The 42,276-nt window shown below is 69.0% G+C and carries 37 protein-coding genes (1 of these 37 cut by a window edge); 23 read left to right on the plus strand and 14 right to left on the minus strand.

The annotated features are described in order from the left end of the window. From NLI01S_RS10020 to NLI01S_RS10030, 3 genes are all read right to left on the minus strand, one after another. Positions 1-1,243, minus strand: partial view of a threonine/serine exporter family protein gene (locus NLI01S_RS10020; RefSeq protein ID WP_223809186.1) — the 5' portion only. Its footprint begins 185 nt before the window's first position; the window shows 1,243 of its 1,428 coding nt (coding positions 1-1,243); it begins with the start codon at positions 1,241-1,243; its stop codon lies beyond the left edge, outside the window. A gap of 183 nt (positions 1,244-1,426) precedes the next feature. After that, positions 1,427-2,122 carry a response regulator gene (locus tag NLI01S_RS10025; protein ID WP_067602766.1) on the minus strand — a complete coding sequence of 232 codons (696 nt, stop codon included), beginning with the start codon at positions 2,120-2,122 and terminating at the stop codon, positions 1,427-1,429. 41 nt (positions 2,123-2,163) lie between these two features. After that, the gene (locus NLI01S_RS10030) at positions 2,164-2,970 is read right to left on the minus strand and encodes a RecB family exonuclease (RefSeq protein WP_067602769.1); all 807 of its coding nucleotides are present in this window, start codon (positions 2,968-2,970) and stop codon (positions 2,164-2,166) included. A gap of 81 nt (positions 2,971-3,051) precedes the next feature. Here NLI01S_RS10030 and NLI01S_RS10035 point away from each other — a divergent pair, with 81 nt between their 5' ends. Further along, a complete protein-coding gene (locus NLI01S_RS10035) occupies positions 3,052-4,212 on the plus strand; it encodes a site-2 protease family protein (RefSeq protein WP_084392454.1) in 1,161 nt (386 codons plus the stop codon). A gap of 74 nt (positions 4,213-4,286) precedes the next feature. On the opposite strand, the gene NLI01S_RS10040 is transcribed toward NLI01S_RS10035, so the two are convergent. Together NLI01S_RS10040 and NLI01S_RS10045 are read right to left on the minus strand one after the other, a co-directional pair. Beyond that, a complete protein-coding gene (locus NLI01S_RS10040; protein WP_067602775.1) occupies positions 4,287-4,760 on the minus strand; it encodes a hypothetical protein in 474 nt (157 codons plus the stop codon). 34 nt (positions 4,761-4,794) lie between these two features. Continuing rightward, the gene (locus tag NLI01S_RS10045; RefSeq protein ID WP_067602778.1) at positions 4,795-6,102 is read right to left on the minus strand and encodes a helix-turn-helix domain-containing protein; all 1,308 of its coding nucleotides are present in this window, start codon (positions 6,100-6,102) and stop codon (positions 4,795-4,797) included. A 165-nt stretch (positions 6,103-6,267) separates the two neighbouring features. On the opposite strand from NLI01S_RS10045, the gene NLI01S_RS10050 reads away from it, so the two are divergent. Beyond that, positions 6,268-6,603 (plus strand): hypothetical protein, encoded by a 336-nt coding sequence (locus tag NLI01S_RS10050; RefSeq protein ID WP_307601056.1) that lies wholly within the window; start codon positions 6,268-6,270, stop codon positions 6,601-6,603. Positions 6,604-6,847: 244 nt separating this feature from the next. On the opposite strand, the gene NLI01S_RS10055 is transcribed toward NLI01S_RS10050, so the two are convergent. Together NLI01S_RS10055 and ppgK are read right to left on the minus strand one after the other, a co-directional pair. Continuing rightward, positions 6,848-7,201, minus strand: coding sequence for a hypothetical protein (locus NLI01S_RS10055; RefSeq protein WP_067602783.1), 354 nt, complete (start codon positions 7,199-7,201; stop codon positions 6,848-6,850). Then, the gene (gene ppgK / locus NLI01S_RS10060; RefSeq protein ID WP_067602786.1) at positions 7,198-7,965 is read right to left on the minus strand and encodes a polyphosphate--glucose phosphotransferase; all 768 of its coding nucleotides are present in this window, start codon (positions 7,963-7,965) and stop codon (positions 7,198-7,200) included. The genes NLI01S_RS10055 and ppgK overlap by 4 nt, the downstream gene beginning before the upstream one ends. Positions 7,966-8,161: 196 nt before the next feature. Here ppgK and NLI01S_RS10065 point away from each other — a divergent pair, with 196 nt between their 5' ends. From NLI01S_RS10065 to dop, 3 genes are all read left to right on the plus strand, one after another. Then, a complete protein-coding gene (locus NLI01S_RS10065) occupies positions 8,162-9,115 on the plus strand; it encodes a tRNA (adenine-N1)-methyltransferase (RefSeq protein WP_067602789.1) in 954 nt (317 codons plus the stop codon). Between the two features lie 289 nt (positions 9,116-9,404). Next, complete coding sequence (gene arc / locus NLI01S_RS10070) at positions 9,405-11,174, plus strand: proteasome ATPase (protein ID WP_084392455.1); 1,770 nt, start codon at positions 9,405-9,407, stop codon at positions 11,172-11,174. A gap of 279 nt (positions 11,175-11,453) precedes the next feature. After that, positions 11,454-12,980 carry a depupylase/deamidase Dop gene (gene dop, locus NLI01S_RS10075; protein WP_067602792.1) on the plus strand — a complete coding sequence of 509 codons (1,527 nt, stop codon included), beginning with the start codon at positions 11,454-11,456 and terminating at the stop codon, positions 12,978-12,980. A gap of 70 nt (positions 12,981-13,050) precedes the next feature. Here dop and NLI01S_RS10080 read toward each other — a convergent pair whose 3' ends face one another. Further along, positions 13,051-14,196: a S1 family peptidase gene (locus NLI01S_RS10080; protein WP_067602795.1), complete on the minus strand. Its 1,146-nt coding sequence runs from the start codon at positions 14,194-14,196 to the stop codon at positions 13,051-13,053. 510 nt (positions 14,197-14,706) lie between these two features. Next, the gene (locus NLI01S_RS10085; protein ID WP_067602797.1) at positions 14,707-15,861 is read right to left on the minus strand and encodes a S1 family peptidase; all 1,155 of its coding nucleotides are present in this window, start codon (positions 15,859-15,861) and stop codon (positions 14,707-14,709) included. A gap of 689 nt (positions 15,862-16,550) precedes the next feature. On the opposite strand from NLI01S_RS10085, the gene NLI01S_RS10090 reads away from it, so the two are divergent. The 6 genes from NLI01S_RS10090 to NLI01S_RS10115 all read left to right on the plus strand — a co-directional run bounded on the left by NLI01S_RS10090 (position 16,551) and on the right by NLI01S_RS10115 (position 22,575). After that, positions 16,551-16,754, plus strand: coding sequence for a ubiquitin-like protein Pup (locus NLI01S_RS10090; RefSeq protein ID WP_067602799.1), 204 nt, complete (start codon positions 16,551-16,553; stop codon positions 16,752-16,754). A gap of 182 nt (positions 16,755-16,936) precedes the next feature. Next, positions 16,937-17,782, plus strand: a complete 846-nt coding sequence (prcB, locus tag NLI01S_RS10095) for a proteasome subunit beta (protein WP_067602800.1) — start codon at positions 16,937-16,939, stop codon at positions 17,780-17,782. A gap of 88 nt (positions 17,783-17,870) precedes the next feature. Continuing rightward, positions 17,871-18,635: a proteasome subunit alpha gene (gene prcA, locus NLI01S_RS10100; protein ID WP_067602803.1), complete on the plus strand. Its 765-nt coding sequence runs from the start codon at positions 17,871-17,873 to the stop codon at positions 18,633-18,635. A 107-nt stretch (positions 18,636-18,742) separates the two neighbouring features. Next, the gene (gene pafA, locus NLI01S_RS10105; RefSeq protein WP_067602806.1) at positions 18,743-20,101 is read left to right on the plus strand and encodes a Pup--protein ligase; all 1,359 of its coding nucleotides are present in this window, start codon (positions 18,743-18,745) and stop codon (positions 20,099-20,101) included. A gap of 172 nt (positions 20,102-20,273) precedes the next feature. Next, positions 20,274-21,371: an FKBP-type peptidyl-prolyl cis-trans isomerase gene (locus tag NLI01S_RS10110; RefSeq protein WP_067602808.1), complete on the plus strand. Its 1,098-nt coding sequence runs from the start codon at positions 20,274-20,276 to the stop codon at positions 21,369-21,371. A gap of 166 nt (positions 21,372-21,537) precedes the next feature. Continuing rightward, positions 21,538-22,575, plus strand: a complete 1,038-nt coding sequence (locus NLI01S_RS10115; RefSeq protein WP_067602811.1) for a methionyl-tRNA formyltransferase — start codon at positions 21,538-21,540, stop codon at positions 22,573-22,575. Positions 22,576-22,594: 19 nt separating this feature from the next. On the opposite strand, the gene NLI01S_RS10120 is transcribed toward NLI01S_RS10115, so the two are convergent. After that, complete coding sequence (locus NLI01S_RS10120; protein ID WP_067602814.1) at positions 22,595-23,686, minus strand: DUF3866 family protein; 1,092 nt, start codon at positions 23,684-23,686, stop codon at positions 22,595-22,597. Positions 23,687-23,782: 96 nt separating this feature from the next. On the opposite strand from NLI01S_RS10120, the gene NLI01S_RS10125 reads away from it, so the two are divergent. The 10 genes from NLI01S_RS10125 to NLI01S_RS26310 all read left to right on the plus strand — a co-directional run bounded on the left by NLI01S_RS10125 (position 23,783) and on the right by NLI01S_RS26310 (position 34,793). Next, positions 23,783-25,828 (plus strand): helix-turn-helix transcriptional regulator, encoded by a 2,046-nt coding sequence (locus NLI01S_RS10125; RefSeq protein ID WP_067602817.1) that lies wholly within the window; start codon positions 23,783-23,785, stop codon positions 25,826-25,828. Between the two features lie 312 nt (positions 25,829-26,140). Next, entirely contained in the window at positions 26,141-26,476 is a 336-nt protein-coding gene (gene tatA, locus NLI01S_RS10135) for a Sec-independent protein translocase subunit TatA (RefSeq protein ID WP_067602823.1), read from the plus strand. A gap of 181 nt (positions 26,477-26,657) precedes the next feature. Further along, the gene (tatC, locus tag NLI01S_RS10140; protein WP_067602825.1) at positions 26,658-27,497 is read left to right on the plus strand and encodes a twin-arginine translocase subunit TatC; all 840 of its coding nucleotides are present in this window, start codon (positions 26,658-26,660) and stop codon (positions 27,495-27,497) included. Between the two features lie 115 nt (positions 27,498-27,612). Beyond that, complete coding sequence (locus NLI01S_RS10145; RefSeq protein ID WP_067602890.1) at positions 27,613-28,038, plus strand: DUF397 domain-containing protein; 426 nt, start codon at positions 27,613-27,615, stop codon at positions 28,036-28,038. A 91-nt stretch (positions 28,039-28,129) separates the two neighbouring features. Next, positions 28,130-29,026 carry a diacylglycerol/lipid kinase family protein gene (locus NLI01S_RS10150; protein WP_067602828.1) on the plus strand — a complete coding sequence of 299 codons (897 nt, stop codon included), beginning with the start codon at positions 28,130-28,132 and terminating at the stop codon, positions 29,024-29,026. A gap of 12 nt (positions 29,027-29,038) precedes the next feature. Next, a complete protein-coding gene (locus NLI01S_RS10155; protein WP_067602831.1) occupies positions 29,039-31,885 on the plus strand; it encodes a DEAD/DEAH box helicase in 2,847 nt (948 codons plus the stop codon). 217 nt (positions 31,886-32,102) lie between these two features. After that, positions 32,103-32,507 (plus strand): aspartate 1-decarboxylase, encoded by a 405-nt coding sequence (panD, locus tag NLI01S_RS10160; RefSeq protein WP_067602834.1) that lies wholly within the window; start codon positions 32,103-32,105, stop codon positions 32,505-32,507. A gap of 111 nt (positions 32,508-32,618) precedes the next feature. Beyond that, the gene (locus NLI01S_RS10165) at positions 32,619-32,870 is read left to right on the plus strand and encodes a hypothetical protein (RefSeq protein ID WP_157091001.1); all 252 of its coding nucleotides are present in this window, start codon (positions 32,619-32,621) and stop codon (positions 32,868-32,870) included. A 25-nt stretch (positions 32,871-32,895) separates the two neighbouring features. Next, positions 32,896-34,170, plus strand: coding sequence for an MFS transporter (locus NLI01S_RS10170; protein WP_067602840.1), 1,275 nt, complete (start codon positions 32,896-32,898; stop codon positions 34,168-34,170). A 131-nt stretch (positions 34,171-34,301) separates the two neighbouring features. Beyond that, entirely contained in the window at positions 34,302-34,793 is a 492-nt protein-coding gene (locus tag NLI01S_RS26310) for a hypothetical protein (RefSeq protein WP_223809188.1), read from the plus strand. Between the two features lie 65 nt (positions 34,794-34,858). Here NLI01S_RS26310 and NLI01S_RS10180 read toward each other — a convergent pair whose 3' ends face one another. Next, positions 34,859-35,719, minus strand: a complete 861-nt coding sequence (locus NLI01S_RS10180; RefSeq protein WP_067602848.1) for a (2Fe-2S)-binding protein — start codon at positions 35,717-35,719, stop codon at positions 34,859-34,861. Between the two features lie 223 nt (positions 35,720-35,942). After that, on the minus strand, positions 35,943-36,686 hold the full coding sequence (locus tag NLI01S_RS10185; protein ID WP_067602851.1) for a DUF2306 domain-containing protein: 744 nt from the start codon (positions 36,684-36,686) through the stop codon (positions 35,943-35,945). Positions 36,687-37,076: 390 nt separating this feature from the next. On the opposite strand from NLI01S_RS10185, the gene NLI01S_RS10190 reads away from it, so the two are divergent. Continuing rightward, positions 37,077-37,877, plus strand: a complete 801-nt coding sequence (locus tag NLI01S_RS10190) for a TetR/AcrR family transcriptional regulator (RefSeq protein WP_067602854.1) — start codon at positions 37,077-37,079, stop codon at positions 37,875-37,877. Between the two features lie 49 nt (positions 37,878-37,926). Here the strand turns inward: NLI01S_RS10190 and NLI01S_RS10195 are convergent, their stop codons facing one another. Together NLI01S_RS10195 and NLI01S_RS10200 are read right to left on the minus strand one after the other, a co-directional pair. After that, positions 37,927-39,129, minus strand: a complete 1,203-nt coding sequence (locus tag NLI01S_RS10195; RefSeq protein WP_067602863.1) for a JmjC domain-containing protein — start codon at positions 39,127-39,129, stop codon at positions 37,927-37,929. A gap of 284 nt (positions 39,130-39,413) precedes the next feature. Next, positions 39,414-41,537, minus strand: coding sequence for a prolyl oligopeptidase family serine peptidase (locus NLI01S_RS10200; protein ID WP_067602894.1), 2,124 nt, complete (start codon positions 41,535-41,537; stop codon positions 39,414-39,416). 201 nt (positions 41,538-41,738) lie between these two features. On the opposite strand from NLI01S_RS10200, the gene NLI01S_RS10205 reads away from it, so the two are divergent. Beyond that, the gene (locus NLI01S_RS10205) at positions 41,739-42,236 is read left to right on the plus strand and encodes a TspO/MBR family protein (protein WP_067602866.1); all 498 of its coding nucleotides are present in this window, start codon (positions 41,739-41,741) and stop codon (positions 42,234-42,236) included. The last annotated feature ends 40 nt before the right edge of the window (positions 42,237-42,276 follow it).

The following is a 42,276-nucleotide window of genomic DNA, read 5'->3' on the forward strand; positions in this document are numbered from 1 at the left end:
CGATCAGGCCCCGGTAGAGGATGCTGCCCGGCAGCAGTGGGGCGATGGAGGGGATCAGGTAGGGAAGGACCGGGCGTCGGGTGCGACGGGCCAACCAGTGCCCGACCACGCCCACGGCCACCGCGCCCACCACGGTGCCCACCACCGGGGGAACGTCCACCAGTGAACGCAGCCCCGCGTAGGTCACCCAGATCATGACGCCCATGAGGCCGATACTGGGCAACATCCGGGGTGGTACCGCCAGTGAGATGGCGAAGGCCATGGCGATGCCGGCGGAGCCCACCAGCACCGCGACGTCCAGGGCGGTGCCCGCCGACGGCAGGTTCTCCAGGTCCATGTTCACACCCAGACGCACCGCCGTGTAGGCCACCGCGCCCACACCCGAGACGATCGCGCCCAGCGTGAAGAAGGTCTCCAACAGGCGTGCCGCGGCGGAGACGTAACTGCCACTGATGCCGTCCTGGAGACTGGAGACCAGCGGACGACCGGGCAACAGCGCCATGATGTTACCGGTGATGATGGCGCCCGCCTGGAGACCGAGGTCGAGTGAGGTGCTCACCCACAACAGGCCCACGCCGATGGAGGCGGCCACGGTGGCGGCGGCGACCATCTGGTAGAACTCCGCCACACCCCGGTTGGCGAGGAACACCGAGGTGCGATCGCCCAGCACGGTGGCCATGAACGCCACGGTGGCCACTATCAGACCACCGCCCACCATGAGACTGGCGCTGGAGGCGATGAGCCCGAAGCCCACCGCGATCAACCAGTTCGGGTAGGGCATGGGGGCCCGCCGGATCTGCTCCAGCCGGGCCGCGGCGTCCTCCAGCTCCAGCAGGCCGAGGGCGGCCTGCTGGACCAGGGTGTGCAACTCGTTGACGCGGAAGTAGTCGAGGGTACGGCGACGCACCACGCGTTCGCCGGTCACCGGTGGACTGTCGCCGCCCGGGTGGGTGGACAGGGAGATGGTGGTGAAGGTGACCGACACCTCCGAACGGGGCAGGTCGAAGGCGATCGACAGGCTCAGCATGGCCTCGCTGACCGCTTCGGTGCTCTCCCCGCTGGCCAGCATCAGTTCGCCCACGCGCAGGACCAGGTTGATGGCCCGCGCGTCGGGAAGGTTGGTGTCCTCGTCGTCGAGGTTGTCCGGGGTCAACTCACGCTCGTGCTCGGCGCGCCAGTCGCGCATCCGGCTGAGCATGATCTCCTCGCTCGGCGGCCCCGACCGCCCCCGCTTGCTCGGCATGACTGTGCTCCGTCTCCCCCTCTTCGTCCGCGCCCCGTGATGGCGTTCCACTTTCGACGGCCACCAAGGGGACGCCGTACCCAACGGCGGGGTTCGCCCTTCCGGTCCGGATGGCGCCGGTGAGTTCGATCACCCAGGCCATCCTGTCAACGCCCGCGGTCGCGCTCTACGGTCGACGCGCCGTCACCCGGCGGCCGGCGGTGGGTCCCCGCCCGGGGTGACCAGGCCGTTCTCATAGGCGTACACGACGGCCTGGACCCGGTCGCGCAGCCCCAGTTTGGTGAGGATGCTGCCCACGTGAGACTTGATGGTGGTCTCGCCGAGGAAGAGCTGGCCGGCGATCTCGGAGTTGGACCGGCCACGGGCGACCAGCGCCAACACCTCGTGTTCGCGATTGGTGAGGGGGTCGGCTTCGGGTTCGGTCTCGGCCTCGGGGACGGGTATCAGGGGGACGAAACGGTCCAGGAGACGGCGCAGGACGGTGGGGGAGACCACGGAGGAACCATCGGCGACCAGGTCGATGGCGGCGATCAGTTCGGTGGGCGGCACGTCCTTGAGCAGGAAGCCGGATGCGCCGGCGCGCAGGGCCTCGACGGCGTACTCGTCCAGGTCGAAGGTGGTCAGGGCCAGGACGCGTACCCCGTGTCCGAGGCCCTTGGCCCATTCGACGATCTCGCGGGTGGCCTGGATCCCGTCGACGCCGGGCATGCGGATGTCCATGAGGACGATGTCGGGGAGCAGGCTTCGCACGGCTCGTGCGGCCTCGCGGCCGTCGGAGGCCTCGCCCACCACGGACAGGTGGGGTACGGATTCGAGGATCATGCGGAAGCCGGCACGGACGAGGGGTTGGTCGTCGACCAACAGGACTGAGACGGGCACGGGGCCGATTCTGCCGTATGGGGTGGAGTGCCGGGGCCGGCTCAGGCGGTGGGGAGCGGGGGCGGGGTGCCACCGAACTCGGGGCACAGGGCCTGGTGTTCGCACCATCCGCAGAGCTTGCTGCGTTTGGGTTCCCAGCGTCCCGCGCGTCCTGCGGCCTCGATGCGCGCCCAGATGTCGCCGATCTCGGCCTCGGCCGCGAGGAGTTCCTCCTGGGTGGGGTCGTACCAGCGCACGGAGCCGTCGCCCAGGTACATGAGTTGGAGGCGGGCGGGGACCACGCCGAGGTCACGCCAGATCATGACGGCGTAGAAGAAGATCTGGAACTTGGCCTTGTCCTCGAAGCGGGGGTGGGGCGACTTGCCGGTCTTGTAGTCGACGACACGGATCCGGCCACCGGGTGCGACGTCGAGGCGGTCGACGTAGCCGCGCAGGCGCAGGCCGGTGGGCAGGGACACCTCCAGGCGCATCTCGCGTTCGCGCGGTTCGAGGTTGGCGGGGTTCTCCAGGTCGAAGTAGCGCTGGACGAGGTCGCGGGACGACTGGAGCCAGTCGTCGAGGCCCTCTCCTTCGGGGAAGAGGTGGTCGGCGACGTCGGGCTTCTTCTCGCGGATCTTCTTCCACTGGGGGTCGACGAGGCCGAGCGCGGTGCGCGTGGTGCGGGTGTCGGCGGGAAGTTCGTACAGACGTTCCAGGCAGGCGTGGACCAGGGTGCCGCGCAGCGCGGCGGCGCTGGGGGCCTCGGGGAGGCGGTCGATGGCGCGGAAGCGGAACAGCAGCGGGCACTGGAGGAAGTCGGAGGCTCGCGAGGGCGACAGGGCGCTCGGCAGCGTCGGCACGGTGGTCATACCCGCCAGCCTATGAGAGCCGGGGCCCGGTGGGGCGGGTGTGGTGGGACCCGTCGCCGGTGGGGTCATAGTGTGGGGCCTGTGAGCAACGGCAGCGATCCCTCCGAGACCCGGTCCGCCTCTCGTTCCCGGAGGACGGGGTTACTGCTCGGGCGTCCGTTCGGCGTTCCGGTGTACGTGACGTCGTCGTGGTGGATCGTGGCGGTGCTGATCACCCTGGTCTATGGGGGCATCGTCCAGACCCGGTTGGCGCTGGGGCCCTCGGCGTACCTGTTGGCGTTCGTCTTCGCGATCCTGTTGTACGCCTCGGTGCTGGTGCACGAGTTGGCGCACTCGGTGGTGGCGCGCTCGTACGGGTTGCCGGTACGGCGGATCGTCCTTTACGTGCTGGGCGGGGTCTCGGAGATCGACCGGGAGGCCCCCACCCCCGGCAAGGAGTTCTGGATCGCCTTCTCGGGGCCGTTGCTGTCGCTGGTGTTGGCGGGGGGCGCGTTCGGGTTGGCGCTGTTGGCGAACCCGTTCAGCATCCCCGGTGAGCTGATGTTCCAGTTGTGGATCGCGAACCTGTTGGTGGGTGTGTTCAACCTGTTGCCCGGGCTGCCGTTGGACGGTGGTCGTCTGCTGCGCGCCGGGGTGTGGAAGCTGACCGGGCGCCCGCACACCGGGAGCGTGGTGGCGGCCTGGGGCGGTCGGGTGCTGGCGCTGGTGGTGGCGGCCTTGCCGTTCCTGTTCGCGTGGAGCGCGGGCGGCACTCCGGGACCGTGGGCCATCGTGTGGGGTGTGGTGCTGGCCGGGTTCATGTGGATGGGCGCTACCGAGGCCCTGCGCAACGCGCGGGTGCGGGCCCGTGTTCCGGGGTTGCGCGCCCGGGACCTGGCGCGCCGGGCCGTGGTGGTGCCCGCGGACCTGCCGTTGGCGCAGGTGGACGTGCGTGCTCGGGAGGCGGGCACGGAGGCGGTGGTGGTGACCGACTCCGGGGGCACGCCGATCGCGGTGGTACATCCCACCGCGGACGAGGCGATCTCGAAGGCGCGACGGGCCTGGGTGCCGGTCTCGGACGTGTCCCGGGCGTTGACCGGGAATTCGGTGGTGTCGGTGGGGTTGGAGGGCGAGGAGCTCCTGACCGAACTCACCCGCCACCGGTTGCCGGAGTACCTGGTGGTGGCCGAGGACGGTGGGGTGTTCGGGGTGATCCGGGCCTCGGACGTCAACGCGGCGATGGCCGGACGGGAGCGGGCCTGACGGGTGTCTGCTCTGGGCCTGCGCCGGCTCCCAGACGCCGGACCGGTGTACCCCCTGCGGTTCTCGGGAGGGGATCAGCGACGGGCGCCTTGGGGCCACAGGACGATGACGGGGCGGCTCAGGGCCCGGGCGTAGGCGACCACGTCGGCGGTGCCGCCGGGGCCGCGGGCCGGCAGTCCGTCCCAGACGGCGATGAGCCGGTCGCTCTGTTCGACGAGGAGACGGCCCGCGGCCATGTGGGAGTGGGGGTCGGAGACGGCGTGCGGTAATTCGTGGACCAGGACGGAGCGGGCCAGGAGCCGGTCGTAGACGGGGTGGTGCGGGGCGGGCAGCGCCGAGCGGTAGCCGGCGGCGGGGATGACGGCCTCCAGCGGGGCTCCGGCGTCCAGGACGGCCTCGGCGAAGAGGGAGTCGGCGCCGTCGGCGAGGCAGGAGAGGCCCACCATGGCGTGTCCATAGGGCTCTAGATGGTCCTTGACCAGTGCGGCGACGTGTTCGTTCACGTCAGGGGTCAGGTTGCGGTGCCCGGTGATGCCGATGCGGATCACGTGACCTCCCGGTTCGTTCGCTTTCGCCGCGTTTCTACCCACTGGGGATGCCGGTAACGAGGGCGGCGAGACGGGTGTCGAGTTCGTTGACACGGTCGGCGTGGGGGCCGCGGTAACGCCGGCGGAAGGAACGCACGCGGGCCACGACGCGTTCGGAGGCGAAGCGCACCCCGGTGTCGAGGGCCTCCTGGGCCAGGCGGAAGGCCTCGTCGATGTCTCCGGCCTCGGCGTGGGCGGAGGCCAGTTCGACCTTGAGCACCGCGGCCTGTTTGACGTTGCGGGAGGGCGGGGCGACGGCGTCGGCGAAGGCGGCGCGGGCCTCGTGCGGGGTGCGCAGGCGTACGCCCACCAGGGCGCGGTAGCCGGCGACCTTGGCCTCGTCGAAGACGAACACCCAGGGCCAGGGCGGCCGGGCGTTGTCGGGGCGGTCGACGTCGCGTTCGGCACGGCGGATGGCGCTCGCGGCGGAGGTGCGGTCGCCGATGCCGGCGTGGGCGAGGGCGCCGATGCAGGACAGCCAGGCGCGTGCGGTGGGGTGGGAGTCGGGGCCCAGGACGTGTTCGGCCTCTTGGACCAGTCCCAGTCCGAGTTCGGGGTCCTCGGCGGTCTCGATCTCGAAGGAGGCCAGGGAACCGAGCATGTAGACGTCGAGCAGGCGCATGCCGGCCTGGCGGGCGCGTACGACGGCGGTGCGGTAGTGCATGCGGGCCGATCCCATGTCGCCGAGGTCGGCGTTGAGCCAGGCGGCGAACCCGGAGGCTTCGCTCGCCGCGGCGCTGAGTTCGGTGTGGAAGGGCGTCACGCGCGCGTTCGTGAGCATCTGCTCGGCCAGGTGCACGTGCGCGATCGCGCCGGGCAGCAGGTGGCGCGCGGGCGAGGTCGCGTCCATGCGTCGTTGGCCGCCGGTGATGGCCCGAAGGGAGGGTGCGGTGTCCTCGTCGATGCCGTGGTGGACCTCCGGGCCGACGATGGGTCGTGCGGTGGAGGCCAGGAGTCCGCCGGCGGCGACGGCCTTTCCGAAATCGCGACGTCTGGTGGGAGGTATCGCCTTGGTGGTGGGACCCTCCTTCGTTGTTTCGCCGCCGAAGCGGATCAGGTGCAACGGGATGTCGAGCCGCCGTGCCAGGTCCTGGACCTGGCTGATGGTGAGCGACTGCTGGCCGTTGACCACTCGGGAGACCCAGCTCTGTGAGTAGGTGAGTTCCCGTGCGAGGTCGCCCTGGGACCAGCCGCGTGCGGTGCGCACGCTTTCGATGACCGTGGGCATGTCGCATTCGGCGAGGGCGTCGGCCACGCGAGGTCGGGTCCACAGGTCCTTGGGAAGGCCGTCTGCTTGAGGCATGAGCCCAGATTAGGGATCCCGGCTCGTCTTGGTGGCTATGTGTGAAAAAGAAGGTGTGATGCGTGATCCGCATACTGGTCATGTGGGCTCTGCGACATGGGGCAGAGTGAACTTGTCGTTGGCCCCGGTGACGGTGGTCGCCGGGGCGGTGAGGAGGGAGGGCACGTGACGGTGCGGACGTCGCCGACAGAGGGCCCGGGCGTGTCGGACCACGACGGTCCGGCGTCTCTGGCGCTGCGGGGCATGGCGGACGAGCTGCGTTCACGTGGGATCGACGCGTGGGAGGACGGGGTGTGCGGGATCGTGCACGCCGGGCCGATCGCGCAGGGGCGGCGGGCGGTGCTGCGTCCCCACCGGGGTGACCTGTGGTGGTGGATGCGCTGGTCGCTCCAGGAGGGAACCGCGGCGGTCCTGCCCGGGGTTCCGCTCTCTCCGGCCTCACGAACCTCCGACGCCGCCCGCAGGATCATGGGTGTCATGTCGGCCGCAGAGGGCGGCTGACGTAGAAGACTCACGTGGGACGGGTCCCACGTGGCTGGACGGGTCGTACAGCGGTGCGACCCCGGGTGTGGGGTGGTGTTCGGGTGGTGGCCCGAACTCATTTCTCCCTCCGTGCGGGCTCCGAACCCGCCCGACACCCGAATCACCCGCTCCGGAGCGTGACCGGGGCGGCCGCCTCCACCCCCGGGCGCCTGGCGGTGCCGTCCCCACGAATTCGCCAGGCGCCCCTTTCTCTTCCCTGGTTTCAGGGAGGAGTTCCGCTGTCCCAAGCCCGTAGTAGGACACCCAGGTCGTGGACGCGCATGGTCCGTGCGTGCTCCGGTCGCGGCAGCGCGGGTGCCCTGATCAAGGTGACCGGTACCGAATCCAACCCCAGGCGTAGGGCCACGGCGATCCGGTGGTTGCCGTCGAGCGTGCCGAAGGCGAGGTTGAAACCCAGTCGTAGTGGGGTGCGGATTCCGTGTCGGGCGATGTCGACCGTCAAAGCGTCCAGGTGACGCGGTGTGTCCAGCAGGGCCGAACCGACGACCTCGCGGTCCACGGCCCGGTATCGCGTCACCAGGGCCGTGGGGAGTGGAGTCGTGGGGGAGGGGGTCACGGGACCTCCAGGCCCTGGGCCGCGGCCAGGGCGGCCCCCACACTGCCCGCGGTGTTGCGCAGGATCGCGGGCACGATCGGGGTGCGCAGGTCGAGCAGGGGCAGGAACTTGTGGGCCTTGCGGCTCACCCCGCCGCCCACCACGATCAGGTCCGGCCACACCAGGTCCTCGATCACCCGGTAGTAACGCTGTAGGCGCTCGTTCACCCACTCGGAGTAGGAGAGGCCGTCGCGTTCCTTGGCCCCGGAGGAGGCCCGTGACTCGGCGTCGTGGCCGTCGACCTCCAGGTGCCCGAACTCGGTGTTGGGCACCAGTCGACCGTCCACGACCAGGGCGGTGCCGATACCGGTGCCCAGGGTGGTCATCAGCACGGTGCCGCGCACGCCCTTGGCCGCGCCGTAGCGGGACTCGGCCAGGGCGGCGGCGTCGGCGTCGTTGAGGACTCGGACCGGACGCCCCACGGCCTCGGTGAACAGGGCGCGGGCGTCGGTGCCCACCCAGGACTCGTCCAGGTTGGCGGAGGTGTGGATCGTGCCGTTCTGCACCACTCCGGGGAAGGTGATGCCCACGGGACCGCGCGCGGTCTCGGGGAAGTGGTCGGAGATCCGCGCGACGATGTCGGTGACGGCGGCGGGAGAGGATTCTTCGGGGGTGAGGATCTTGATCCGCTCCCGGAGGAACTCACCGGAGTCCAGGTCGACGGGGGCACCCTTGATGCCGCTGCCGCCGATGTCGATTCCCAGGCCCGTGGTCGGCTGTGACATGGGTGGTGTCTCCGTGATCCTCGTGTGCTGTCGGGGTGGGTGGCTGGGCCACACGCCTGATACTGCCCAACGGCGGCGCGTTTCGCACGCCGAACGGGTGGAGTGGGCGGTGCCGGGACGGTTCGGCGCGGTTCCGGGGACCGATACGCTGGGCGATTGCCCGACCCGAACGCGATGTGGGAAGACGAGATCGACGTTGACCGGTATCCATGGCCGCCGCGGCCCCTTCACCGATGGCGACACCGTGCAGTTGACCGACCCCAAGGGTCGCATGCACACGATCACCCTGCGTGAGGGTGGCGCCTTCCACTCGCACAAGGGCAAGGTCGACCACGACGGTCTCATCGGTGAACCCGAGGGCAGTGTGGTCGTCTCCAACACCGGCACGGCCTATGTGGCCCTGCGCCCCCTGCTCATCGACTACACGCTGTCCATGAAGCGTGGGGCGACCATCGTCTACCCCAAGGACGCGGCCCAGGTCCTGGTGGAGGCCGACATCTTCCCGGGCGCGCGTGTGGTGGAGGCCGGTGCGGGCTCGGGTGCGATGTCCAACTGGCTGCTGCGCGCGGTCGGGGAAAAGGGCATGGTGCACTCCTATGAGCGACGGGCCGACTTCGCCGAGATCGCTCGCAAGAACGTGGAGAACTTCCACGGTGGCCCGCATCCGGCGTGGCGGCTGACCGTGGGCGACCTGGTCGAGGAGCTCGACGAGACCGACGTGGACCGGGTGTTCCTGGACATGCTGGCGCCTTGGGAGTGCCTGGACGCGGTCGCCAAGGCCCTGATCCCCGGTGGGCTGGTGTGCTGCTACGTGGCCACCACGACCCAGCTGTCTCGCGTGGTGGAGGAGCTGCGTGAGGACGAGCGGTTCTACGAGCCGCGTTCGTGGGAGACCATGCTGCGGACCTGGCACGTGGAGGGGCTGGCGGTGCGTCCGGACCACCGGATGATCGGTCACACCGGTTTCCTGGTGGTGGCGCGTCGTCTGGCCGACGGTGTGGCCGCGCCCGAGCGGCGTCGTCGTCCGGCCAAGGGCGCCTACGGCAAGGACTACGAGGCCGCGCGCGCGGCCGGTGCCAAGGGCGCGGCCGGTTCCACCGATGGTGTGTCCGACATGCCCGAGAAAGAGACGGATCGACCCGCCGAGTAGTGTTCTCGGCGCTTGTGAAAGCCCGCTTCCGGACATGGTCCGGGGCGGGCTTCGTCGTTTTTCGAGAAGTGGTGTTATCGCCGACCGAGCCCGGGGAAACGTCTGGAATGCACTTGCCCGACCCCCGCCACGGAGGTTACTTTCTCATTACGTCGGGTCACTCGTCGCTGCGGTGACCTGCGTGGACGTCAGGTGTGAAAGTGAGGCCCAGGACACTCCTCGAAGCTGAGAGGTTAGGAAAGGGGCAGGGGTAGGTAGGTTCCCGAGTAGTCGTCCTTCTCATAGGGAGGTGGCGGACGTGGCCGAGCGCGAAGACGAGCGTCAAAACGACCAAGACCGTGAAGTCGCTGAACTCACGGCTCAGGTCTCCTACATGGAAAAGGAACTCAGCGTGGTTCGGCGTAAACTCGCCGACTCGCCCCGACATGTGCGTCTGTTGGAAGAGCGGTTGCGGGAGGCCCAGGCCGACCTGGCCGCCGCCAACGGGCAGAACGAACGGCTCGTCTCCACACTGAAGGAGGCGCGCGAGCAGATCGTGGCACTCAAGGAGGAGGTCGATCGGCTGGCGCAGCCACCGTCCGGCTTCGGTGTCTACCTTGGGTCGCGCGAGGACGAGACCGTCGAGATCTTCACCAATGGCCGCAAGATGCGGGTCAACGTCAGTCCATCCGTGGATCTGGACGCGTTGCGTCCGGGCCAGGAGGTCATGCTCAACGAGGCGTTCAACGTCGTCGAGGTGGAGTCGTTCGAGACCGTCGGCGAAGTCGTCATGCTCAAGGAGGTACTCGAGGACGGCGAACGCGCCCTGGTGATCTCGCATCACGACGATGAGCGGATCGTGCGGTTGGCGGAGCCGCTGCGCGACGAGCCGATCAGGGCCGGGGACTCACTCCTGTTGGAGTCTCGGTCGGGTTACGTGTACGAGCGCATCCCCAAATCCGAGGTCGAGGAGCTCATCCTCGAAGAGGTCCCCGACATCGCCTACAACGACGTCGGTGGTCTGTCGGGACAGATCGAGATGATCCGCGACGCGGTCGAGTTGCCCTACCTGTACAAGGAGTTGTTCTTCGAGCACAAGTTGCGCCCGCCCAAGGGCGTACTGCTGTACGGGCCGCCCGGGTGCGGTAAGACGCTCATCGCCAAGGCGGTCGCGAACTCGTTGGCCAAGCAGGTCGCCGAACGCACCGGCAAGGACGTCGGCAAGAGCTTCTTCCTCAACATCAAGGGTCCGGAGCTGCTGAACAAGTACGTGGGTGAGACCGAGCGGCACATTCGCCTGGTCTTCCAAAGGGCCCGGGAGAAGGCTTCCGAGGGAACCCCCGTCATCGTGTTCTTCGACGAGATGGACTCGATCTTCCGCACACGTGGCTCGGGTGTGTCCTCCGACGTGGAGAACACGATCGTCCCGCAGATGCTCAGTGAGATCGACGGTGTCGAGGGGTTGGAGAACGTCATCGTCATCGGTGCCTCCAACCGCGAGGACATGATCGACCCGGCGATCCTGCGGCCCGGCCGTTTGGACGTCAAGATCAAGATCGAGCGGCCCGACGCCGAGGCGGCCCGCGACATCTTCGCCAAGTACATCACCGACGAGCTGCCGCTGCACGAGGAGGACCTGGCCGAGCACGGTGGTTCCAGCAAGGCCACGGTGGACGCCATGATCCAGCGGGTCGTGGAACGGATGTACACCGAGGGCGAGGAGAACCGCTTCCTGGAGGTCACCTACGCCAACGGGGACAAGGAGGTCCTGTACTTCAAGGACTTCAACTCCGGCGCGATGATCGAGAACATCGTCTCGCGGGCCAAGAAGATGGCGATCAAGGACTTCATCGACAACCGGTCCAGGGGCATCAGGGTCTCGCACCTGTTGCAGGCCTGCGTCGACGAGTTCAGTGAGAACGAGGACCTGCCCAACACCACCAACCCGGACGACTGGGCGCGCATCTCCGGCAAGAAGGGCGAGCGGATCGTGTACATCCGTACGCTCATCACCGGCAAGACGGGCTCCGACTCGGGCCGGTCCATCGACACGGTCGCCAACACGGGCCAGTACCTGTAAGAACGCTCGCCGCGGTCACGTACCGCTTCGGGGCCCGCCGGAGGTCTTTCTCCGGCGGGCCCCTACGCGCGCGATCGCGGGACTTTCGCCTCTTACCGGGGCGCGGCCCGGTGTTTTGCGCGCGCCCCGTCGTCACTTTATGGCGAATCCGCCGAAAGACGCTGTGACCTGTGTGGACATGCCGGGCCGAGATCCTTCGAAACGCCCGGGAAGACGGCGCTTAGGCCACAATTGGCGCGGAAGCGTTCAAGACGCTGCTCGGGCGGATAACCTCTCAGCATGAGTGTGCGGCGGATTATGGGTATCGAGACCGAATACGGGATCTCCGTGCCGGGAAACCCCGGGGCCAACGCGATGGTCACCTCCACCCAGGTGGTCAACGCCTACCTTGCCGCCTCGGCGGCGCGGGCCCGGCGAGCACGTTGGGACTTCGAGGAGGAGAATCCGCTACGGGACGCGCGCGGCTTCGACCTGGCGCGAGAGGTGGCCGACCCCACCCAGTTGACCGACGAGGACCTGGGGTTGGCCAACGTCATCCTCACCAACGGCGCGCGCCTGTACGTGGACCACGCCCACCCGGAGTATTCGGCCCCCGAGGTCACCAACCCGCGTGACGCGGTGTTGTGGGACAAGGCCGGGGAGCGGGTCATGGCCGATGCCGCGGCGCGGGCCGGTTCCACGCCCGGCATCGAACCGATCCAGCTGTACAAGAACAACACCGACAACAAGGGCGCCTCCTACGGGTGTCACGAGAACTATCTGATGAACCGGTCGACGCCCTTCGGCGACATCGTCCGCAACCTCATCCCCTTCTTCGTGTCCAGGCAGGTGATGTGCGGGGCCGGTAAGGTCGGCATCGGTTCCGATGGACAGGGCAGCGGGTTCCAGCTCTCCCAGCGCGCCGACTTCTTCGAGGTCGAGGTGGGTCTGGAGACGACCCTGAAGCGTCCCATCATCAACACACGGGACGAACCGCACGCGGACCCGGACCGGTACCGGCGTCTGCACGTGATCATCGGTGACGCCAACATGAGCGAGCTCTCCACCTACCTGAAGATGGGGGCCACCGCACTGGTGCTGGCGATGATCGAGGACGGGTTCTTGCAGGAGGACCTGTCGTTGGAGACGTCGGTGGCGGACCTACGGGAGATCTCCCACGACCCGGGGCTGACGCACCGGGTGCGGTTGCGCGACGGGCGGCGGATGACCGCCCTGGAGTTGCAGGGCGAGTACCTGGACCAGGCGCGCAAGTACGTGGAGGACCGATACGGCACGGACGTGGACCCCGACACCGCCGATGTGCTGGACCAGTGGGAGACGGTGCTGACCGGGCTCGGGCGGGATCCGATGGACCTGGCCGATCGGTTGGACTGGGTGGCCAAGCTCAAGCTGCTGGAGAGTTACCGCTCGCGTGATGCCCTGGAGTGGTCGAGCCCGCGGTTGCAGATGGTCGATCTGCAGTACTCGGACGTGCGCCAGGACCGGGGCCTGTACAACCGGCTGGCAGCCCGTGGGCGGGTCCATCGGTTGCTGGAGGAGCCGGAGGTGACCCGGGCGATCACCGAACCTCCGGAGGACACCCGAGCCTACTTCCGTGGTCGTTGTCTGGCCAAGTACGCCGACTCGGTGGCGGCGGCCTCCTGGGACTCGGTCATCTTCGACCTGCCCGGCCACGACTCGTTGCAGCGGGTGCCGACCCTGGACCCGAGGCGGGGCACCAAGGAGCACGTGGGCGCCCTTCTGGATGCCGCGGACACCGCCGAGGACCTGGTCGCGGTCCTGGGCGGGGGCGCACGCGGGGACTGAACCCGAAGAAAGCGGACGTCCCCGCCCGCGGGAAGCGGACGGGGACGTCTGGTGCGGTGGGGGAGGTGGATCAGGTCCGCAGGGTCACGCCCCAGCTGTTGAGCATGGGGTTGACCTCCTGGTAGTAGGTGGTGCCACCGAAGGAGCAGTTGCCCGAACCACCGGAGGTGACGCCCTGCGCCTGGCTTCCGGAGATGAAGGAACCACCGGAGTCACCGGGTTCGGCGCACACGTTGGTGCGGGTCAGGGCCTGAACGGTGCCCTGCGGGTAGTTCACCGTCTGGTTGCGGGCCTGGATGGTGCCGCAGTGCCAGCCGGTGGTGGAGCCGGAGCGGCAGACCTGGGAGCCGATCGCCGCCGCGCTGGAGCCGCTCACGGTCGCGTGTCCACCACTGTTGTAGCGGCTGACCAGGTTGGTCAGGGTGAAGTTGGACGTGCCGCGGACGAAGGCGGCGTCGTTGCCGGGGAAGATGGAGCGCTCGAAGACCCCCCGACCGTTGCCGATGCTGACGGCGGTGCCGACGCTTCCGCAGTGGCCGGCGGTGACGAAGCCGGGCTGGCCGGAGGAGTTGGTGGCGGGGAAACCGACCGAGCAACGTCCGCCCATGGTGTAGGCCAGACCACCGACGATGTCGGCGTACAGCTCGGGCTGTTCGGTGGTGGTCTCCACCGTGACGTCGGCGGAGTCGACACCGGAGTCGGCCAGGAGGGCGTCCACGTCGGCCTCGGAACCTTCCAAGACCTCCAGGACGACCGTGTCGCCGGCGATGTCGGGGTACCAACCCACGACGCCCGAGTCGGCCTGGGAGGCGTTGAGTTCGTCGACGATCTCCTCCAGACCCTCGATGCCGTGGGTGACGACCTCGGCCCGGGCACCGGCGGCCTCGACCGCGTCCACGGCGGAGGCGTCGGTGACCAGGACGGTCAGTTCGAGGGCTTCGGTGTCGAAGATGGAGCCGCCGTAGGCCTCGGCGGCGGCCTCGGTGGCGGCGGCGTCGATCTCGAACGATTCGGCCTGGGCGTCGAGCAGTTCGTCGGCCTGGGACGGGGACAGGCCAAGGTCGCGCTGGAGGGCTTCGGCCATGGTGGTGGCCTCGGCGTCGGGGGCCTGGGGGACGGGTGCGGTGGGAGCCGCGGCGGCGGGGGTGGTGCCCAGGGCCAGGCCGAAGGCCAGGGCTCCGGTTCCTATGGCGGAGACAACGGGGGAGGGTCGCATGGTCCCTACTCTCCTTGGGGGATTTACGGGGGGATCGGCGACCGAGTCGCTTCGGTCGCCATTGTTCACCAAGACACCCGGTAAACAATGCCCAACCATAAGTGCACGTTTTGGCGAGCGAAAGAGCGTCAGGCGGAAAAAGCATTCAAGGCGAAATCCGATGATGGGGTGATGGGTCGCTTCCGGTCGCTGTCAGTCGCGGTCCACGAGGCCACGTCAGGATCACCGCAGGCGGCAGGTCACAGACCGAAATGGTCGTGATTCCACAAGGGGGGCACAATGGCCACATGCGGACGCCGGTATCGGGTACCGGTCGTGGCCGATCGGACACATGCCCGTAACCCCTCTGGTCACGGGAACGACCAAGCCGGGTGGGGAGCGGATGATCGTGCTCTCGATGAGAGCCGGCCGAGTGTCCGTGGTGGCCGGATACGGACACCTGGAAACGAAAGACGCCCCCGCCCGCTCGAAAGCGGACGGGGGCGTCGGTGCGATGCCGGACGGATGGGGCTATCCGGTCACCAGCGAGAGGTTCCACGAGCTGAGCACCGGGCCGACCTCCTGGTAGTACGTCGTACCACCACTGGTGCAGTTGCCCGAGCCGCCCGAGGTCATGCCCTGAGCCTGGTCGTCACTGATGAACGAGCCACCGGAGTCACCCGGCTCGGCGCAGACATCGGTGCGGGTCAGGTCGTTGACGGTGCCCTCGGGGTAGCTCACCGTCTGGCCGCGGGCCTCGATGGTCCCGCAGTGCCAACCGGTGGTCGAACCCGAACGGCACACGGCCGAGCCGACCGGGGCCTGAGTGGACCCGGCCACCGTCTGGGTGTCACCCGCGCTGTACATGTTGACCAGGTCGGTGACGGTCCAGTTGGAGCTCGCCGACACGTACGCTCCGTCGTTGCCGGGGAAGACCGACTCGGCGAAGGTGCCCGAGCCGGAACCGTCCTCGCTCTCGGCGGAGGTGCCGACGGTGCCGCAGTGACCGGCGGTCACGAAGCCGTCGCCGCCGGAGGCGTCGGTGGCGGCGAACCCGATGGAGCAGCGGCCGCCGCCCATGTAGTACGCGTCGCCACCGACGATGTCGGCGAACAGTCGCGGCTGTTCGGAGGTGCTGCGCACCTCCACGGCGGAGGCGTCCACGCCCGCGGCCTCGATGAGGCTCTGTGCGTCGTCGCCTTCGAGGGCCTCGATCACGACCGTGTCGGAAGTGACGTCGGGGTACCAGCCGACGACGCCGGGCTGGGTGCCGGCTGCGTCGAGCTCGTCCATGATCTCGGCCAGGCCCTCGGTGCCGTACGAGACCACTTCGGCCTCGGCTCCGGTGGCCTCCACGTCCGACACGGCGGAGGTGTCCGTCACCAGGACGGTCAGCTCCAGGGTGTCGGTGTCGAACACCGAGCCCGCGTAGGCGTCACCCGCGGCGTCGGCCGCGGCCTCGTCCAGACCGAAGGCGGCCGCCTGGGCGTCGAGCAGTTCCTCGGCCTCGAACGGGGTGAGGCCGAAGTCGCGCTCGAGCGCTTCTTCCATGGTGGACACCGAGTCGTCCTGTGTGACGGGCTCGGTCGGCACGGTCGCGGCTCCGGCACCCGGGGCCACGGAGAGCGACAGCCCGAAGGCCAGCGCTCCCGTGCCGATCGCGGAGATAACGGGGGAGGGTCGCATTGATCCCTACTCTCCTATGGGGGAATGGGGCGGGGTCTCGGAAGACGCCTCGTCCGCTCGGGGGTGGACGGTGCGCTCCGAGGCGGGACCCCCGATGAGGGCGGGGTCCCTTCCGTTCACCGAGACACTCGGTAAACGGTTCCCCACCATAAGTGCACATCTTGGACAACTGGAACCCCGAAAAGCCGATATTTCAGCGAGGGGACAAAGGGATCATCCGATGACCGGATATTTTGCGGTCCTGGTCGCCGGAGGTCGACCCTCCTGACCTTGACTTTTCCGAAGGAGTCGTATGTGAATCAGAAACTCGCCGGTAGGTCAAGGGATGCATGATGGCCGGATCCGGACACTGAAACCGCGCACCAGTAGCGATGGGTCGGACACGTAGACGTAACCCGCGTGGTCAGGCCGCCGTCCTGGGCGAAGATCATGTTCGCTAAGCGAATACATGTGCGCATGTCGCGAAAACGATCTTCATGGGCGTGCGGGGGCCGACCCCGGGGACACGCCCGACCCCGTGACGGCGTCGAATTCGTGGGCACCCGACCGCACCCGTTCCCCTCACGCGCGCACGCGCGGTGATGACGCCGAGCTCAGAGGTAACTAGCGGGTATCGGGCCCCGGGAACGGGGTTGAGCCGGGGGTCGTTGGGCCAAGATAAGGGCGAGAGCTCCGAACGGGAGGTTGCAATGGCGACGAAGGACACCGGCGGCCAGAAGCACGGCACCCGCCGCGACGAAGAGGTCGAGGAGACCGAGGGCGCCGCGGAGACCAAGGAACGCGACGAACAACTGGATGAGGACGTCGACGACATCCTCGACGAGATCGACGACGTTCTGGAGAACAACGCCGAGGACTTCGTGCGGCAGTTCGTGCAGAAGGGCGGTCAGTGACCGTCATCGGACGGTTCGCTGACAGCGCACACGGGAGCCCGTGGCCCCCGGACACACAAGGTTAGGGTCGACACGTCGGCCGGGGTGGGAAAGCCCGGCCGACGTGCAGACCGACAACAAACGGATGAGCAGGCGCCCCATCCGCCCCCGAGACGGGGTGGGGCGCCAGTGGAGGGAGTCGCGTGTTCGAAGGGTTCGAGGGCGGACGGATGCCGGCCGCTTTCATGAGTGCGGGTACTTCGTCCTTCACCGAGTTCCTCCGGGCGGTCAACCCCGAGTTGCTGCCCGGAAGGCATCTGGACGCCGCCGGAGGGGGCACCGAACACCTCACCCCGGACGCGACGACCATCGTCGCCATGACCTTTCCCGGGGGTGTCCTGCTGGCCGGTGACCGCAGGGCGACACAGGGCAACGTCATCGCCAACCGGGACATGGACAAGCTCTACCGGACCGACGAGTTCTCCGCGGTGGCCATCGCGGGCTCGGCCGGGATCGGTATCGAACTGGCCCGCCTGTACCAGGTGGAGCTGGAACACTACGAGAAGCTGGAGGGCCGATCCCTCTCCCTCGAGGGTAAGGCCAACAAGCTCGCCCAGATGGTCCGGGGCAATCTGGGCATGGCCATGCAGGGGTTCGTCGTGATCCCTCTGCTGGTGGGATTCGACGAGGTCACCGAGGAAGGCCGGGTCTTCAGCTACGACGCGGTCGGTGGACGCTACGAGGAGCAGCGCTACCACTCCATCGGCTCCGGTTCGGTCTTCGCCAAGGGCTCCATCAAGAAGCTCTATCGCGACGACCTGGACGAGACGACCGCGATCAAGGTCGCCCTGGAATCGCTCTACGACGCCGCGGACGAGGACTCCGCCACCGGCGGGCCCGATCTGCATCGGGGGATCTTCCCCCTGGTCGACGTCATCACCGAGGACGGCCACCGCCGTATCTCCGTCGAAGAGGTCGCCCGCTTGGCCACGGAAGTGGTCCAGGGGCGTTCCGTCCACCCCGACGGACCCACGGCCCGGCTCGACTGACCGGCGGGCCATGACCGGCCCGGCCGATCCGGGCCGGGCGCCCCCTCACCACCAGACCTCTCCCGACCAGGTAAGGAAACGATCCGCGGTGTCGATGCCCTTCTACGTCGCCCCCGAACAGCAGATGAAGGACAAGGCGGACTACGCGCGCAAAGGGATCGCGCGCGGCCGCAGTGCCGTCGTCCTGCAGTACGAAGGCGGCATCCTCTTGGTGGCGGACAACATGTCCCGCACCCTGCACAAGATCAGTGAGCTCTACGACCGCATCGGCTTCGCCGCGGTCGGGCGCTACCCCGAGTTCGAGAACCTACGCCTGATGGGCGTCCGTTTCGCCGACGTTCGCGGGTACCAGTTCGATCGTCGTGACGTCAGCGGACGCCAGCTCGCCAACATCTACGCCCAGACCCTGGGTACCGTCTTCAGTGAGAGCCTCAAGCCGTGGGAGGTCGAGATCGTCGTCGCGGAGGTCGGCGACACCGCGGACGACGACGAGATCTACCGCATCACCTTCGACGGGTCGATCGTCGACGAACAGGGCTTCGTCGCGGTGGGCGGCTCCTCCGAGCACGTGTCCAACCAGATCAAGGACCGCTTCGACGCGAGGGCTCCGCTCAGCGCGGCGCTCAACGCCGCCACCCACGCACTGGCGCACGAGAACGGGGAGGAGCGTGAGCTGGAGGCCACCAACCTGGAGGTCGCCGTGCTGGACCGCTCCCGACAGCACCGCAAGTTCCGTCGCATCCACGGTGATCGTCTGACCGCCCTCATCGAGGAGGGCAAGCGAGGCGCCACCACGACCACGGACGCCTCCGACGACACGAACACCGGTGGGAACGAGGCCGACCAGGACTGAGACTAGTGACGACGGTGCGGCGCCACCGGGGCGCCGCACCGGCCGGGCGGGTGTGGACGACGCGGCCCCGTCGTCGGCACCCCGGTGACGGAAGTTGGTGAGGCCGCGTGGAACGACGGATCTTCGGGCTGGAGAACGAGTACGGGGTCACGTGCACCTTCCGGGGGCAGCGCCGCCTGTCACCGGACGAGGTCGCCCGCTACCTCTTCCGACGGGTGGTCTCCTGGGGGCGCAGCAGCAACGTGTTCCTGCGCAACGGGGCCCGTCTGTACCTGGACGTGGGGAGCCACCCCGAATACGCCACCCCCGAGTGCGACAGCCTCCTGGACCTGGTGGCCCACGACAAGGCCGGCGAACGGATCCTGGAGGGGCTGCAGATCGACGCCGAGCAGCGCCTGCACGAAGAGGGCATCGCCGGCGACATCTACCTGTTCAAGAACAACACCGACTCGGCGGGCAACTCCTACGGCTGTCACGAGAACTACCTCGTGGGTCGGCACGGGGAGTTCGGGCGCCTGGCCGACGTGCTCATCCCCTTCCTGGTCACGCGGCAGATCATCTGCGGCGCCGGCAAGGTCCTACAGACGCCTCGGGGCGCCCTTTACTGCGTGAGCCAGCGCGCCGAGCACATCTGGGAGGGTGTCTCCTCGGCCACCACCCGCTCGCGGCCCATCATCAACACCCGCGATGAGCCCCACGCCGACGCCGAACGTTTCCGGCGCCTGCACGTCATCGTGGGCGACTCCAACATGAGCGAGACCACCACCCTGCTCAAGCTGGGCGCCACCCACCTGGTGCTGCAGATGATCGAGGCCGGTGTGGTCATGCGCGACTACACCCTGGAGAACCCCATCCGGGCGATCCGCGAGGTCAGCCACGACATGACGGGGCGGCGCAAGGTGCGTTTGGCCAACGGGCGTGAGGCCAGTGCCCTGGAGATCCAGCGCGAGTACCTGGAGAAGGTACAGAGCTACGTGGACCGGCACGGCACCGACGCCGTGGGCAAGCGGGCCCTGGACCTGTGGCAGCGCACCCTGGAGGCGGTGGAGACACAGAACCTGGAAACGGTCTCGCGGGAGATCGACTGGGTCGCCAAGTACCTGCTGTTGGAGCGTTATCGGGACAAGCACGACCTGTCGCTGTCCTCGCCCCGCGTGGCGCAACTGGACCTCACCTACCACGACATCCACCGCGACCGCGGCCTGTTCTACCTGATGCAGAACCGCGGCCAGATGGATCGGGTGGTGAACGACCTGAAGATCTTCGAGGCCAAGTCGGTGCCGCCACAGACCACCCGGGCCAGGTTGAGGGGCGAGTTCATCCGCAGAGCCCAGGAACAACGCCGTGACTTCACCGTGGACTGGGTGCACCTCAAACTCAACGATCAGGCGCAGCGGACCGTGCTGTGCAAGGACCCGTTCAAGTCGGTGGACGAGCGGGTGGAGAAGTTGATCGCCGGCATGTGAGCGGACGGACTTCGAACGGTCGATCCGGGCCCCCTCGGGCGGTGCGCAGTATGGCTGTGAGCCGAGCCACCCGGCGGGGCCCGTGACCTTCGGTGCCTTCCCAGGGGTGGCCGGACTTGTGCTTTTCGGTAGTGTGAGCCTGTCCTGAGCCGGAAATCAGAGGTTGTGACCCATGCACCGACGTGCCGCCGCCCTCGCGGTGCCACTGACCGCCATCGCCTTGGTGGTCTCAAGCTGCGGATCGATCCCAGAGGATTGGAAGACTCCTGCCTTCCTGCGCATGAACGCGGAGGAACTGGACCCGCGGCTGCCCGACGTCACCGGCGAAGTCGGTGAGGAACCGCAGATCACCTTCCCCGACGAGGAGCCTCCGGAGGAGGAGATCTCCGGGATCGTCAGCAAGGGTTCGGGGGAGGACGTCCTGGTGGGCGCGGACGACCTGGTGGTCGCCAACGTGGCCCAGTACCAGTGGACGGCTCCGGGTGAGGGCGAGCCGATGGAGGGCCAGTCCAGCTACGAGTCCGGTGCCCCCGACCTCGTACGCATGAACGAGATGCCCGAGTACATCACCGAGACCCTGGTGAGCCAGCCGCTCGGCAGTCGTGCGGTGTACGTGTTCCCGCCGTTGACCCCGGAGGAGATCGAGCAGGCCCAGGGCATGGGCCAAGAGGTTCCCGAGGGTGCCAGCGTGCTCGTCATCGACGTGATGGACCGCTACGCCCAAGGTGCCGTGGTGCCGGGTGAGCCGGCCACCGATGGTGGCGACGGTCTGCCCACGGTCACCCAGGACGGCCACAGCCGCCCCGAGGTCGAGATCCCCGAGGGTGACGCCCCCGAGGACCTGGAGGTCGTCCCGCTCATCGAGGGTGAGGGCCCCGAGGTCGAGGAGGGGCAGCAGGTCATCGCCCAGTACACGGGCGTGCGCTGGGAGCCCGAGGAGGATGGCACCCACCAGGTCTTCGACTCCACCTGGGACCGTGGTGGCGCGCCCTTCGACACCACCATCGGCGACGGCGCGGTGATCGAGGGCTGGGACGAGGGCATCGTGGGAGCCGACGTCGGTGACCGCCTGATGCTGGTCGTCCCCGGTTCGATGGCCTACGGCGAGACCGAGGAAGAGGCGATGGGAGGCCCCGTCGGCACCCTGGTCTTCGTGATCGACGTCCTGGGTGCCTACGACAACCCACCGCAGCCCGAGCCGGAGGAGGGCGCCGAGGGTGAGGCGGCCGACCCCGAGGCCGAGGACGAGGAGGCCTCCGAGGAGGAGTAACCGCTCCGACGTACCCGCGGTTCGTTTCCGCCGCGACGCCCCCGTCGTCCGACGGGGGCGTCGTCGTGTCCGGGATCCTGACACGCGGGGCGGGCACATCTGCGGGGGAGCGGCGCGATCGCTGCGTAGAGTCGTCACTCTGAGTGTTTTCTGGCGAGGGGGAGCCATGCCGGAGGGACGGCGGTTCTGCTATGTGTCCGGTCTGCGCCTGGGAGTGCCGGCCTTGGAGGAACTCTGCGCCCAGGGACGCCCACCGGATCTGGTGGTGTCCTACCCCGCCGAGTTGGCGCACCGCTGCGGTTACGTCGACTACGAGTCCGTGACCCGGCGTCTGGACCTGCCACACCTGCGCGTGGCCGACATCAACGGTGAGGAGGCGCGCGACGCCCTGGCCCTGCACCGCATCGACCTGATGGTGGTGGCCGGGTGGTCACAGCTGATCCAAGAGGAGGTCCTGACCTCGCTTCCGCTGGGCGCCGTGGGCATGCACCCCTCCCCGTTGCCGGTGGGGCGCGGACGTGCGCCCATTCCCTGGACGATCCTGCGCGACATGCGGGCCAGCGCGGTGACCCTGTTCCACCTGGCCCGTGAGGTCGAGGCCGGTGACATCGTGGATCGGATCCGTTTCGAGGTGGCCGCCGACGCCACCGCCACCGGCCTGTACGAGCGAGTGGGGCGTTTGCAGGCCGAACTGATCGTGCGCAACCTGGACGCCCTGTTGGAGGGGCGCGCTCCCCGCAGTCCCCAGACCGGGCACGTGTCGGTGTGGCCACGACGTCGTCCCAGCGACGGACACCTGGACCTGGCCGCCGCCGGGCGTGACGTGGACCGGATGGTGCGGGCGCTTGCGGCCCCCTACCCGGGGGCGTTCGCGATGTTCGGCGGTGCGCTCATCACCTTCCATTCGGGGGAGTTGTCCACCGAGGTGGTGGGTGGCGATCCCGGGCAGATCGTCTCCGCCGGTCCCGGCAGGAAGTGGGGGGTGACGTGTGGGGACGGTGTCGTGTTCGTGCCCGAGTCGGTGAGCGTGGACGAGGGGGTCGAGGCCGACCCGGCCTCCCTGGCCATGTTCCGGCCCGGGAGGTACTTCGACGCTCCGTCCGAGCACATGCTCGCGGCCACTCGACGCACTCCCGTGCCCGGCAACGGCGACGCCGAACACCGGCGACCCGCCGCGTGGCTGCACGGGACCGTCGACCGGTGAAGGGTGGGTGCGCGGCCGTTCAGGGGACCAGGAGGGTGGCGGCGTACCGCCCGGCCGCCGCCGCGCTGAGGAAGGCGGCCCGGTCCTGTCCCAGGTCGCGTCCCATCGCCGACGGCTTCAGCGGCAAGGAGAGCAGTTCGCCCTCCAGGCCGGTCGTGGGGACCTCCACCAGTGTGTGCCGATCGCCGAGGGGCCAGGCCTGGTCGCGTACCCTCTCCCCGAACTCGCCGGGAAGGACGGGTACGACCACGTCGGCGGGGGCCAGGGCGACCTTGCCGTAGGCCGTCAGGCTGTGGTGGGAGACCCCTCGGTGACGGGGACGCGGGTCGGCCTCACCGACCCGCAGGGCGGCCACGGGCAGGCCGTCCAGGTTCGCCACGGCGTTGACGGCCTCGCCGCAGGCCACGCCCGAAAAGCCCCAGGGGGTTCCGGTGTCCAGGTCACCCGGGCCCTGGCAGACCACGGCCACGTCCGCCCCCAGGACGTGCCTGGCCGCCAGCAGGCCCGAGTGCACGGTGGCCGTCTCCAGGTCGCCACCGAACGCCTGGCCGATGGTCACACAGCCCGCCAGGAGGCCGTCCTCACGCAGTGTCCCCAGGTTCTGGGAGAACATCGCCGGTAGCGCGCCACCGTCCAGCATCACGTTGACGATCCGGGCGCGGGGACGTTCGGCGAGCACCCCCGCCACTACGGCCGGCAACGACGAGTGCGGATCGGTGATCACCACCGGCATCCCGTCGATCCCCCGAGCGGTACGCAGTGTCTCGTGATGGGGTGATCCTTGTTCGTCGGCGCCCTGGACGGTGGCCTGGAGCGGGGTGTGGCGGGCCTTGATGAGGTGGCCGGGGCCCTCCCGATCGGCGGGCAGGCGGTCGGGGACGGCCACCACCAGCGCGTACCCGCCGGTGCCCGGCCCAAGGTCCAGAGCGCCGGTGTTGAGCAGCACCTCATCGCCCACGTGTGGCTCGCCGACCAGATCGGTGTAGGCCAGGGCCCGGCAGGTGGACGGGGAAGCGGTGTCGGGGTCGGTGACCAGATCGACCGCGCACACGTGGACCCCGGTCCAGGAGGGCAGGAGCAAACGGACTTGGCCGCGACGCCACCGGATCATGGTGGGCACGGTACCGTCGGTGCTGAACCGAAGGTGGGAGGACGCGCCCTCGCGACCCCGCCCGGCGCATCATCCCAGGGTGAAGGAGTGGCGACGATGTCGCGCAGGAAGACCGAACGGCAGCTCAACCTGGTCATCTGCCTGTTGTCCACCCGGCGCCACCTGACCGCCCAGGAGATCCGGGCGACCGTCCAGGGGTACGCGGAGGCCGAGACCGAGTCGGCGTTCAAGCGCATGTTCGAACGCGACAAGCGAGAACTGCGCGACAGCGGCATTCCGATCCAGGTGGGCACCGGTGACGCCTTCAGTGGCGAGGAGGGCTACCGGATCTCCCGGTCGGACTATGAACTGTCCGAGATCGAACTACGTCCGGACGAGGCACTGGTACTGGGTCTGGCGGCCCGAGCCTGGCGGCACGCCTCCCTGGGCGAGGCCGCCGCCAACGCCCTGTTCAAGCTCCGTTCGGCCGGGGTGCCGGTGGACGCGGAGGCCGCGCCCGGGCTGACCCCGACCATGCGCACCGACGAACCCGCCTTCGGGCCCGTCTGGCAGGCGATCCGTGACCGCCGGCCGGTGGCCTTCTCCTACCGCAAGCCCGGTCGGACCGAAGCCGTGCGTCGCGAGGTCGAGCCGTGGGGCGTGGTCAACCAGGGCGGTCACTGGTACGTGGTCGGTCACGACCGGCTGCGCGAGGCGCGCCGGGTCTTCCGGCTCGGGCGCATCCAGGGGCAGGTGACGGTGGTGCGTACCGGTCCCGACGTCGAGGTGCCCGAGGGCGTGGACCTGCGTTCGGTGGTCTCCTCGCAGCGGCCCGACCCCGACCACACCGCCACCGTGCGGGTGCTCGTCGACTCCGCGCACGCCCTGCGCCGCAGTGCCCTGCGCGTGGTCCCCGGTGAACGGGAGGGCGCCGGGCCGGTGTGGGACGTCCTCACCCTGCCCTACACCGACACCGACACGCTGGTCGGCCGGGTGGCCGCCCAGGGTGCCCGGGCCGAGATCGTCGAACCCGAACAGGCGCGCGAGGCGTTGGCCGCCCACATGTCCGGCGTGATCCTGCGGGCCGAGGCCGAGACCGAACCGGTGGGGGAGGCCGAGGAAGAGGACGCCCCGGCCCGCGGCCCGCGCTCGGCGGACCAACTGCGTCGGTTGCTGATGTTGGTGCCCTACGCGCTGGGTCGGGACGTGCGTGTGCCGGAGGTGGCCCGCCACTTCGGTCTCAGTGAGAAGCAGGTGGTCCAGGACCTGAGCCTGCTGTGGATGTGCGGTCTGCCCGGCTACACCCCCGGCGACCTCATCGACGTGGACCTGGAGGCGGCGAAGGAGACAGGGGAGATCATCATCGCCAACGCCGACACCCTGGCCCAGCCGCTGCGTCTGACCGCGGACGAGGCCGCCAGCCTGGTCGTGGGCCTGTCGTTGTTGGAGGAGTTGCCCGAGGCACAGGGCGTGGAGGACGGCGCGCTCAAGCGAGTGGGGGAGAAGCTGCGCGGGGCGGCCGGCAGCGCCGTTGGCGCCCTCGCCGATGCCGTCCAGGTGCGGGTGGAGATGGACGAACAGGTGGCACAGACCCACCGGCGCTGTTCCCAGGCCCTGGAGGCGGGCCAGCGCCTGCACCTGCGCTACCTGTCCGGATACCTGGACCAGGTCACCGAACGCGACGTGGACCCGATGGGCCTGGTGGTCCAGGACGGCAAGCCGTTCCTGGAGGGCTACTGCCACCTGCGCGAGGACGTGCGCCTGTTCCGACTGGACCGGGTGCTGGAACTGACCGTGCTGCCCTACGCGGCCGAGGTGCCCGAGGGTGTGGGCCGCCGCGACCTGTCCAAGGGCGTGCTCCAGCGTTCCGAACGCGACGCCCTGGTCGTGTTGGACCTGGACCCGTCGGCGCGTTGGGTCACCGAGGACTACGCGTGCGAGTCGGTCACCGAACTGGCCGACGGCGGGGTACGCGCCACGTTGCGGACCCCGGCGCCGGCGTGGGTGGCACGACTGGTGTTGTCGTTGGGATCACGGGGGCGCGTGGTGGCTCCCGAGGGTCTGGCGCGGGAAGTGCGCGCGGAGGCCGAACGAGCCTTGAATCTTTACGAGGCGGGGCAAACCTCCCCCGAGCTGGTCGAGATCGATTCGTCCTCGGAGTGACGCCCACCTGTTGACAGGGGGTCGAGGTGTAGGTCTTCAGGAAAAGGATATGGTGGATTCGTGATCGCCCTCGCTGTCCTTTTCGGCCTGGTTCTGGTCGGTGTACTCATCGTCGGATGCCTTCTGGTGAAGGTCCGACGCGAGGCCGTCGTGCTGTCCGAAAAGGTGACACGGGCGGCGGGCGGGTACCAGGCGAGCAGCGCTGACCTGCGTGAGCGTGTCCGACGTGAGGGGTCACGGCGATGATGACCGAAGGCTCGGACGCGCGTACCATCGAAGGCGCTTGGTCGCGCCCCACAGAGAGGTAGAACCATGGGACCGTTCAACGGACCTACCATCGCCATCCTGGTGATCCTTGCCATCTTGCTGTTCGGAGCCAAGAAGCTCCCGGACCTGGCCCGCTCCCTGGGGCGTAGTGCTCGCATCCTCAAGGCCGAGAGCAAGGGCTTGGTCGATGAGGACAACAACGAGGGACAGGAACAGACCGACGGTCAGGACGGCCGGCAGGCACAGCAGGGCCAGGCTCAGACCTCTCGCACCGACGCCGCCCCGCAGCAGAACCAGCAGCAGGGCTACCCGCAGCTTCCTCCCGGCCAGCGCATCGTCAACGAGTCCGGTGAACCCAGCAACCAGACCTACAACCAGTAGAGCTGCCGGTTCCACCTGTTCGGGGCCGCGTGCGGCCACGGCCCGAATCGGTCGGCGCGGTGCCTCAGGGGCACCGCGCCCCGCGTCTGTGTCAGGGGAGTCCGCGGTGCGCGGACCCGGATGAGAAGAGAGTGACCCCACGATGAGGTCCCGAAGCAGAGCGGTCAACCCGGAGGCCCGGATGCCGCTCATGGACCACCTGCGCGAACTGCGCAACCGGTTGGCCAAGGTACTGCTCATCCTGTGTCTGGGCGCGGTGCTCGGCTTCGTCTTCTACGACCAGATCTGGGACTTCCTCACCAAGCCGTACTGTTCCCTGCCCGCCTCACAGGTGGTCGAGGGCGGTGGTTGCTCCCTCATCGTCACCGGCCCCTTCGACGCCTTCTTCGTGGCCTTCAAGATCTGGCTGTTCGTCGGCGCTCTGGCCACGGCCCCACTGTGGCTCTACCAGCTGTGGGCGTTCGTGGCCCCCGCCCTGCACGGCAGCGAGAAGAAGTACGCCTACATCTTCGCTCCGCTGGCCGGCCTGCTGTTCGTCGCCGGTGCCGCCCTGGCCTACATGATCACCGCGCTGGCCCTGCAGATGCTCTTCGGGTTCCTGCCCGAGGACGCCGACCCCTACTTGACCATCGGCGAGTACCTCAACTACATGCTCATCATGATGGGCATGTTCGGTCTCGGCTTCGTCATGCCGCTGCTGGTGGTGCTGCTCAACATCGTCGGCCTGCTGTCCCACGAGGCCATCGCCAAATGGCGTCGGGTCATCATCTTCTGCGCGTTCCTGGTCGCCGCGGTCGTCACCCCGGCCGAGCCCATCTCCATGCTGGCGCTGGCCGTTCCGCTGGTGGTCCTGTTCGAGATCGCCGAATTGTTCTGCTTCTTCAACGACCGTCGTCGCAAGCGCCGGGATCCCACCTCGGAGCTGGCCGACGACGAGATCTCCGATCTCGACGATCAGCCCTCCGACCTGGAAGAGCTCGAGGACTCCGGCTCGGGCAAGGGTTCGGGCAAGGGCGACTGAGCGGTCATCGCGAAGTGGGTGTGAGAGGGACCCGCCACACGCTAGGGTTCGGGGCGGGACGACTTCCTCGTCGTCCCTGCACACCGAATCGGACGCGGGAAGCCGGGAAGTGTTGATGAGCGAGCAGACCGAGGCCAAGCGGGAACTCCCACCCGAGGCCATGGGGAACGAGAAGTGGCACGACACCACCGACGCGGTGTGGTTGCGCTCCTCCCTGTCGAACCCGGACTCCGAGGCGATCGTGGAGGTCGCCGAGTTCGACGACGGGTTCCGCGCCGTCCGTGACGGGAAGTCGCCGCAGAAGGGCACCCTGTTCTTCACCCCCGCCGAGTGGGAGGCCTTCGTGCTGGGGGCCCGCGATGGCGAATTCGACATCCCCGAGGAGTACCTCTCCGAGGAGGAGGCCGAGATCCAACGCGGGCACGGTCAGGTCGAGGCCACCTGGGTACCCTCCCCGTTGCTCACCCCCAAGGCGTTGGAGGAGTACCATCGCCGTCAGCGTGAGGAAGCCGCACAGGGGTCCACGAGCGAGAACGCCTGAACCCCGCAGACCCGGGCGCGAGGGCGTGCGCGAACCTCACCGGCCCGCACGCCCCTGAACCCCCGCACCGTGGGTAGGTAAGGACCCGGTCATGTCCCCTCAGATCGCACTTTTGGTCAACCCGGCCTCCGGTCGTCGTCGCTCCGCCGTTCTCGCGGTGCGGCTCAAGGAGGCCCTGCGCGCGGCCGGCGCCCACGTGCACGTCTACACGGGCCGCTCGGCCGCCGACAGCAGGCGTCTGGCCCGGCTGGCCGTCTCCGATCGTCCCGACGCGTTGGTGGCGGTGGGCGGGGACGGTCTGGTCCACCAGGCCCTGCAAGGGGTGGTGGGCAGTGATGTGCCACTGGCGGTGGTCCCCGCGGGCACCGGCAACGACATCGCCCGCGCCTTCGGTACCGCTCGCGCCTCCGCACGCGGGATGGCCCGGGCCATCCTGGCCGGACGCACCCGCCCCAGCGACGTGGTCCGCCTGACCCTGGCGGACGGGACACGGCGCTACTACCTGAGCGTCCTGGCCTGTGGTTTCGACGCCCGGGTCAACGAGCGGGTGAACAACTTCCGGTTCGGTGTGGGTCGCGTCGGCTACCTGTTCGGCATCATCGCCGAACTGCGCACCTTCCGTCCCATCGACTTCGAGATCGACATCGACGGCCGTACCATCGCCGAACCCGGGATGCTCGTCGCGGTCGGCAACACCGACTCCTACGGCGGTGGCCTGAAGGTGTGCGCGGGGGCCGAACCCGACGATGGACTACTCGACGTGGTCCTGATGCGCGAAGGGTCCAAGGGCCGTTTCGTCCGACAGTTCCCCCGGGTCTTCAACGGAAGCCACATGGAGTTGGACGAAGTGCGTCTCGTACGCGGGGCGAACGTCACCATTCGCGGTGACGCCGGGGTGGCCTACGCCGACGGTGAACGCATGGGCGCGCCGACACTGAAGTGCGAAGTGGTGCCGAAAGCGGTCGAGATGCTGGACCCGACCTCATAGGCTGAGAGGCCTATGAGTAGTCACGCTGAGCGGTACGCCGCCTTCCGTCGGCGGCAGGGCGCGTCCAGCGCCGCCATCGAGGCCTTCCAGGCTCTCTACGGCTTCGAGTTCGACCCCTTCCAGATCAAGGCCTGCAAGGCGCTGGAGAACGGTCATGGGGTGCTGGTCGCCGCTCCCACCGGTTCGGGCAAGACCGTGGTCGGAGAGTACGCCGTGCACCGTGCCCTCACGGAGGGCACCAAGTGCTTCTACACCACCCCCATCAAGGCCCTGTCCAACCAGAAGTACAACGACCTGGTCAAGCGCTACGGCAACGAGCAGGTCGGGTTGCTGACCGGGGACAACAGCGTCAACGGTGAGGCGCCGGTGGTGGTGATGACCACCGAGGTGCTGCGCAACATGCTGTACGAGTCCTCGTCCACCCTGGGCGGGCTCGCGTACGTGGTCATGGACGAGGTGCACTACCTCGCCGACCGCTTCCGCGGCGCGGTCTGGGAGGAGGTGATCATCCACCTGCCCGAGTCGGTGCGCATGGTCGCCCTGTCAGCCACGGTCAGCAACGCCGAGGAGTTCGGTGAGTGGCTCCAGCAGGTGCGCGGCGACACGACCGTCATCGTCGACGAGAAGCGTCCCGTGCCGCTGTGGCAGCACGTGATGGTGGGCAAGCGTCTGCACGACCTGTTCGTCGACACCGAGGTGGAGTCCACCGGCCCCGACGAGGACGAACGGGGCGGTGGTGGGCGTTCCAAGCGCAAGCGCGAACGCCGACGCTCCCAGCACGAGCGGCCTCGCGAGATCAAGGTGGGCGGGCAGACGCTGCACATCAACCCGTTCCTGAGCCGGGCCGCGGAGGACGACGCGCGCACCACCCAACTGGCCGACCGTCGCCGTCACCCGCAGTCGCGGGCTCGGGGCAACATCCGCCCGCGTACCCGGTTCGCGCCGCCCAGCAGGCCCATGATCATCGAGGAGTTGGACGCCGAGGGGCTGCTGCCGGCCATCGACTTCGTCTTCAGCCGTGCGGGCTGCGACGACGCCGTCCGGCAGTGTGTGGCCTCGGGGCTGGTCCTGACCACCCCCGAGGAGGCCGACCACATCCGCGAGTACGCCGAGTCGCGCTGCGCCGACATCCCGCGCGCCGACCTGACCGTGCTCGGATTCGAGAGTTGGTTGCGCGCGCTGGAATCGGGTGTGGCCGCCCACCACGCGGGCATGCTGCCCACCTTCAAGGAGATCGTCGAGCACCTGTTCTCCCAGGGCCTGATCCGCGCGGTGTTCGCCACCGAGACCCTGGCGTTGGGCATCAACATGCCCGCGCGCAGCGTGGTCATCGAAAAGCTCGACAAGTGGAACGGTGAGACGCACGCGATGCTCACCCCGGGTGAGTACACGCAGCTCACCGGGCGGGCCGGGCGTCGTGGCATCGACGTGGAGGGGCACGCGGTGGTCGTCTGGCAGGCCGGGACCGACCCCGAGACCATCGCGGGGCTGGCCGGCACGCGCACCTACCCGCTCAACTCGAGCTTCCAGCCCTCCTACAACATGGCGGTGAACCTGGTCGGGCAGGTGGGTCGCCAACGCAGCCGCAACATGCTGGAGGCCTCCTTCGCCCAGTTCCAGGCCGACCGTGCCGTGGTGGGTCTGGTCAAGAAGCTGCGCAAGCACGAGGAGGCCCTGGAGGGGTACGCCAAGGCCGCCGAATGCCATCTCGGTGACTTCATGGAGTACGCCTCGCTGCGTCGTGCGTTGAGCGACCGTGAGTCCATGTTGGCCAAGAACCGGTCCTCGCGCCGCCGTGAGGAGGCCCTGGAGAGCCTGGAGATGCTCCGGCCCGGTGACATCATCCGCATCCCCTCGGGACGCTACTCCGGGCACGCCGTGGTGCTGGACCCCGGCCTGAAGCACGACCTTCCGGCGCCCCTGGTGCTGACCGTGGACAAACAGGTCAAGCGGATCAACTCCAGTGACTTCCCGATTCCGGTCAAGGCCTCCGGGCGCATGCGCATCCCCAAGTCGTTCTCCGCGCGCTCTCCGCGTTCACGCCAGGACCTGGCCTCCACCTTGCGCAACAAGCTCAAGGAACAGGGCACCGAACCCACCTATGATCGTGGCGGTGGCCGGGGTGATCAGGAGGACGCCGAGGTTGTTCGGTTGCGCGCGCGGTTGCGTGAACATCCCTGCCATGGGTGCGCGGAACGTGAGGACCACGCTCGGTGGGCCGAACGTTACATGCGCACCGAGAAGGACGCCGAGGCGCTGCGCCGGCGTGTGGCGGGGCGCTCGCACGTCATCTCCCGCACCTTCGACCGGGTGTGCGGGGTACTGGAGGACCTGGATTACCTGTCCGGCGACGAGATCTCCGACGACGGGGGTCGGCTGGCCAAGATCTACTCCGACCTGGACCTGCTGGTGGCCGAGTGCCTGCGTCGCGGGGTGTGGGACGACCTGAACCCGGAGGAGTTGGCAGCCTGCGCCGCCTCCCTGGTCTATGAGGCACGCCGCAACGACGACCCCTACCCGCGTCTGCCCGAGGGGCGGGTGGAGGAGACCCTGGACGAGATGCTGCGGCTGTGGGGCGACCTCAACGAGGTGGAGTCCCGACACCGGGTGTCGTTCCTGCGCCGGCCCGACCTGGGTTTCGTGTGGACCGCCCACCGGTGGGCTCGTGGGGACCGACTCGACGCCATCCTGCGTGGGTCCGACATGACGGCGGGCGACTTCGTGCGCACCGCCAAGATGCTGGTGGACATGCTCGGACAGATCTCCGCCGCCTCCGGTGACCCCGCGTTGCGCTCCAACGCGCGCAAGGCCACCGACCTGGTTCGGCGCGGAGTGGTGGCCTACTCTTCGCTCAACTGATGGAGGGGGCGCGACGACCGCCATGGCCGGGCTCCCGACGGGGAGCCCGGCCATACCGGCTGAAGAAGCGGAACATCGTTCACGAACCGGATGTTGGTGCTCGTAGTGGTGCCCCGGTGGACGAAGCGGTGCACAGGGGGCGTCATCATGGGAGAGGCACGGGACCCCGCCAGGGGCCTGTAGTTTTCGCGAGAGACCCTGAAACGAGGCTTGAGCTGTGCTGCGCACCCTCATGAACGGCAAGATCCACCGGGCCACGGTCACCCAGGCCGACCTGCACTACGTGGGTTCGGTCACCATCGACGCCGACCTGATGGAGGCCGCCGACATCGTCGACGGTGAGCAGGTGCACATCGTCGACATCGACAACGGCAACCGTCTGGTCACCTACGCCCTGGTGGGCGAGCGCGGCAGCGGCGTGATCGGGATCAACGGCGCGGCCGCCCACCTGGTGAACCCGGGCGACCTCGTCATCATCATCGGCTACGCCCAGGTCGACGAAAGGGAGCGCGCCGACCACGTCCAGCACATCGTGCACGTGGACGGCGACAACAAGATCGTCGCGCTGGGCAACGACCCGGCCGAGCCGGTCCCTGGTAGCGACCAGGTCGCCGGTCGCTGACCTCCGAACGCCCGTGCCCGACACGGGCGTTCCGTTTACGCGCAAGCCCCTCGGCATGGCCGATTCCGGCCGGATCGGTGTGTCCCGGTCTCGGGTATGCCCTGTGGCGGCATGGATGAGCGGGACGAGGATCGGCGCCGGGTCGCCGAACACATCGAGTGGCAGAAGCAGGGCGCGTGGGTCGTCGTTTGGGGCGTCTACACTCGCCGCTTCTGGGCGTTCGCGTGTTGGCCGGTCGTCCCGGAGTGCGGCGTGGTGATCGACGCCCAAGAGCCCGACCGCCTGTACGCGGAGATGCGCTACGTCGAACGCGAGCACGATTTCCTCCGCTGGCGCTACGGCCGCGCCCACCCGGTGCGGTGAGGGTTACGATTCGTCCATTAACGGGATGAACCGGGGAGTCGGCCACGTGTCCACGGAAACCACTCGAGGGGCGCCGGAGCGCGCCCGGATCCAACGGCGTACGGTCCTGGTCCTCATGGCGGCGCAGGTCGTCGGCGGCATCGGTATGGGTGCCATGCTCGCGGTGGGTGCGCTCATCGCTCTGGACCTGAGCGGCTCGGATGCCTGGTCCGGGATGGCGACGACCATGATCACCCTGGGCGCGGCCGTGTTCGCGTTGCCGTTGGCGGGTACCGCCGCTCGGCGGGGACGTCGCCCGGGGCTGACGCTGGGTTGGCTGCTGGGTGCCCTGGGCGGGTTCGTGGTCATCGGTGCCACGGTATGGGGTGTGTTCCCGCTGTTCCTGGCGGGGATGGTGTTGGTCGGTGCGGGTACGGCCACCAACTTGCAGTCCCGGCACGCCGCCGCGGACCTGGCCACCGAACGTACGCGTGGCCGGGACCTGTCGGTCGTGGTGTGGGCGACCACCGTGGGCGCGGTGGTGGGACCCAACCTCATCGGTCCGACCGGTGGTCTGGCCCGGATGCTGGGGCTGAGTGAACTCTTGGGCCCGGTGCTGCTCACCACGGCGGGTTTCCTGGGCGGTGCCGCGCTCATCGCGGTGTTGTTGCGCCCCGACCCGTTGCGGATGGCCACCGCCGACCATTCCGTGAACGGTGTGAGGTCTTCCTCCCCGACCATGGTCGACGGAGTGCGGGCGATCGGTCGCGATCCCTCGGCGTTGTTGGCCGTGGTGGGGATCGTGGCGGGGCACGCCGTGATGGTCGGCGTCATGACGATGACCCCCGTCCACATGAGCCACCACGGGTCCGCGCTCACCGTCGTGGGACTCACGATCTCCCTGCACATCGCCGGCATGTACGCGCTCTCGCCGGTAGTGGGCTGGCTCTCCGACCGGCTCGGTCGGATCCCGGTGATGTTGGTGGGGCAGGGGGTACTGCTGGTATCCGCCGTGGTCTCGGGCACGGCCGGACACGACGAGGTCCAGGTGACCATCGGCCTGGTGCTGTTGGGGCTGGGTTGGTCGGGATCACTGGTGGCCGGCAGCGCGTTGCTGGCCGAGTCGCTCTCGGCGCAGATCCGCCCTGGGGCACAGGGCTTCAGCGATCTGGTGATGAACCTGGGCGGTGCGGGCGCCGGCGCCTTGTCCGGGGTGGTGTTGTCGGTGGCCGGTTTCGGTGGGCTCAACCTGTTCGCCGCATTGTTCACGCTTCCCGTCTTCGTCCTCGCGATCCGTGCGTGGGCGACCGGCCATGGGTGAGGTACCCGGACCTTTACCGGAAACACCCCGCGAACCTCCCCGTCCCGCGTCCGTACCCGGTTAATCTGCGGATTCGGGGCGCCCACCGTCGATGGGTGGGCCGACCTTCGTTGGACGAAGGGGTGTTCTCAGTGAGTGAGCGGGAGCCCGGGGACGGGCCGGGAGAGTGGCCGGAGCGGGATCCGGTGAACCACCGACCGCCGGAGGAATGGCGGCCGGGAGACCCGATGGAGCAGGGTGAGGGGTCACCGGGGGAGCCACCGCACCGACCACCGGGGTCCGGTACCCAACGGCCCGGCGACCCGGGTGAGCTGTCCCGGGGGCCCAGCGGCCCCGAGTGGGCCGGCCCCGAAGACGCCGGTTACGCCCCCGGTTACGGTGACTATCCCAGTACCCCGGTCGACTACGGCGACGCCGGCGGTTACGTCCCCGGGACCGGACCGCCACCGGTCCGGCCGACGCCTTGGGGCAGGATCCTGGGAATCGGCTGCGGCGTGCTGCTCCTGTTGCTCCTGATCCTGGGCGGATGTGCGTCGGTGCTGCTCTTCAACGCGGCGGCCGACGTTTCGACGGCCCCCGCCCCGGAAGGTGTCGGCGCGGTGGAGACCGACCCGTTCCCTTGAGCGGGGAACGAGAAGCGCCCGTCCCCCCCCAAGGGCGGGGACGGGCCGCGGTCACGGAGATCCGGTCAGGGCGCCAGCGCGGGGTCGCGCAGCCACTCCGACAGGTCCTCCTTCCGTTCGCTGTCGCACTTGAGCGGACACGTCGTGCAGTAGCCGTGTTCGGGGTCGCCCTTGTAGTCGAAGCAGCAGGTACCCCGTACCGCCCAGGTGCCGCGTGGGTGGTCCGGGGCGAAGGGGAACAAGCGGGGTCGTTTGCGGGTGATGGCGCCGGCCTCGATCACCGCGTCGCCCAACCGGGTGGCCAGGTCCCAGGCCTGCTCTGCGTCCCGTCCCAGGTAGCGTGCCGGATTGAGCATGTAGAAGTGCAGGGTGTCCAGGACCCAGCCCCATAGGGTGCGTTTGCCCGCTCGGGAGTGCTCCCGTAGGGCGTCGATGAGCGGTTCGAGGGTGGCGAACAGTGCCTCGGCGGTCAGCCGCAGCTGTTCGTCCTCGTCACGGGCGACCACGGTGGCGGGATGGTCGGCGACAGGGTCGTCGGGCAGGACCACCACGCGGGTGTCGACCATGATCGGGGTGCGAAAACGAGCCTCGGCGGTGTCCCACGGCAGACGGAACGTGTCCGGGTCGAGCAGGGGCGCGCGGCCGGTCAGGTACAGCGAGGAGGCCACCAGGAAGAGGGGCTCGCGCAGTGTGACCCGGAGGAAGTTGGTGGCGGCGGGCAGGCGGTGTCCGGGCCCGTGTTCGGTACGCAACTTGTCGAACAGCACGGGCAGCCAACCCTCGGTGGTCATCGACGTGACACTGTGGCACTGGGTGCCGTCGAAGGGCCGCCGCTGGAGGGTCTCGAAGTCGACGATCTCGGGCAGCGGGGCGAACTTGAGCCGCTTACTGGCGGCGCGGATCGCGTCGAGCGGATTTTGAGTCACCGCGGAACCTGCCCTTCGTCGCAAGATGGAAGCCGAAGTCTTGTCCGGGGAAGCCGTGGTCGCAGCTACCACCGGGGCCGGGTACATCTGCGCCTATGAAGTGAGGCTACCCTAACGAAAGTCGCGGTAGCAATCCTCGGGGACCCGAGTTTGCCCAAAGGTGGGCCCAGAGTTCCCAGTTCAGGGGCCGGGTGGGCGGTCCCGCCCACCGGAGCGGACGGGATCAGGCCGTGGGTGTCGGGTTGCGCTCGCGTCGAGACCGGCGGCGGTACTTGAGCCACCACTCCACGAAGAGCAGCGGCAGGACCCACGACAGGAAACCCGACGCCACGCCCACGTCCTGACCCAAGGCGTCGAAGTCCCCGCCGTGGACCGTTTCCAGACGCGGCGACATGATCACCATCAAGACGATGAGGAGTACGCGGTTGAACGCGATGCCGTAGATGAGGGCGAAGCTGCGCAGCATCCAATCGCGGTGTTCGGCGAAACGCCGTCGTCGGGCCATGACATAGCCCAGGAGCGTGAAGGCCGACCACAACAGCGCCCACACGGTGTTGCCGATCTGGGCGCTCCCGCCGGTGCCGCTGAACGGTGCGATGAGCAGCGCCGGAATCCCGACCAGTGGGATGCCCGACCAGACGTACACCCGTCCGCTCCAGCGGTGCACGGCCGGATGACGGGTGCGCAGCCATGGCCACACCTGGAGGACCACCAGCAGCGTCAGCAGCGCTCCACCGAAGATGTGGGTGAGGAGCATCGGGAAGTACCAGGAGGGGCTCTCCGGTAGGGGAAGCCGTGAGTCGGCCGGGTCCAGGCTCAGGTAGGGCGGGACGGAGTAGAGCAGGAACGTGACGCTGAACAGGGCCAACGGCAGGATCCAGGGTCGGCGCCACCACGGAACGGGTGTCGTGGTCGGGTGTCGGCGGGGTGGTGTCGTGGCCGTGTGGGTCGATGGGGTGGGCGCCATCGTCGGGGCTCCTTCGGACGTTCGGTGGACGGTGGATCGGGTGTCGTGGTGTCGGCGTGCACGAGTCCGCGCACCGATTCCCACACGCGCGATCGGCTGTGTGGGGTCGGGCCAGTGGCGGGTTCGTCGAGGAAGGGGACATCGGGCCGTGGGATGAGGCCGGCCGTCGGATCCGGGTGCCGGAGCGCGCCCGAACGGCCTGTGCCGGCACGTCGAACCCGGCGTCCTCGGCGTCCCCGTGGTTCCTCCGCGGCCCCTTCGGCCCGGGACGGCGAGGAGTCCTGGGCTCATGACGCGCACCCCCTGAACTGTGTATGCCGCATACTGATAAGTGTATTCAATACACAGTTCTAGGATGGTGTCAACGACGAACCCGACGACTGGTGGCCCATGACGACAGAGGACGCGCCCAAAAGCCGGATGGCGCGGGACGTGGAACTGCTCTGGGGATTGGAATCCCCACCTCGAAGGCGCGGTCCCAAACCCAGGCTCAGCCGAGAGGTCGTGGTCCGCGCGGCCCTCGACGTCGCCGACGCCGAGGGCATCGAGGCCGTCTCCATGCAGCGCGTGTCCAAGGAATTGGGGTACACGACGATGTCGCTGTACCGGCACGTGGACAGCAAGGAGGACCTGCTCGTCCTGATGATCGACACCGCGATGGAAGGGGATCCCCCCGGTCCCCGCGCCGACGGTGACTGGCGTGCCGGACTGGAGGAGTGGTGCCACAGCGTCCTGGAGCTCTACCGTCACCGCCCCTGGGTGGTGCGGCTCTCCTTCTCCGGACCACCCGGCGGCCCCAACGGCCTGCGCTGGATGGAGTCCGGCCTACGCGAACTGGTGGGCTCGGGGCTGGACGTGGGGGAGGCGGTACAGATGCTCCTGCTGCTCTCGTCGGCGCTGCGCGAGAGCGTGCGGCTGGAAACCGACATGGCCGACGCGGCGCGAACCACGGGCAACACCCCGGTCGAGGTCGAACGCGACTACAGCCGGAGCCTGCGCAGGGTGGTCACCGAGGAGGAATTCCCCACCATCGCCCTCATGCTCCACGAACAGGTGCTGGAGCCGCGGCCCACGGCCCAGGCCACCGAAGGGACGGGAGAGCCCACCCACGAACTGGACTTCGGCATCCGACGGGTACTCGACGGCATCGAGTCCTACGTGCGCACCAGCGGCACCATCGGCGGAGCCTGACAGAGCCGGGGCGTCGCACCCACGCGCGGATGCGACGCCCCGACCGCTCTCAACGCACCACAACCAGGTGGTGGCGGCCCAAAGCGGCCACCACCCGGCCGCACGGCTCCACCTCCACACCCGCCGCCGCGGCCAGCTCCGCCACGGTCAGCTCCCGGTGCTCGGCGAGCGCCTCCAGTACCGGTTCGGTGACCGCCGGCAACCGGTACCGCTTGCCCGCGACCGTGAGGGCGACCTTGTCACCCTCGCGTTCCATCGGCGGTGGCAGGATCGGCACGAACTCCACCCGTGCCTTCGCACCGGGCACCGCCTCCTCCACCGGCCAAGGCAGCGAGAACGACGTCCTGCGCGGGAAACGCGCGTCCCGCTCGGCCAGGAACGAGTCCAGGTCCGCCTCCTCGGCCAGCTCCGTCAACCGGGCCGCCAGCTCGTGCCGGTGTTCGCGGCGCGTGTCCGGGTCGGCGAAGCGCGGCAGGTCACGCCGGAACGGCTCCTCCTCGAAGAGCCGGCGCACCAACGCCTCCGCCCAGTCGATCCCGGTCGCCCGGGTGAACCCGAAGGTCAGGTGCATGCTCATCTCACCGTTGCCGGTCACCGTGTGCCACCACCCGCGCGGCACGTGGATCACCTGCCCCGGCCATAGCACGCCCTCCCACACCAGGTGGGGCAGGCCCTCGGCGTCGCGCGGCGGGGTGTGGGTGTGATCGGTGTCGTTCTTCATCGGGAACGGGCGGGTGCCCGGACCGTGCACCTGCCAGTGCTTGGAGCCCGACAACTGCACGATCATCGTGTCGTGGTCGTCCCAGTGGGTGTCGAACCCGCGCGAGTCGCCCCAGATCAGGTACAGGTTGGCCTGCGCGCGTTCGCGCACCAGTCGCATCAGGTCGTCGGCGGCCGCGCCCACCGCCGGATGCATCCGGTCCACCCCGTCCAGAACGAGGCTGGAACCGCCCCGTAGCTCCTTGTACAACGCCTCCGGGCGCACGATTCGGCGGGCCTCGCGTGAAGCGGTGCCCGTCTCGGTGTAGCGGTCCAAGGGCACCGGGGAGCCCTCCCGGTGCAGTCGCAGCCGCGGCGGCTCGGGCGCGCACACGGTCAGCACGTGGTTGAGGTCCTCCAAGGTGAACAGCGAACGTACGGCGTCCGCGCCCAGATCGGCGAAGACGAACTCCTCCGATAGGCGGCTGGTCAGGGCGTCGCGGCCCACGACGTCGCACAGGGCTTGGCTGAACAGGCGGCCGGGCTCGGTCACGGCGGTCCTTTCGACGGACGGAGAGACGGTTCTGGGCGCGCGGACACCAAGGGAGAGCGGAAGGGGGATCCGCCCGGCCCGGCGGAAAGAGTAGGCCGGGCCGGGCGGACCTGATCAGATGAAGTCGGAGCTGGAGTCGGTACCGTCATTGTCGCCGCCCGCGGTGATGTCGCGGGAGGTCACCTCCGCCAGGTCCTCGACCTCGATCTCGATGGGGTCCATACCGCACCTCGCTTTCTGTGGAAGTGTTCGATTCCTCTTGACCAGGGCCGTCCCGGTGCCTCTCAGCGGCCGGTCAGCCCCGTCCGGTGCGCCGCGAACGCGTGGGCGTCCGCAGCCAGTGCTATGGCCCTGCTGACCGAGCGCGGACCGTGTCCCACGTCACGCTCGTATCGCAGCAGGGCGGGTGGACGCCCCTGTTCGTACCGGCCCGTGGCGAGCAGCGCCGCGCACATCTTGCGCGGGTGGGCGGCGTCGGTCCGGGTGTCCCCGGCGAACCCGGTGAGCAGCACGGTGGGATGAGCCAGCCCCGGGGTGCGACGCGCGTTCTCCAGGGCCCGGTGATAGGGGGAGTAGGACATCAGGGCGGTGAAGTCGTCGGGATCGGCCACGCTGCCGAACTCGCGCGTCCACATCCGGCCCAGACCCATGCGTTCGAAGCGGGCCATGTCGGCGAGCGGAGCCGAGGCGATCACCGCCGCGCACAGGTCGGGTCTGGCGGTGGTCGCGGCGAGCACGAGCAGTCCTCCGGCCGAACCACCCGACAGACACAACTGGTCCCGGGCGCACCACTCGGCCTCGACCAGGTGCTCGGCGGCGGACACCAGGTCCTGGACCGCTCGTGGTTTGTTGCGGCCCGACCCGTCCAGGTGCCAACGCCGTCCGGCGTCACCACCGCCGCGCACGTGGGCCACCGCGTAGCGGCCGCCGCTGAGCAGCCAGGCCAACACGGTGGCGCTGAACCCGAACTGACGGGGACGACCGAACCCCCCGTAGGCGTGCAGCAGCAGCGGACGCCGCCCGGAGTCGTCGGAGCCCTCGGAGGCGTCGAAGACGGTGACCGGGACCCGGGTGCCGTCCTGGGAGCGGCACCACACCACGGTGCGTTCCACCCTCGGGGAGGGCGCCGACCGTCCGGTGCACGGCGGCCAGGGAACGGGTACGCGTTCGCCCGGCGCCAGCCGTAGCACCCGCTGCTGAGTGGACACGTCGGCGTAGCCCAGGTACACCGAGCCGTCGGGGGCCGGAACCGGGGCGGAGACCATGCCTTCCCCGGGCGGCTCCACCCGATACCGCAGCGCCCTGGAGACCGCGTCGTGCACGGTGACCTCGCTGATCCCCAATCGTGTGCGCACCACCAGTACGGCCGGGTCCGCGCTGTCGACCCCCGGCTGGGGACAGAACGCGTCCAGGGTCGCACCGGGATCCTCGGCGACCACCTCGTGCCAGTGCTCGGGTTCGGGGCGCTCCGGGTCGGCCACGCAGACACGGCGCCTGGGAGCACCCAGGGTGGTGCGCAGGTACAGCAATCCGTCGGGCCCCGAGCGCACCTCGGTCTCGGCCTCGTACCCCACCTGGAGAGGGCGCAGGTCGGGTCTGCGGGGGGACCCGGCGGTCAGGTCGGCCAACCACAGGTCGGTGCGATGCCCGGTCCCGTGGCTCTCGGTCACCAGCAGCCAACGCCCGCCCAGCACCTTCACCCCGGGTACGGTTCCCGGTCCGGTGCAGGCGTGCACCAGGGTCTCGGCGCCGTCGCTCACCCGGCGCAGCCACACCCCGCGCACGCCCTGGGCGCCGTCGCGGCGGACATAGAAGAAGGAGCGCTCGTCCGTGGGCAGCCACGCCACGTGCGAGTAGCGCACGCGGGGCACGACCGGACCCACAGGGGCGCCATCGGCCACCCGGATCACGCGCAGCCGGCCGTGCTCCACCCCGCCGGTGGAGGTCTGTAGGGCGACCAACGCGCCGTCTGGGCTGGGCTCCCAGGCGTCCAGGGTGGTGCGCCCGGCGGGGTCCTCCGCGCAGGGGTCGTAGACGGTACGCGGGACGACGGGGGTGGAGTGGTCGGACGTCTCGTCGGAGGGCTCGGGCAGGACCACCAACCTCGGGTGCTCGTCACCGGACGGACGCAGCGTGGCGAACACCGCGCCGGGGCGGTGCGCCGGGACGCTCCACAGGTCGGTGGCGACCAGCTTCCGGATCCGGTCGGCCAGGCGTTCGCGCAGGGGCCAGCCCACGGCCTCGCGCTCGTACTCGCGGGCGCGCTCCTCCAACCAACGGAGCGTTTCCGGGCTGTCCGCGGACTCCAACCACCGATAGGGGTCGGGGACGGGACGACCATGCAGGGTGTCCACGACCGACGCCGGATCGGGGGCGAGGGCGGCTCCGGGGGTTCGGTTACGCACCATCACATGTTTGAAGCGGGCCGACACGACGGTCAAGCAACAGATACATGGCCCCCAGGTGGTCGGATTGTCACCCAAGGGGAAGGTTTGTCGTCCAGGCCTGCTCGAATCACCCCTCGGGGGAACGGTCGAGTGGGTAGGTATCTGGAGAAGTCCACTGAAGAACGATCGAGGAAGTCCGCCCCCCGCTTCGGGAAGGAACCCATGGAGCGCAGGACCACGTCGGAACCCACCATTGTCGGAAGTGTGGTGGGAGCCGTCTGTTTCGCCGCCGCCGTGCTGGCCACAGCGCTGGTCGGAAGCACCGCGGCCGCCGGATCCGGTGCAGTCTACGCCGGTCTGGAGCTGCCGGCCTGGGCCCCGCCCCCATGGTTGTTCGGTCCGGTCTGGACCGCGCTCTACGTCGTGATCGCCATCGCGGGCTGGTTGGTGTGGCGGGCCGCCGGCGCCGACGGCTCGGCGTTCTTCCTCACCCTGTACGCGGTCCAACTGCTGTTGAACGCCGCATGGACCCCGCTGTTCTTCGGGTTTGGACTGATCGACCTGGCGCTGGTCGACATCTCGATGCTCGCGGTGGCGGTGGCCCTGACGACCTGGGCGGCCCGGCGACACAGCCGGGTGGCGATGTGGCTGTTCGTCCCGTACCTGGTGTGGGTCCTGTTCGCCACCGCACTCACCCTGGCGATCCGGTTGCTCAATTAGATGAGCGATTCCAAGGGGTGGGGTGGCTGGTGGGGCGCCT

Origin of the sequence: Nocardiopsis listeri NBRC 13360, assembly GCF_001570765.1 — a bacterium.
Lineage (GTDB): Bacteria > Actinomycetota > Actinomycetes > Streptosporangiales > Streptosporangiaceae > Nocardiopsis > Nocardiopsis listeri.

Coding starts and splice junctions, on each gene's coding strand:
- NLI01S_RS10080 (WP_067602795.1), bottom strand. CDS start 14,196: ATGCGACCCTCCCCCGTTGTCTCCGCCATAGGAACCGGAGCCCTGGCC.
- ppgK (WP_067602786.1), bottom strand. CDS start 7,965: ATGTCACAGCCGACCACGGGCCTGGGAATCGACATCGGCGGCAGCGGC.
- NLI01S_RS10030 (WP_067602769.1), bottom strand. CDS start 2,970: ATGACCACCGTGCCGACGCTGCCGAGCGCCCTGTCGCCCTCGCGAGCC.
- tatC (WP_067602825.1), top strand. CDS start 26,658: ATGCCGCTCATGGACCACCTGCGCGAACTGCGCAACCGGTTGGCCAAG.
- NLI01S_RS10200 (WP_067602894.1), bottom strand. CDS start 41,537: ATGGTGCGTAACCGAACCCCCGGAGCCGCCCTCGCCCCCGATCCGGCG.
- NLI01S_RS10150 (WP_067602828.1), top strand. CDS start 28,130: ATGTCCCCTCAGATCGCACTTTTGGTCAACCCGGCCTCCGGTCGTCGT.
- tatA (WP_067602823.1), top strand. CDS start 26,141: ATGGGACCGTTCAACGGACCTACCATCGCCATCCTGGTGATCCTTGCC.
- NLI01S_RS10190 (WP_067602854.1), top strand. CDS start 37,077: ATGACGACAGAGGACGCGCCCAAAAGCCGGATGGCGCGGGACGTGGAA.
- NLI01S_RS10090 (WP_067602799.1), top strand. CDS start 16,551: ATGGCGACGAAGGACACCGGCGGCCAGAAGCACGGCACCCGCCGCGAC.
- NLI01S_RS10085 (WP_067602797.1), bottom strand. CDS start 15,861: ATGCGACCCTCCCCCGTTATCTCCGCGATCGGCACGGGAGCGCTGGCC.
- NLI01S_RS10115 (WP_067602811.1), top strand. CDS start 21,538: ATGCCGGAGGGACGGCGGTTCTGCTATGTGTCCGGTCTGCGCCTGGGA.
- NLI01S_RS10165 (WP_157091001.1), top strand. CDS start 32,619: ATGGATGAGCGGGACGAGGATCGGCGCCGGGTCGCCGAACACATCGAG.
- NLI01S_RS10155 (WP_067602831.1), top strand. CDS start 29,039: ATGAGTAGTCACGCTGAGCGGTACGCCGCCTTCCGTCGGCGGCAGGGC.
- NLI01S_RS10205 (WP_067602866.1), top strand. CDS start 41,739: ATGGAGCGCAGGACCACGTCGGAACCCACCATTGTCGGAAGTGTGGTG.
- NLI01S_RS10110 (WP_067602808.1), top strand. CDS start 20,274: ATGCACCGACGTGCCGCCGCCCTCGCGGTGCCACTGACCGCCATCGCC.
- NLI01S_RS10125 (WP_067602817.1), top strand. CDS start 23,783: ATGTCGCGCAGGAAGACCGAACGGCAGCTCAACCTGGTCATCTGCCTG.
- NLI01S_RS10120 (WP_067602814.1), bottom strand. CDS start 23,686: ATGATCCGGTGGCGTCGCGGCCAAGTCCGTTTGCTCCTGCCCTCCTGG.
- NLI01S_RS10185 (WP_067602851.1), bottom strand. CDS start 36,686: ATGGCGCCCACCCCATCGACCCACACGGCCACGACACCACCCCGCCGA.
- NLI01S_RS10045 (WP_067602778.1), bottom strand. CDS start 6,102: ATGCCTCAAGCAGACGGCCTTCCCAAGGACCTGTGGACCCGACCTCGC.
- dop (WP_067602792.1), top strand. CDS start 11,454: ATGAGTGTGCGGCGGATTATGGGTATCGAGACCGAATACGGGATCTCC.
- NLI01S_RS10145 (WP_067602890.1), top strand. CDS start 27,613: ATGAGCGAGCAGACCGAGGCCAAGCGGGAACTCCCACCCGAGGCCATG.
- NLI01S_RS10170 (WP_067602840.1), top strand. CDS start 32,896: ATGAACCGGGGAGTCGGCCACGTGTCCACGGAAACCACTCGAGGGGCG.